This window comes from Vibrio sp. 10N.239.311.G01, assembly GCF_041465805.1.
Taxonomy (GTDB): domain Bacteria; phylum Pseudomonadota; class Gammaproteobacteria; order Enterobacterales; family Vibrionaceae; genus Vibrio; species Vibrio crassostreae_C.
Genome location: NZ_JBFSRM010000007.1, coordinates 1 through 57671, shown reverse-complemented (window position 1 = coordinate 57671; position 57671 = coordinate 1). Strand labels below are relative to the sequence as shown.

The 57671-nt window shown below is 44.1% G+C and carries 47 protein-coding genes, 1 pseudogene and 1 riboswitch (1 of these 49 running past the window's edge); of the genes and pseudogenes, 23 read left to right on the top strand and 25 right to left on the bottom strand.

The genetic code is table 11. The features are described 5' to 3' along the window. Window positions 1-1114 carry part of the coding region annotated (locus AB6D06_RS07630) for a tandem-95 repeat protein (RefSeq protein WP_372110093.1) on the bottom strand (this coding region is incomplete at its 3' end). The annotated region extends 3867 nt beyond the left edge of the window, so 1114 of the 4981 annotated nt are shown. A gap of 402 nt (window positions 1115-1516) precedes the next feature. On the opposite strand from AB6D06_RS07630, the gene AB6D06_RS07625 reads away from it, so the two are divergent. The 4 genes from AB6D06_RS07625 (at window position 1517) to AB6D06_RS07610 (ending at window position 6117) form a co-directional block, all read left to right on the top strand. Beyond that, the gene (locus AB6D06_RS07625; RefSeq protein ID WP_017062307.1) at window positions 1517-2824 is read left to right on the top strand and encodes a TolC family outer membrane protein; all 1308 of its coding nucleotides are present in this window, start codon (window positions 1517-1519) and stop codon (window positions 2822-2824) included. Beyond that, a complete protein-coding gene (locus AB6D06_RS07620) occupies window positions 2824-3441 on the top strand; it encodes an OmpA family protein (RefSeq protein WP_017062306.1) in 618 nt (205 codons plus the stop codon). The genes AB6D06_RS07625 and AB6D06_RS07620 overlap by 1 nt, the downstream gene beginning before the upstream one ends. 135 nt (window positions 3442-3576) lie before the next feature. Next, window positions 3577-3927 carry a DUF2750 domain-containing protein gene (locus AB6D06_RS07615; protein WP_010438559.1) on the top strand — a complete coding sequence of 117 codons (351 nt, stop codon included), beginning with the start codon at window positions 3577-3579 and terminating at the stop codon, window positions 3925-3927. 162 nt (window positions 3928-4089) lie between these two features. Then, the gene (locus AB6D06_RS07610) at window positions 4090-6117 is read left to right on the top strand and encodes a diguanylate cyclase (protein ID WP_372110092.1); all 2028 of its coding nucleotides are present in this window, start codon (window positions 4090-4092) and stop codon (window positions 6115-6117) included. Here AB6D06_RS07610 and queC read toward each other — a convergent pair. Together queC and queE are read right to left on the bottom strand one after the other, a co-directional pair. Further along, entirely contained in the window at window positions 6077-6772 is a 696-nt protein-coding gene (queC, locus tag AB6D06_RS07605; protein ID WP_017063822.1) for a 7-cyano-7-deazaguanine synthase QueC, read from the bottom strand. The genes AB6D06_RS07610 and queC overlap by 41 nt on opposite strands. Window positions 6773-6830: 58 nt before the next feature. Next, a complete protein-coding gene (queE, locus tag AB6D06_RS07600) occupies window positions 6831-7499 on the bottom strand; it encodes a 7-carboxy-7-deazaguanine synthase QueE (protein WP_372110091.1) in 669 nt (222 codons plus the stop codon). 184 nt (window positions 7500-7683) lie between these two features. On the opposite strand from queE, the gene AB6D06_RS07595 reads away from it, so the two are divergent. Next, complete coding sequence (locus tag AB6D06_RS07595) at window positions 7684-8493, top strand: Cof-type HAD-IIB family hydrolase (RefSeq protein WP_102428957.1); 810 nt, start codon at window positions 7684-7686, stop codon at window positions 8491-8493. Window positions 8494-8593: 100 nt separating this feature from the next. Here the strand turns inward: AB6D06_RS07595 and AB6D06_RS07590 are convergent, their stop codons facing one another. The 11 genes from AB6D06_RS07590 to AB6D06_RS07540 all read right to left on the bottom strand — a co-directional run bounded on the left by AB6D06_RS07590 (window position 8594) and on the right by AB6D06_RS07540 (window position 24604). Then, window positions 8594-10006, bottom strand: a complete 1413-nt coding sequence (locus AB6D06_RS07590; protein WP_029235162.1) for an NUDIX domain-containing protein — start codon at window positions 10004-10006, stop codon at window positions 8594-8596. Window positions 10007-10092: 86 nt separating this feature from the next. Then, window positions 10093-10572 (bottom strand): GNAT family N-acetyltransferase, encoded by a 480-nt coding sequence (locus AB6D06_RS07585; RefSeq protein WP_009846623.1) that lies wholly within the window; start codon window positions 10570-10572, stop codon window positions 10093-10095. Window positions 10573-10787: 215 nt separating this feature from the next. Further along, a complete protein-coding gene (locus tag AB6D06_RS07580; protein ID WP_372110090.1) occupies window positions 10788-11189 on the bottom strand; it encodes a glycine zipper domain-containing protein in 402 nt (133 codons plus the stop codon). Between the two features lie 237 nt (window positions 11190-11426). Next, window positions 11427-11873 (bottom strand): hypothetical protein, encoded by a 447-nt coding sequence (locus AB6D06_RS07575; RefSeq protein WP_050654087.1) that lies wholly within the window; start codon window positions 11871-11873, stop codon window positions 11427-11429. Between the two features lie 146 nt (window positions 11874-12019). Beyond that, window positions 12020-13924 (bottom strand): propionyl-CoA synthetase, encoded by a 1905-nt coding sequence (locus tag AB6D06_RS07570; protein ID WP_371713520.1) that lies wholly within the window; start codon window positions 13922-13924, stop codon window positions 12020-12022. Window positions 13925-14042: 118 nt separating this feature from the next. Beyond that, a complete protein-coding gene (prpF, locus tag AB6D06_RS07565) occupies window positions 14043-15215 on the bottom strand; it encodes a 2-methylaconitate cis-trans isomerase PrpF (protein ID WP_372110089.1) in 1173 nt (390 codons plus the stop codon). 9 nt (window positions 15216-15224) lie between these two features. Next, window positions 15225-17861, bottom strand: a complete 2637-nt coding sequence (gene acnD / locus AB6D06_RS07560) for a Fe/S-dependent 2-methylisocitrate dehydratase AcnD (RefSeq protein WP_371713522.1) — start codon at window positions 17859-17861, stop codon at window positions 15225-15227. A gap of 101 nt (window positions 17862-17962) precedes the next feature. Continuing rightward, entirely contained in the window at window positions 17963-19177 is a 1215-nt protein-coding gene (prpC, locus tag AB6D06_RS07555; RefSeq protein ID WP_102533678.1) for a 2-methylcitrate synthase, read from the bottom strand. Window positions 19178-19323: 146 nt separating this feature from the next. Beyond that, window positions 19324-20220 (bottom strand): methylisocitrate lyase, encoded by an 897-nt coding sequence (gene prpB / locus AB6D06_RS07550; protein WP_065682186.1) that lies wholly within the window; start codon window positions 20218-20220, stop codon window positions 19324-19326. Window positions 20221-20320: 100 nt separating this feature from the next. Beyond that, entirely contained in the window at window positions 20321-21040 is a 720-nt protein-coding gene (locus AB6D06_RS07545; RefSeq protein ID WP_017071741.1) for a GntR family transcriptional regulator, read from the bottom strand. A 390-nt stretch (window positions 21041-21430) separates the two neighbouring features. Next, window positions 21431-24604, bottom strand: a complete 3174-nt coding sequence (locus AB6D06_RS07540; protein ID WP_372099283.1) for an HD domain-containing phosphohydrolase — start codon at window positions 24602-24604, stop codon at window positions 21431-21433. A 497-nt stretch (window positions 24605-25101) separates the two neighbouring features. Between AB6D06_RS07540 and AB6D06_RS07535 the strand changes: the two genes are divergently transcribed. The 5 genes from AB6D06_RS07535 to AB6D06_RS07515 all read left to right on the top strand — a co-directional run bounded on the left by AB6D06_RS07535 (window position 25102) and on the right by AB6D06_RS07515 (window position 29719). Further along, window positions 25102-26073, top strand: a complete 972-nt coding sequence (locus AB6D06_RS07535; protein ID WP_372099284.1) for a tripartite tricarboxylate transporter substrate binding protein — start codon at window positions 25102-25104, stop codon at window positions 26071-26073. 245 nt (window positions 26074-26318) lie between these two features. After that, window positions 26319-26819, top strand: coding sequence for a tripartite tricarboxylate transporter TctB family protein (locus tag AB6D06_RS07530; protein ID WP_372099286.1), 501 nt, complete (start codon window positions 26319-26321; stop codon window positions 26817-26819). A gap of 10 nt (window positions 26820-26829) precedes the next feature. Beyond that, window positions 26830-28350: a tripartite tricarboxylate transporter permease gene (locus AB6D06_RS07525; protein WP_372099287.1), complete on the top strand. Its 1521-nt coding sequence runs from the start codon at window positions 26830-26832 to the stop codon at window positions 28348-28350. 192 nt (window positions 28351-28542) lie between these two features. Then, entirely contained in the window at window positions 28543-29301 is a 759-nt protein-coding gene (locus AB6D06_RS07520) for a sulfite exporter TauE/SafE family protein (RefSeq protein ID WP_102333369.1), read from the top strand. Between the two features lie 226 nt (window positions 29302-29527). Beyond that, window positions 29528-29719, top strand: coding sequence for a hypothetical protein (locus AB6D06_RS07515; RefSeq protein WP_102333370.1), 192 nt, complete (start codon window positions 29528-29530; stop codon window positions 29717-29719). Between the two features lie 132 nt (window positions 29720-29851). On the opposite strand, the gene AB6D06_RS07510 is transcribed toward AB6D06_RS07515, so the two are convergent. Next, window positions 29852-30265, bottom strand: coding sequence for a VF530 family DNA-binding protein (locus AB6D06_RS07510; RefSeq protein WP_010438513.1), 414 nt, complete (start codon window positions 30263-30265; stop codon window positions 29852-29854). A 239-nt stretch (window positions 30266-30504) separates the two neighbouring features. On the opposite strand from AB6D06_RS07510, the pseudogene AB6D06_RS07505 reads away from it, so the two are divergent. Continuing rightward, window positions 30505-30711, top strand: a pseudogene (locus tag AB6D06_RS07505) (metal-dependent phosphohydrolase); the annotation flags it as partial. A gap of 138 nt (window positions 30712-30849) precedes the next feature. Here AB6D06_RS07505 and gnd read toward each other — a convergent pair. The 5 genes from gnd to AB6D06_RS07480 form a co-directional block, all read right to left on the bottom strand. Then, complete coding sequence (gene gnd, locus AB6D06_RS07500) at window positions 30850-32298, bottom strand: decarboxylating NADP(+)-dependent phosphogluconate dehydrogenase (protein ID WP_017059712.1); 1449 nt, start codon at window positions 32296-32298, stop codon at window positions 30850-30852. Between the two features lie 29 nt (window positions 32299-32327). Beyond that, a complete protein-coding gene (pgl, locus tag AB6D06_RS07495; RefSeq protein WP_102428963.1) occupies window positions 32328-33044 on the bottom strand; it encodes a 6-phosphogluconolactonase in 717 nt (238 codons plus the stop codon). Then, complete coding sequence (zwf, locus tag AB6D06_RS07490) at window positions 33041-34543, bottom strand: glucose-6-phosphate dehydrogenase (RefSeq protein WP_372099301.1); 1503 nt, start codon at window positions 34541-34543, stop codon at window positions 33041-33043. The genes pgl and zwf overlap by 4 nt, the downstream gene beginning before the upstream one ends. A gap of 410 nt (window positions 34544-34953) precedes the next feature. Continuing rightward, window positions 34954-35649 carry a response regulator gene (locus AB6D06_RS07485; protein WP_017059715.1) on the bottom strand — a complete coding sequence of 232 codons (696 nt, stop codon included), beginning with the start codon at window positions 35647-35649 and terminating at the stop codon, window positions 34954-34956. Between the two features lie 69 nt (window positions 35650-35718). Beyond that, window positions 35719-37371 (bottom strand): sensor histidine kinase, encoded by a 1653-nt coding sequence (locus AB6D06_RS07480; protein ID WP_032546322.1) that lies wholly within the window; start codon window positions 37369-37371, stop codon window positions 35719-35721. Between the two features lie 618 nt (window positions 37372-37989). On the opposite strand from AB6D06_RS07480, the gene AB6D06_RS07475 reads away from it, so the two are divergent. The 6 genes from AB6D06_RS07475 (at window position 37990) to AB6D06_RS07450 (ending at window position 45430) form a co-directional block, all read left to right on the top strand. Continuing rightward, window positions 37990-38217 carry a hypothetical protein gene (locus tag AB6D06_RS07475; RefSeq protein WP_009846577.1) on the top strand — a complete coding sequence of 76 codons (228 nt, stop codon included), beginning with the start codon at window positions 37990-37992 and terminating at the stop codon, window positions 38215-38217. A gap of 215 nt (window positions 38218-38432) precedes the next feature. Next, a complete protein-coding gene (locus tag AB6D06_RS07470; protein WP_017063805.1) occupies window positions 38433-39872 on the top strand; it encodes a TolC family protein in 1440 nt (479 codons plus the stop codon). Window positions 39873-39875: 3 nt separating this feature from the next. After that, window positions 39876-40850 carry an HlyD family secretion protein gene (locus AB6D06_RS07465; protein WP_102333372.1) on the top strand — a complete coding sequence of 325 codons (975 nt, stop codon included), beginning with the start codon at window positions 39876-39878 and terminating at the stop codon, window positions 40848-40850. A gap of 7 nt (window positions 40851-40857) precedes the next feature. Next, window positions 40858-42159 (top strand): ABC transporter permease, encoded by a 1302-nt coding sequence (locus AB6D06_RS07460; protein ID WP_372099289.1) that lies wholly within the window; start codon window positions 40858-40860, stop codon window positions 42157-42159. Then, window positions 42156-43328: an ABC transporter permease gene (locus AB6D06_RS07455; protein ID WP_372110088.1), complete on the top strand. Its 1173-nt coding sequence runs from the start codon at window positions 42156-42158 to the stop codon at window positions 43326-43328. Before AB6D06_RS07460 ends, AB6D06_RS07455 begins: the two co-directional genes overlap by 4 nt. A gap of 560 nt (window positions 43329-43888) precedes the next feature. Beyond that, a complete protein-coding gene (locus AB6D06_RS07450) occupies window positions 43889-45430 on the top strand; it encodes an alanine/glycine:cation symporter family protein (protein WP_372099292.1) in 1542 nt (513 codons plus the stop codon). A 143-nt stretch (window positions 45431-45573) separates the two neighbouring features. Here AB6D06_RS07450 and AB6D06_RS07445 read toward each other — a convergent pair whose 3' ends face one another. The 3 genes from AB6D06_RS07445 to AB6D06_RS07435 all read right to left on the bottom strand — a co-directional run bounded on the left by AB6D06_RS07445 (window position 45574) and on the right by AB6D06_RS07435 (window position 47166). Continuing rightward, window positions 45574-45801: a hypothetical protein gene (locus AB6D06_RS07445; protein ID WP_065584878.1), complete on the bottom strand. Its 228-nt coding sequence runs from the start codon at window positions 45799-45801 to the stop codon at window positions 45574-45576. A gap of 322 nt (window positions 45802-46123) precedes the next feature. Beyond that, a complete protein-coding gene (locus AB6D06_RS07440; protein WP_017066271.1) occupies window positions 46124-46858 on the bottom strand; it encodes a chromosome segregation ATPase in 735 nt (244 codons plus the stop codon). Window positions 46859-47007: 149 nt separating this feature from the next. Next, window positions 47008-47166: a hypothetical protein gene (locus tag AB6D06_RS07435; RefSeq protein WP_004733573.1), complete on the bottom strand. Its 159-nt coding sequence runs from the start codon at window positions 47164-47166 to the stop codon at window positions 47008-47010. 301 nt (window positions 47167-47467) lie between these two features. Next, a riboswitch (glycine riboswitch) is annotated at window positions 47468-47602 on the top strand. 128 nt (window positions 47603-47730) lie between these two features. On the opposite strand from AB6D06_RS07435, the gene AB6D06_RS07430 reads away from it, so the two are divergent. The 4 genes from AB6D06_RS07430 (at window position 47731) to AB6D06_RS07415 (ending at window position 52792) form a co-directional block, all read left to right on the top strand. Next, window positions 47731-49101 (top strand): alanine/glycine:cation symporter family protein, encoded by a 1371-nt coding sequence (locus tag AB6D06_RS07430; protein WP_372099293.1) that lies wholly within the window; start codon window positions 47731-47733, stop codon window positions 49099-49101. 384 nt (window positions 49102-49485) lie between these two features. Then, a complete protein-coding gene (locus tag AB6D06_RS07425) occupies window positions 49486-50298 on the top strand; it encodes a transcriptional regulator (protein WP_372099294.1) in 813 nt (270 codons plus the stop codon). After that, window positions 50295-50756 (top strand): hypothetical protein, encoded by a 462-nt coding sequence (locus AB6D06_RS07420; protein ID WP_017059728.1) that lies wholly within the window; start codon window positions 50295-50297, stop codon window positions 50754-50756. Before AB6D06_RS07425 ends, AB6D06_RS07420 begins: the two co-directional genes overlap by 4 nt. 560 nt (window positions 50757-51316) lie before the next feature. After that, window positions 51317-52792 carry an aerolysin family beta-barrel pore-forming toxin gene (locus tag AB6D06_RS07415; protein ID WP_372110087.1) on the top strand — a complete coding sequence of 492 codons (1476 nt, stop codon included), beginning with the start codon at window positions 51317-51319 and terminating at the stop codon, window positions 52790-52792. Window positions 52793-52893: 101 nt separating this feature from the next. Here AB6D06_RS07415 and AB6D06_RS07410 read toward each other — a convergent pair whose 3' ends face one another. Beyond that, the gene (locus AB6D06_RS07410) at window positions 52894-53529 is read right to left on the bottom strand and encodes a LysE family translocator (RefSeq protein ID WP_017058961.1); all 636 of its coding nucleotides are present in this window, start codon (window positions 53527-53529) and stop codon (window positions 52894-52896) included. Between the two features lie 296 nt (window positions 53530-53825). Between AB6D06_RS07410 and AB6D06_RS07405 the strand changes: the two genes are divergently transcribed. Both AB6D06_RS07405 and AB6D06_RS07400 read left to right on the top strand, forming a co-directional pair. After that, window positions 53826-55298, top strand: a complete 1473-nt coding sequence (locus tag AB6D06_RS07405) for a carboxypeptidase M32 (protein ID WP_017066275.1) — start codon at window positions 53826-53828, stop codon at window positions 55296-55298. 330 nt (window positions 55299-55628) lie between these two features. After that, window positions 55629-56540, top strand: a complete 912-nt coding sequence (locus AB6D06_RS07400) for a LysR family transcriptional regulator (RefSeq protein WP_102333401.1) — start codon at window positions 55629-55631, stop codon at window positions 56538-56540. Window positions 56541-57069: 529 nt separating this feature from the next. Here AB6D06_RS07400 and AB6D06_RS07395 read toward each other — a convergent pair. Further along, window positions 57070-57348, bottom strand: a complete 279-nt coding sequence (locus AB6D06_RS07395) for a hypothetical protein (protein WP_017063787.1) — start codon at window positions 57346-57348, stop codon at window positions 57070-57072. Between the last annotated feature and the right edge of the window lie 323 nt (window positions 57349-57671).

The following is a 57671-nucleotide window of genomic DNA, read 5'->3' as shown; positions in this document are numbered from 1 at the left end:
TGTCGTTAGCCAATACATCAACGGTTACTGTGCTGTTCTCTTCCACTGCACTAGTGTCGGCGTTTGCGATTGGAAGGTCATTAGTGCCTGTGACTGTGATAATTAACGTTGTTGTATCAGTTGCACCTTGGTCATCAGTTACTGTGACTGGTACTTCAATCTTTAGTTCTTCACCTTCGGATAGATAACCATAAGAAGACGTATCGAATTCATAACTACCGTCTTCGTTTAAAGTTAGACCTTCAACTAAGGTGTCCGTAGTAAACACTAGTGGTTCACCTACAGGTTGATCTACATCCGTAGCATTGATGCTACCGCTAATAACCTGGTCCTCTAATAAGGAACGGTCCTTAGGCTCTGCTACTGGCGCATCATTCACTGGCGTAACATCAATTGTGACAGTTAACGTGTCTGTCAGACCAGTTTCATCCGTCACGATAACTTGGAAGCTATCTGGACCGTTATAGTTTGCATCTGGAGTGTATTGCCAAGAGCCATCTTCATTTAGGGTAAGGCTACCGTTAGAAGGGCCCGATTCAACTGAGAAGGTAAGAAGGTCATTATTTGCATCGGTCGCAGTTAACTGGCCGCTTAACAAAGTATCTTCTGGAACAGATGCACTTAGTGCATCTTCAAGCGCGCTAAAAGAAAGGTCTACAAAGATTGGCTCTTGTTGTACGAAACGGAATTGCTCTAGAAGGCTCAGGCTTTGAGTTCGCGACATGCCCAGCGCTTCAAATCCCGTTGTTATAAATTCGGTTGCTGGGATCGTTTCTTCACCGTCTCGCTCTACAGTCCCACTAGTTGCCAAGCTAGAACCATTTTGACCAGCAGCGGTAGCGAACTCATCTCCTAACTCAGTAGGGTCTTCACCTTCTTCTAATGCGGCAAAAATATTTGCGATATCCTGGTCTAGTTCAACTTCACCGTCTTCAGGTGAAAAACGCTTAACTGATACCTGAGGTTCATTAGGTCCATTTTGAGATTCAAGAGTTACATCTCCAGCCTGTAGAGGCTCTCCCTCTTCGAGTACTCTAACCGTGCCATCAACTGAAATAACAATGCGCTGACCCAATGCAAGAGCACCGGTCAAATTCAATGCTGTAATGTCCATATCAACCCCTAAAAACCATTTTCGCTTGTCACGTCAACTTTGTGACATCTTATTTATAATATTAGCCGAAATATAACATTTAACATCACATAATTCCTAGTTATGAATCGTACATTTAACATACCGAGTGACAAGGTAATGACGCTGATCACATCACACAATAATGAAAGTGCTCACACTATCAATATAAGTTATTGTGTTTGCGAAAAATAACAGAGCTAAAAACGTAAAATTGACGTTCTCAAAATCATCATAAAACGCACAGCAAACTGTTAACAACTTTACAACCATTTACGGTAGCTTCTCGAGCGAACGTTATTTTTTTGGCGGTTCATCTAAATTTCGTATCTAGCACATTAAAAAGCGTAGGTTTAGATGCAGTCCAATTTGGAGAGATGGAAATTGAATTACATTCAAACGACAACATTAGGGTTAGCTATAGCGCTAAGTTTGCCGACAACAGCACAAACCTTAGAGCAAGCCGTTGCGTTTACATTAGAAAGCAACCCTGAAATCAAAAGTGCTTATAACGAATATATCAGTAAGCGTTATCTTAACGACGCTTCTGGTGGTGCTTATCGACCAAGTATAGACTTAGATGGTGGGATTGGTTATGAACATACTGATCTAGCAACCAACCAAGACACTACCGATCTGACTAGAAAAGAAGCAACGATCACCTTGACCCAGTTAATATGGGATGGCGCTAATACATCCAATGATATTGACCGTACTGCGGCTGATGCAGAGTCCGTGCGCTATCAACTACTATCTAACGCGCAAGACATCGCTTTAGAAGTAACAAAGGTTTATCTTGATGCAGTGAAAGCCTATGAAGTGCTTTCTCTTTCGGAAAGTAACTTAGCGACGCACAAAGAGATATATAACGATATTCGTAAGCGCGTGGAATCAGGTATTGGTTCAACCGCAGATATGTCACAAGTTGAAGCTCGTATTGCGAAAGCGCACGGGAATTTGCTTGCTGCTCAAAACAACCTTTTTGATACGCATACTCAGTTTAAAAGACTTGTTGGTCAATCTCCTTTAGGGTTAACTTTCCCTCGCGCAGATGCGGGTGCAATTCCTTATACCGTTGATGGTGCGTTGGCAAAAGCGTTTAACCAGCATCCAGTCATTAAGATTGCACAAGCCGATGTTGACTCAGCGAAGTTCCAATACAAACAATCTAAGAGTACCAACTACCCGACTGTTTCTTTTGAAGCCGCTCAAACTTGGCGTGATGACGCCGGTGGTACAGAAGGCAGCAGCGATGAGTTTTCTGCCATGGTTCGTTTAAGATACAACCTTTACAATGGTGGTTCGGATCAAGACCGCACAGAAAGTGCAGCCTACCAACTCAACAAAGCCAAGGACCTTCGCGAAAGTACTTACCGCAATGTAGAAGAGAGTCTACGTCTATCATGGAGCGCACTTGATTTAACGGTTCAGCAAAAAGAGTTCCTATCTGACCACGTAGACTCGGCATCAGACACGGTAATCTCATATGAGAAACAATACCGTATCGGTAAACGTACCCTTCTCGACTTACTTAACACTGAGAATGAATTATTCGAAGCTCGTAAAGGCTATTTAGATGCTAAGTATGACGAGCAATACGCAAAATATCGCGTAATGAACGCAACTGGTAACCTACTCATCGGTTTACGAGTTGAGATCCCAGAAGAATGGAATGAAAAGGTGGAATATTAATGAAGCTTACCAACACAGTATTATCGCTTTGCTTCATGGTTGTATCTGCCAATGCTTTAGCTGAAAACAACGAAGATGAATTCGAATATCGCGCTCTACCGCCGGTCACTCAAATTTACGATCTTCAAGATGATGACAATGACGGTGTAATAAACGCGCGAGATTTATGTCCCGATACACAAATTGGTGCCGAGATCGATAACGACGGTTGTGGATCATATTTCGAGTCATCGGAAAAGAAAGAGCTGCATATACTCTTCGCTAATAATTCAACGGAAATAAACCCTGTCTTTCTAGGGCAGATACGCCAAATGGCGGCATTTTTAAAGCGCTACGAAAGTACCAGCATTGAATTGCAAGGTTATGCCAGCAAAGTAGGTAACGCGGAACATAACCTAAAGCTTTCGAAAGAACGTGCATCACATGTAAGACGAGCGCTAATTAGCAACGGTATTCAGCCATCTAGAGTCAGCATCGTAGGTCATGGTGATTCTGAATTCAGCAGTGATGACACCCAAATCAATCACGCACTACATCGAAAAGTTGTTGCTTCCGTTGTTGGATTTAAGGGTAATATCAAAGAAGAATGGCACATCTTCACCAAAATTAAAAAGTAGGCGTACCCAGCTTTTACCATACTGAAACGTTATCTTAAGTTAACGTTTCAGTATGGTGATAATTCCTTGAATAGCATATACCTAAGCCGTCTATAATGTTAATCTTGCCACGTTATCAACATAGAGAATTAATCCATGAGCAAACTAACAGCTGATACTCAAGCAAATCTAGAACTTTTCGTTTCTGAAACACAAGAAACTAAACTTGTATGGGGCCTTCGTAACGAAGAAGGTTGGCTAGCATGTGACTCAAGTGAATTCGAAAGCAGCGAAGTGATGCCATTTTGGTCTTCAAAAGAAGATGCTCAGACTCACAACGTTGAAGAGTGGGCTGATTTTGAAGTATTAGAAATCCCACTAGATATCTTTGTAGAAGACTGGCTACTGACTCTTGCTGAAGACGGCGTTCTTGTTGGTACTAACTGGAATGCAACATTAGAAGGCAAAGAACTTGAGCCTTCTGACCTAGCGAAATTATACATCTAATTTCCGATATCGGTCGCACGATTCGCGCGACCGATATACCTCTGATTAGTATCAATAAATTAGAGACCTACCTCGCATAACCACGTAGTCGCACCATTCAAAATTTGAAGCAACATCAAACTAATAATAGAATATCGTGCTTTATCTGATTGATCGTCTCTTGTGAATCACTTCGTTTTTGTTACCTTTCTACTATTCATTAGCTTTTGTTCTTATAGCCAAGTATCAACATCAGATCGTGACCACAATTCACCAGTCTATACCTCCAATCTAAGCTCTACTCCAAATGCTGATTGGAACGCGCTTTATCTCTCTACTTTAAACCACTCTCCTGAGCGCGCATTAAACATGCTGCAAACACGCTACATCGGCTCAACGGTTTATGGAGATAAGCTTTACCTTGCGTCTCTTCTGTATCAATACATGAGCCACCGAGATCAGCCGTTCTACGGAATCGCTTCAAACGACAATGACTACCAAGCGATAGAAACAGCGTTTATTTCTGCTCTGAGGAAAGACGGCAAAGGCCAATATGAACAAGCACAACAAGGCTTTCTAACACTTTTGGCGAAAATGCAATCTCGCAGTGATTTAACTGGTAAAGCCTTACTAAAGTACCAGCTATGCCGATCGCTTAACGAGCAAGCTAAATACCATCAAGCGAACTATTACTGCTCTGCCCTTCAGTCAGATTTACATGACATCGCTGACCCTGTATTACCAAAATTCGGGACTTATCGAGTCATCGCGAACAATCATCATTTCCGCAGTGACTATCAAGCTGCACTAGACACCTACCTATCACTAATAAACGTGTTTCCACAAGGGCATGATATTTCAGGGGTTTACAACGATGTGGGTAACTTGCTCAAAGAATTAAAGCAATATGAAAAATCGGCGGAGTATCTAGAGCAAGCTCTCATTCTCAGAGTAAACGCTTCAGATTTAATGAAAGCACAAGTGCATCACAGCCTTGCGGATCTCTACCTTAACCAAGAGCAAAGTGAACTAGCAATTCACCACTTTCAGACAGCAAGAACACTGCTGAGCTCAACGTCGCATAGCTACGGTATTGCACTCACAAGTCTTGGCTTAGGAAAAGCGTACACTCAAACGAAAAACTATGATGTGGCGAGAACCTACCTAATTGAGTCTCTTTCAGCTTCGAGCGAACTGAGCAATGATGTCATTCGCATCAATGCTTACTTGGCGATCAGCGATATGTTCGAAGAACAGAAACTGCCAACGGAAGCACTCAACTATGCTCAACAAGCGCTAGAAATAGCAGAACAAGTCACAAGGCATAAATACATCGCGCAGTCACTTCTGCAGCTTTCTGATATTCATCAATCACTCGGCGATTACCAACAAGCTTTCTATTTCTACCAGCGATACTCGTCAATGCAAATGGAAGCTAGAGACATCGATAATCGACTCGCACTCGAAGCGCTCGGCCTGACGCACGCCAAATATGAGCAGGAACTGGAAAGCTCTTTCCTGACACATCAGACGAAACTCGACCGCGTTCAAATTGAAAAAATGGAACATCAAAGATGGATGTACAACATCGTTGTTATTCTGTTGCTTTGCGCTGCAAGCTTCACGGTATTGATAAACAAAACGGTTCGCGCAAAAGCAGCAATTGATGGCTTAACGAAAGCATATAGCCGAACTGAGATAATTCGAAGAATCAAAAGAGTGAAACGCTGTAAAGGGACGGACAAACAGCATGTGCTCGTGCTGCTCGATCTAGATAAGTTTAAGAAGATTAATGATGAGTATGGGCACCCTACTGGTGATCGGGCACTGGTCCATATTAGTGATCAAATTAGAAAACACTTAGTGAATGGTGAATTGTTTGGTCGCTTAGGGGGTGAAGAATTTGTCATCATGTTAACCGATACCCCACCAGCAGAGGTACGAGAACGCGTTGAAGAGTTGCACTACGCCATTTCAAGCACTGTCTTTTTATCAGAAAGCAAAAAGTCACTTAATGTGACCGCGAGTTTTGCTTATCTAGCAACCTCAAACGCATTAAGTGACTTTGATGACTTGTATTCAGTGCTCGACCAAGCACTCTATCAAGCCAAAAGCAACGGCCGAAACTGCATTATTGATGCATATAACGAACCGATTGATTTACCTGAAATTATTTATTCTCAGCCTGTTTGCGAACCAACTCAGCCATGATGCTTTCGCGATCACCGAGGTAATCGTTAAGGCCAACTTTACGCAGTTCACATGCCGGACAATCGCCACAGCCATCACCAACAATGCCGTTGTAACAAGTCAGTGTTTTGTTTCTAACAAGTTCAAGTGCTGAGTACTGGTCTGCTAGCGCCCATGTCTCAGCCTTGTTTAACCACATTAGCGGTGTTTTGATATCAAGCTGCTTGTCCATACCTTGTACAAGTGCAGAGTTCATCGCCTTCACAAAGTCATTACGACAATCAGGGTAACCAGAAAAGTCTGTTTCACACACACCTGTAATCACGGTTTCAGCACCGATTTGGTAAGCGTAAATACCCGCTAGAGTCAGAAATAGAATATTACGACCAGGAACGAATGAATTCGGCAGCCCATTCTCTTGCAGCTCATGAGACACAGGAATATCGTCACGAGTCAAAGAGCTGATAGCCAGTTCATTCAACAGAGTCACATCCATCACTTTGTGCGCTTTCACACCAAGCTCTTTCGACAATGACTCAGCAACTTCAATCTCGAGTCTATGGCGCTGACCATAATCAAACGTAATCGCATGAACTTCATCATACTCTTTTAATGCTTGAACAAGACACGTTGTTGAGTCTTGACCACCACTGAATACTACCACTGCTTTTTTCATCTTAAATCCTTACGAGAACCTTCTACTAGCGACTTATCTTGCCCAGTAAAAATACAACCTATGCGATGCTCAAATATTTGTGAGTTTGTATTGATAAGCGCCAATTGCGCTCAATGCAGGTATCAATACAAAGCTGAGTAGCGCGGTCTTTTTGGCTGATTGGTTGCAGAGCGATAACAGTGTCGTTAGGAACTGCTGCTCGCTCCAATAAACCGTCAAGTTGTTCGATGTCTTTGCTTGTACCTACTGGATGCTTAATTTCGTTAGCACGTTGCAAGGCGCTATCTAAGATTTCCAGTTTCGCTTTCATCGCCACTTTCGGTGACACCGTAACCCAAGTGTCCGGTGTGGCTTTAACTTCTGATGTTCCGCTAGTCTCAATCTGACAGCGACAACCGTGCTGCTCAAACGCTTCAGTAAGAGGAACAAGATCATAAATGCATGGCTCACCACCAGTAATCACAATGTGCTTAGCAGTGTAACCTTGCTTGATATATTCATTCACGATTCCTTGAGCATCGATTGCTGACCAAGTAGGTGAATCTTCTGCCTTAACCATAATATCGCCAAGGCTGGTTTCCTCTTCTGGCAACGCTTCCCAGGTCTGCTTGGTATCACACCAAGAACAGCCCACTGGGCAAATTTGCAGACGAACAAAAACAGCGGGAACGCCAGTAAACACGCCCTCACCCTGAATGGTTTCAAACATTTCATTAATCTTGTACAACTTTCCCTCAGCTCAATCATTTGATGAAATTAATCAACCGCAGACCTTAAAGCACTTCCCCCTTTTGGTCAAACAAATGAGTACTGATAAATGAGTTGATCAAAGCCCTAGCCTGAACTTTCAAGTTCCCTTATCCTTTCGCCCATAGATTTCGTTAGCTTTTAATTTTTTAGTAAGGAACAACATGTACAAACTGATTGCTCTTGATATGGATGGCACACTACTCAACAGTGAAAAAGTGATTTCTCAAGAGAACAAAGACGCAATCGCCAAAGCACGAGCTGCAGGTGTGAAAGTAGTTCTCGCTTCTGGTCGCCCTTTAGAAGGCATGCAAAGCAAATTAGATGAGCTTTCGATTGACGGCGAAGATGACTTTGTACTCTTCTACAACGGCTCTATGGTTCAGAACGTATCGACAAAAGAGATCATTCACAGTGAGATCAGCAACGGCAAAGCCGCAAAAGAGATTGCTGCCCTCGCTCAACAGCTTGGTGGTTATGTCCATGCTTTCAGCAAGATCCACGGCTTAATCACACCTGAGAACAATGAGTACACTGGTATTGAAGCGCGTATTAATTGCTTAGATATAACCGAGTTCGACTTTTCTCAACTAGAAGATGACCACGAAATCATCAAAACTATGATTGTCGCTGAACCAAGCAAGCTGACTGAAATCATCGGTAAGTTGCCACAAGAGCTTAAGACTCAGTTTACTATCGTACAAAGTGCACCATTCTTCTTAGAGTTCCTAAACCCGAAATCAAACAAGGGTGTCGGTATTGAAGCGATAGCGAAACACTTAGGCATTAAAGCGGAAGAAGTCATCTGCATGGGTGATGCTGAAAACGATCACCATATGCTTGAATACGCAGGCCTTGGCATTGCAATGGAAAACGCAATGGAAGAAACCAAGAAACTGGCGGATCACATCACAGCTAGCAACGACGACCATGGTGTAGCGGTCGCGATTGAGAAGTTTATCTTCAACTCATAAACGCTCAACAGGTTCTAATAAGAATTACTTTTTGCTTGTTTCAGAAATGACAAAGGCTGTGCACTGCACAGCCTTTTTGATTTTGTGTTAGTCGAGTCGCTTACTCTCTTTTCCATGGCAGACGAAATGCCACCACACCAAACAGAATCAAGATTGGGAAACGTAACGTTTCAACAATAAATGAAGCAATACCGCTGAAAGAGACAAAGCTTCCAGCCCAGCTAATCAGCAGATTTCCCGCTAACAACATCGCCATCACTCCAAGAACGATCTTGAATGAGAACTGCCCAACCAAAGGTTTCGAGTCTGTTAACGTCACTAGGCATGCAATCGTCATCAAAATCGCCACCCAGAATGAAAATGTTGGCAGTGGCCATATCACCGTCAGAACAATCGACAGTAAGCACAATGCCCACCAAACACCTTTAGAACTCAATAAGGCGCTAATATCAACATCCGGTTTCGCGTCTAATCTCACGATATGCCACGTCGTTAAAGCGCCTAATACGCCACCCATTAATACATCACTAAAAAACGCACTACCTGAATAAGACTTAAATAGCATGATCCACAGCAGGCCAGCGAGCACTACCAGAATGGCTTTTTGCTCCAAGAGGCGCTTTAGTTTCCAAAAGACTAACAAGGTTAAACTGACCCACAAGGCAGCCAACAGACTTGGAAAACTATACCCACTGCTCATCACCAGTTTCAATGTTGGCAAGTAAGCGTGTGGACGTGGAAAACCAAAACCTTGGTGCGCGATTAAAGTAAGTAGTGTCACCGAGATCAAAGTGAAGCCAAACTTCAACGCGAAGTTACGGCCAAAGTACCAAGCAATTAACGGCAATATCACAATGAAGACCCATGGCTTGGCCAACAAGTCAGTCAAAAGCACAGTATTAGCAAATACGCTTGGCATCTTATCGAACGTGTTTTGAAGTGACACAATCCAATTTAATTCAACTTGATGGACTTTGGGTGCCGCGCCCACCAGCTCAGTCACATACGTCACCGGTTGATCTGTCGCAGATAAAAACAGCTCGTTAATCTCAGACCACTGTTCTGGGTAGCGGTATTGGTGATCTTGCAATTCAGTAGGAGGAAGTAACATCGCTCGGCTGACTTCCACGCCATAATGAGGAGCAAACCAAATCGGCAGCTCAAAGCCACCTAACTCATTTCGAGCCTTGTAACTGATCACTTCAGAGTCAGAAATACAATCAAACACGACGGCACTGTCGGTATAACCTAGCACATCACCGACCGTTACCGACAAACCAGCCTCTTCCCACGTTTCACGTTGCGCCGCGACGGCTGGCGGCTCACCTGAAACAACAGTGCCTCCCGGTAGAGACAATTGACCGGTGATCAACTCATCAACCAACACGATTTGGTTATCAGCACGTACTACACACAAGGCGCCCGCGATATGATCGGGCAAAGTGTCGTTTGCCCAAGCGGAAGTAGTACTCAAAAGAGACAGTATGAAAACTAATAAATATCGAATAACCAACGAGTTTACCTAAAAAATAATAGAAGAATATTGAAGACTGCTGTTGCAGTTGAACTATTGTAATCAAAGCCACACAAAATCGCTGTCTACGTTTTGTGCAAAGCCTTCCTCATCCATTGAATGTGAGGTGTGAACCCCATTTTTTGATAGAAGTCCTTGGCAGGCGAGTTAAAGTCCCAAACTTCTACAAAGACTTGTTCAACCCCATAATCATCAAAAGTACTTTCAACTTTGTTAAACAACTTTTCAGCAATCGATTCTTTTCGATAATCAGGCAAGACAAACAGTTCATCGACACTTCCCATCGGCACTGGTTTGCTGACCGTTGAGATAAGCTCACAAAAATGCCCAGAGATAAAGCCAACAATGAGCTCTCCTTTTAATGCCACATAAACCAAACATTCAGGGTCATCCAAGTATCGTGCAATGCTTTTTTCCTGCTCAATCTCTTCTGCCGTTTTAAAGTGCTCTGGGCTAGCAAGGTGGTGGTGATGGTGGAGATCGAACATTAACTCGTTAAGTTGTTCTAAATCCGCGTGCTTTGCGGCCCTTAAGGTGACATTCATGACTATTGCGCTTCTCAAACCAAATTAATATCTAAACTGAGTCTAGTTTACTTGGCGTGAGTATCTATACAAGTTATTGAATTAATTCATTGTTTGAAGTGTGTATTTTAGATACAAAAACGGCCACATTACGTGGCCATTCTGTTTGAATGATTTTGAATTAAACGAATATCGAAGCTATGGTTTTTGCTGTGGCTTTTGCTGTAGCTTCAGCTTTATGCACCGTTATCTTCTTTCTCTTCTTTGAGATCAGCAAGCTGTTGTTCCAGTTCAATAAGCTTAATTTCCGCCTCTACTTCCGCAACTCGCTTTTCTGCATCAGTGCGATTGTCTTGCGCTAGACCATCAGCAGTAACTTGGGTTCGTTGTGCGTTTCTTGCATCGTCCGTATCTTTCATTGAACCCGCAACACCACCGGTCACACCACCTAATGCAGCGCCCTTCACGGCTAAACTCGCATCTCCAGTTAGAGCGCCTGCTGTTGCTCCTAGTAAAGCACCACCTACAGCACCACGATTACGTGCAGCATTCTCATTTTCGTTATCCATTGCTGGTGATGCGCAACCAGAAAGAGTCACAATCAGTGTCGCTAAAATAAAAGGTTTAGTGAATTTCATAGGAGTCTCGCTTAGTTCTTCGTTTGGAGTAGAGCCATCTTAAGCAGAACCGTTAATGAGATAAATAAAGCCACGTTTAGACGATACATCATGTTCAGCTATGTATTATTCAGCCATCACATAACTGATTAATGATATATAGCTTTGAGCTCGCTTTATCCTCACCAACAAAAAGGCGACCAATAAGGTCGCCTCAATCGCGCTTTCTCAATAAATTTTGTCTTTCACATGTCGCTCTTAGCCTTTGGACCAAAAGTTTTGCATGTTTTCTGCGCTAGGTGGTGGCCTAACACCGCAATCTCGATAATGATTTTTATCGCCGATCCCCAGTATCTTGCCATTTTCGTCATCAATCATAGCGGCAACTTTAACACCGTCTCCCACATGACGAGTTAGCACTACAATTTCACCGGCTCTTTCAGATCTTACTGCGCCTAGGATTTGATATTCGTAGCGGCCTTTCCTTGAATTAACAATCATCTTCGAGTTAATAGGGTCGGCTTCATATCCCACACCAATATCAAAAACCGCTTGATAGAGATCGACGCCAGTCTTGGATACACATTTAAATACCTTAGGATGACTCAAAGGCTCTAACAACACTCTACTCGCTTCATCCTTTGAAATACTGGCACTAGCAGCACCACTGACCAATAAAGCAATCAACAAAAAGTAAGCTCGCATAAAAAGACCTCAATATGTGGGAATCATAATGAGGTCATAGTAAACGCAATGGATAAGCGGATGAATAAACTGGCGTTTAGGTAAACCATCACGCTGGCTTATGTATAAATCAACAAGCCGAAGGGAGATTACCTAAACTGCGACTTCTATTTGCCGAGCTTTTCAGCAATTTCAGTTAAGCTGGTAGGATCGTCAATCGTCGAAGGCACCACATATTGCTCGCCTTCTGCGATTTGTCGGATGGTTCTGCGTAAGATCTTGCCTGAGCGGGTCTTAGGTAGTCTCTCAACAACCAAGGCTTGCTTAAAACAGGCTACAGCGCCGATCTCATTACGAACCTTACCTACAAGTTCAGCTTGTAACTCTGTGCCATCCACTTTTACGCCATCTTTCAACACAACTAAACCAAGAGGTAGCTGCCCTTTTAAGTCATCGTGAATCCCGACTACCGCGCATTCTGCAATGGCTGGGTGACCACCCACGATCTCTTCCATTTCTCCTGTCGACAGGCGATGCCCCGCTACGTTTATCACATCATCAATACGGCCCATGATAAATAGATACCCATCTTCATCGAGATAGCCGCCATCACCCGAAACGTAATAGCCTGGGAATTGGCTCAGATAGCCAGATTCAAATCGATCATGATTACGCCAAACCGTTGGCAGACAACCGGGTGGTAACGGGCGTTTAAGAGCCACAAAACCTTGTTGATTAGGCTGAGCGACTTCACCGAGTTCATTGAGAATCTCCACTTGGTAACCCGGAACAGGTTTAGTGGAGGAACCCGCTTTCACTGGTAAAGGTTCTAACCCTGTTGGATTTGCAGAAATGGCCCAACCCGTTTCTGTTTGCCACCAATGATCGATAACCGGCTTATCGGTATGAGATTCAACCCAATCCAATGTTGGTGGGTCTAAACGCTCGCCAGCCATGAAAATCGACTTGAGTGATGATAAGTCATACTTGGTCAGTAACTCGCCTTCAGGATCTTCTTTCTTAATGGCTCTAAATGCCGTTGGAGCAGAAAACAATACATCGACGTTGTATTCTTCACACACACGCCAGAATGCGCCGGGATCTGGCGTTCGTACTGGTTTGCCTTCAAACAAAATGGTCGTACAGCCATGAATCAATGGCGCATACACAATATAGGAATGCCCCACTACCCAGCCGACATCAGAAGCCGCCCAAAACACACCATCTTGCGGCATATCGTAGATAGTGCTCATCGAGTATTTCATCGCGACCGCGTGACCACCATTGTCACGAACCACACCTTTTGGCTTACCCGTCGTTCCTGATGTATACAAGATATATAGTGGGTCAGTTGCCAGAACAGGCACGCATACGTGAGGCAAAGCATCGTTAACCGCTTGTTGCCAAAGTACATCGCGTTCATTGTTCAATTCGGCTAGAGACTGCTCTCTTTGGAATACCACCACTTTCTCGGGTTTCCAGCGACTGTCCATGATCGCTCGATCAACCATCGGCTTATATGGCAGGACTTTGTTTATCTCAACACCACAAGATGCAGTAATCAACACCTTGGGCTCGGCATCCTCAATTCGAACGGCAAGCTCATGAGGAGCAAACCCACCAAACACCACCGAATGCACCGCACCGAGTCGAGCGCAAGCCAGCATGGCCATTGCCGCTTCAGGAATCATCGGCATATAGATCACCACACGATCACCTTTGGTCACGCCTTGCGTGGCTAACATACCAGCGACTTTAGCCACTTGGTTACGTAACTGGTTGTAAGTGTACGAGGATTGAGTTCCTGTAACTGGAGAGTCGTAAATCAGCGCGGTATTGTCACCTCGCCCATTTTCACAATGATAATCCAGCGCCAGCCAGCAGGTGTTCATCACCCCATCAGGAAACCAACGCTCAATACCGTTATCGTCAGTTTGTAATATCGTTTTTGGTGGTTCAAACCAATCTATCGCTTGTGCTTGTGTTTCCCAGAACGAATTGGGGTCTTCCCTAGCCCATTGATACTCGGTGATATAATCGGTTTTTCTGTTCATTCGATTCGTAGCAGACATAGTGCCTCCTCCATGATTTATCCATTAGTCCAAGCGCCTAGCTTTTGGCAGTGTCACTTGGGTGCACTCTTTTCTCAGCGTTGTGTTCGTGAACATTTGACCGTTCACGACAATCGCTTTACTTAGGAAAAGGCACACGAATGGCACCTTCCATGATCACTCGGGCACTACGACTCATAATCGCCCTCTCTATTTTCCACCCACTTTCGGTCTCTAGTGCTTTAGCACCTACCTTCAAGGTTCCTGACGGGTGTCCAAAGGTCACGAAATCACGACTTCCCTCACCGGCTGCCAAGTTCACTAAGGTGCCTGGTACACTTGCAGCTGAAGCAATGGCGACCGCAGCCGTACCCATCATGGCGTGATGAAGTTGCCCCATAGACAAAGCACGTACTAGAAGGTCGGTATCTTCGGCAGCAACCGATTTTCCACTGGAAGCTTGGTACGCTTGAGGCTTAGCAACAAACGTGACTTTAGGAGTGTGTTGGCGTGATTCAGCTTGTTCTAGGGAATCAATAAGTCCCATCGCAACCGCACCATGTGCTCGGATGGATTCAAACAGAGCCAAGGCTTTTGAATCACTGTTAATATCCGATTGAAGCTCTGTACCTTGGTAACCAACCGATTCAGCATCAACAAAAATGGTGGGTATCCCAGCATTAATGTATGTCGCTTTGATGCAACCCAGGTCTGGAACATCTAAAAAATCGACAACATTCCCTGTTGGGAACATAGAGCCACTCGCATCGGCTGGATCTAGGAAATCGACTTGGATCTCCGCGGCGGGGAAAGTCACACCATCGAGCTCAAAGTCACCCAACTCTTGGACTTCCCCATCAGCAATAGGTACATGAACAATAATGGTTTTATCTATGTTCACTTGCCATACTCGTACCTCGACCACACCGTTTTCTGGAATGCGACTCGAGTCGACGAGGCCACTATGAATAGCAAATGGGCCCACTGCAGCAGACAAATTGCCGCAGTTACCGCTCCAATCGACAAACGGCTTGTCAATTGCTACTTGACCGAATAGGTAATCAACATCGTGATCGGCTTTACTGCTTTTCGAAACAATAACGGTTTTACTGGTGCTGGATGTTGCGCCACCCATGCCATCGGTTTGTTTGCCATAAGGATCTGGACTACCAATCACGCGCAGAAGTAATGCGTCTCGTGCTTCTCCGGCGACTTGCGCAGCTTCAGGTAAGTCACTTAGGTTGAAGAAGACGCCTTTGCTTGTTCCGCCCCGCATGTAGGTAGCAGGTACTTTTATCTGTTTGATGTTCATAACCAGCTCCTACTGTGCGAGAAAGTCTTTAGCAAAACGCTGCAACACACCACCAGCGCTGTACACATTCACTTCATCTGCGGTATCTAAACGGCAAGTGACTGGTACATCGAGTTTTTGACCGGTCTTGCGAGTGATCACTAGAGCCAAATCGGAACCGGCTTCAATATCACCGTAAACATCGTAAAGCTCTGTTCCATCCAACTCTAAAGTGTTGCGATTTGTGCCCACTTTGAATTGCAAAGGCAGTACACCCATGCCAACCAAGTTGGTTCTGTGAATTCTTTCAAATCCTTCAGCCACAATCACTTCAACACCCGCTAAACGCACACCTTTTGCAGCCCAGTCACGTGATGAACCTTGTCCATAATCCGCACCCGCCACGACAATCAAAGGCTGTTTACGGTTCATGTAGGTTTCAATCGCTTCCCACATTCGCGTAACTTGACCTTCAGGTTCAACTCTTGCTAATGAACCTTGCACGACTTCTCCAGCGTCCTTCACCATTTCGTTAAACAGCTTAGGGTTGGCGAATGTTGCTCGTTGCGCGGTTAAGTGATCACCTCGATGGGTCGCGTAAGAGTTAAAATCCTCTTCCGGCACTTCCATTTTGGTGAGGTATTCCCCCGCAGCGCTCGAAGCGAGAATCGCATTTGAAGGGGATAAGTGATCTGTGGTGATGTTGTCACCCAGAATCGCTAAAGGTCTCATACCAGATAGGCTTCGTTCTCCCGCAAGAGCACCTTCCCAATAAGGTGGTCTGCGAATATAAGTACTTTGAGGTCGCCAGTCATAAAGCGGTTCAGTCGTCACCTGTTCCTCGTCTGGCTGGAACATTTTCACGTAGATTTGTTGGAATTGCTGAGGCTTAACATGTTCACCTACAACGGCATCGATCTCAGCATCACTTGGCCACAAATCACTTAAGTAGATTGGCTTTCCATTGTTGTCCGTACCTAAGCTATCTTTCTCAATATCAAAGCGTATTGTGCCCGCTAAGGCATAAGCAACAACCAATGGCGGTGACGCTAAAAACGCTTGTTTAGCATAAGGATGAATTCGACCATCGAAATTTCGGTTCCCTGACAAAACAGCGGTTGAATACAGGTCGCGGTCGATGATCTCTTGTTGGATTTTAGGATCTAACGCCCCGCTCATCCCGTTACATGTCGTACACGCATAACCGACGATACCGAAGCCTAGTTTTTCCAGTTCAGGCAACAAACCGGCGGACTCAAGATAAAGCTTGGCAACTTTTGAGCCTGGCGCGAATGACGTTTTTACCCATGGCTTACGAACTAATCCAAGCTGATTGGCCTTCTTCGCAACCAATGCTGCGGCGACGACATTTCTTGGGTTACTGGTATTGGTACAAGAAGTAATCGCCGCAATGATCACGGCACCATCTGGCATTTGTTCATCAGAATATTGTTCAGCGTGTTGCTCTTTCCAAGAAGCTTGGCTAATACCTTGCTGGGCAAGTTCGCGGGTAGGCAAACGGCGATGAGGATTCGAAGGTCCCGCAAGATTTCGCTCAACTTTAGACAAATCAAACTCAAGCACACGTTCGTATTGAGCAGAGTCTAGATCGTCAGCCCATAGCCCTGTTTTCTTGGCGTAGCGTTCGACTAGTTCAACCTGCTCAGGCTCTCGACCAGTGAGTTTCAGGTATTGAATGGTCTGTTCATCGATGTAGAACATACCCGCTGTCGCACCATATTCTGGTGTCATGTTAGATATTGTTGCCCGGTCACCAATGGTCAGTGCACGTGCGCCTTCGCCAAAGAATTCCAAGTAGCTTGAGACAACCCTTTCATTGCGAAGAAACTCTGTAATCGCAAGCACGATATCCGTTGCGGTTATCCCTTCTTGTCTTTGACCCGTTAACTTCACGCCCACGATGTCCGGTAAGCGCATCATCGACGGACGACCTAGCATCACCGTCTCGGCTTCCAAGCCACCTACACCGATAGCGATAACGCCCAAAGCATCAACGTGAGGAGTATGGCTATCGGTCCCGACACAAGTATCAGGAAACGCGATGCCTTCTTTAGATTGAATAACTGGAGACATTTTCTCCAAGTTAATCTGGTGCATGATCCCGTTACCCGCTGGGATCACACTCACGTTTTTAAACGCGGTTTTACACCATTCAATAAAATGAAAACGGTCTTCGTTTCTGCGCTCTTCAATCGCGCGGTTTTTATCAAATGCTTCGTTATCAAACCCGGCATGTTCCACTGCCAAAGAGTGATCAACAATCAGTTGAGTTTCGACCACTGGGTTCACCTTGGCAGGGTCTCCGCCTTGGTCGGCAATCGCATCGCGTAAGCCAGCTAAATCAACTAAAGCGGTCTGACCTAGAATGTCATGACACACCACGCGCGCAGGATACCAAGGAAAATCTAAGTCGCTCTTGCGTTCAATGATCTGTTTTAAGCTGTCTTCAAGGGTTTCAGGATCACAGCGTCTTACTAATTGCTCTGCCAATACTCTCGACGTATAAGGCAAGGTTTTATAACTGCCCGGAGATATCGCTTCTACCGCTTCGCAAGCATCGAAATACTCTAAATGAGTTCCGGGTAAAAGTTTTCGGTACTGATTTTTATCAAGGTACTGAGCTTGTTCAAGTTTCACATCAGACATACATCCACCATTATCTGTTAAATTCTATTCGTTGGTTCTTGAGGCCTTATCGTATGAAGACGGAAGTAACCTCAAGACATAAGTCGGCTCGTTATAGAGGGCTAACGTAGATGAATAGGTAGCCAGTCTTGATGCTCTGGCCCGGTGTAGTCTGCACTTGGACGAATGATGCGATTGTTTTCTCTTTGTTCGAACACGTGTGCTGTCCAACCCGTAAGGCGGCTCATCACAAAGATCGGAGTAAACAATTTGGTTGGGATGTCCATGAAGTGATAAGCCGATGCATGGAAGAAGTCAGCATTACAGAACAAGCCTTTCTCGCGCTTCATTACCGCTTCAACACGTTCTGAAACGGCGTAAAGCTGTTCATCTCCCACCTCTTGAGCTAACTCTTTTGACCAACGCTTGATTAGCGCATTTCGGGGGTCGCTCTCACGGTAAATGGCATGACCGAAGCCCATGATTTTGTCTTTGTTAGCAAGCATCTGCATGATGTTAGTTTCTGCTTCATCAGCGGTTTGCCAATCTTGGACCATTTCCATCGCGGCTTCATTCGCACCGCCATGTAAAGGACCTCTCAACGTACCAATCGCTGCGGTGACACAAGAGTGGATATCTGACAACGTTGATGCACACACACGAGCCGCAAAAGTAGAGGCATTAAACTCATGTTCCGCGTAAAGAGTTAGCGAGCAGTGCATCACCTTCTTATGAAGTTCACTAGGCGCTTTATCCGTTAGCATTTTCAAGAAGTAGCCACCCAGACAGGCTTCGCTTTGATCTTCAGTATCAATTCGCACGCCATCATGACTAAAGCGGTACCAATAACAAATAATGGCAGGGAAAAGCGCGAGCATTCGTTCAGTCGCAGGCAGTTGCTCGGAGAAGTCAGACTCTTGCTCTAGATTACCTAGCATTGAACAGCCCGTTCTCATCACATCCATTGGATGAGCGTCTGCTGGGATAAGCTCTAGTGCTGCTTTCAAAGGTTGAGGTAAGCCGCGCAGACCAACCAACAATATTTTGTAATCATCGAGCTCTTTTTCAGTGGGTAAGTGACCTCTTAGTAGCAGATGCGCCACTTCTTCGAACTGAGCATGATTAGCAAGGTCGGTTATGTCATAGCCACGGTAGGTCAAACCCGTTCCTGACTGGCCTACCGTACATAGCGCCGTAGTTCCCGCACTTTGGCCACGTAGACCAGCACCACCTATTGCAGGTGCGCTTACTGGTGTACTTGCTGTTTTTGCGCTTTGTTGTTGGTTTTCTGTTGAAGCCTTATCGACAGCTGCTTTATCACTCAAAGATACAGACATGGTGAACTCCTTTTCTGTGTTAGCCGCCTGCACTCTTTGGTGCTGCCTGTTTATGTGTCCGATGATCTTTATCATCGGTACTGGATATGGCGACTAACCATTTCACGTTATTGGATTAAGTTGATTTTTGATTAATTGAAACTGGTTTACCCTTCACTTGAAAACAACTGATCAAGCTTGTTCTCGTAGTCGTGGTAATTAAGGTGTTCGTAAAGCTCTTTACGGGTTTGCATTGAATCCAACAGAGCTTCCTGATTGCCTTCAACTAACAAGTGCTTGTAAACATTCTCAGCCGCTTTATTCATCGCACGGAACGCACTCAATGGGTAAAGCACCATGTCGACACTCGATTGCGCTAACTCATTACAGTTGTAAAGTGGCGTTTGCCCGAATTCAGTTATGTTCGCGAGAATAGGCACATGCTTACCCGTTGCTGATTTCAAAGCTGCCGAGAACTTCACGTATTGGTCGAGTTGATTCATCGCCTCAGGGAAGATCATGTCTGCGCCCGCTTCAACACAAGCTATCGCTCGCTCAATTGCGCTATCAATGCCTTCAACCGCCAATGCATCCGTACGCGCCATAATCACAAAGCTGTCATCGGTTCTAGCATCGGTTGCCGCTTTGACTCTATCGACCATCTCTTGCTGACTTACAATCGCTTTATTTGGTCGATGACCACAGCGTTTCTGGGCCACTTGGTCTTCCATATGGATTGCTGCTGCGCCTGCCTTCTCCATAGCACGAATGGTACGTGCAATATTGAATGCGCCACCAAATCCCGTATCGATATCCACCAGCAATGGCAGATCACACGCGTTGGTAATACGTTCAACATCCACCAACACATCGTTCAATGTCGTAATACCTAAATCAGGCAAACCATAAGACGCATTGGCGATACCTCCACCCGACAAATAGATCGCCTGATGCCCTAAGTTCTTTGCCATCATCGCGCAATACGGATTCACCGTACCGACGATCTGCAATGGCTCGTTGTCTTGCACAGCTTGTCGGAACTTAGCTCCTGCTGATAACTTCATAATGACGCTCCCTGTTAATTGTTTATTTCTAGCTAATCTTTAAGACTTACGGCTTTTGATTATCGCCAGCACTGATCTGCTGACAGGTTCCAATGGTCGCTTAATCAAGATCTTTGGATTGAATTTGTTGTTCTATAAGCAATCGACTACCCGAGATGTGTCGTCGCATTAGCATTTCTGCTAGCTCTTCATCACGATTACGAATCGCTTGTAGGATGTATTTGTGTTCATCGAGCGCCTCTTTTGGTCGAGACTGAGCCCTAGGCGATTGATAGCGATACATGCGTAATAGGTGATAAAGCTCATCACACAGCAGCGAAATGAGTTTGCTGTTACGACTCGCTTTGATAATGCGGTAATGGAAATCAAAATCCCCATGTTGATGAAAGTAAGAAGAACCTTCGACTTCATCGATGTGCTTTGAGTGTGTCGACAATAAGCCTTCAAGCCCGATAAGCTCTTCTTGTGTAATATGTCGCGCTGCTAAGCGAGCCGCCATGCCTTCCAATGCCTCTCGCACCGCGTAAAGCTCTAGCAGTTTGTCTGCAGAAAAAGTAATAACTCGCGCACCAACATGTGGAATACGTTCTATCAGGCCAAGTCCTTCCACACGCATTATCGCTTCACGTAATGGACCTCGACTTACCTCGAAGCGTTTAGCCAGTTCAGGCTCCGAGATCTTACTGCCCGGTGCTAATTCACCGTTAACAATCGCCTCAACGAGGTACTCAGTCAGATTTTCCGACTTGGTGTTTTCTTTGTCGCTCACACGTGTTTTCGTGTTTGCACTTAAGGTGAGATCTTTTATCGCAGTATTCATATTCACGCTGCTCACTTCTGATTGCCGACCCTAACTGTCAACAATTTCATAACATGAACATAAAATACACGATCAAATTGTCGACAATCAAGTAGATTGTCGACAATTTAGACTAAGGTAGTACTTTCTATAGGCGATAAAAACTTACTTAAAAGGACACTAAAAACAATTCAACCACTTGTTATTTATCGATTTAAGCAAAGAAAGAGCCGCTAAACCCTTCCCTACCCTGAAATCACTCGAAACCAATGTGTCGACAACTTATAGACAGACTTGACAAACGCAGAGCACTTTGTGTCGATCTACCTGTTCACCGATAAACAGATATAAAAAAGGCGCACTCATGTGCGCCTTTCATTCATAGACCCCGTTCTAACAAGCCACCTTTACTCAAGCAATCTGACGAGTAACATCTAGGTATTTGCTGATATCAACGAAATCAATTTGTTCCGGCTTCAGATACTCTTCTGCATAACGCAGGTGAGTGCCGCTGGTTAAGAACAATCTAAACAGTTCGATATCGAGATGCTCGTCCAATGCCATTTTATACATGATGTCGACAGCAACACTGATTGGCTTAGCCTTCTTATAAGGCCTATCTGCAGCGGTTAATGCCTCAAAAATATCAGAGATCACCAGAATACGTTCTGGGATTGAGAGGTCATCACCAGTCAGCTTCCTTGGATACCCTGTACCTTTAAGTGTTTCATGGTGAGTTGAAGCGTAGCGAGGAACACGACTTAGCTCTTTCGGGAATGGCAGGTTCTCAAGCATCTTAATCGTGCCAAGCATGTGCTCGTTTATCTTAAATCTATCTTCAGCAGTCAATGTACCGCGTGCAATACTCAGATTGTAGACTTCGCCTAGGTTGTATAAGTGCTCAGGCACATCCATTTTAATTTGATGTTTCGGGTCAAATTCTAACGGCCTATCTCTTTTCACTATGTGCTCTGGCTTATCACTCAAAAGTGGTTCTGTGGCTGGTAAACTTGAACTCGGCTCTCGATTCATTGCCTCTATCGGTGATAGACCAAGTTGATCATCAAAGTGACGCGTCCAGGTCGTCTCAGCTATCGAGCGAATACGAGTGACTTTGTCATCACTCATGAACTCACCACCAACGTTCGACGTAGCGATAAAGGCAAAGTCATCTTGTAGCTGCTGCTTCGTTGCCGTAAGTTCATCGGCTATCAGTTGCGTTGATAGCGAACCATCAAGTTGTTTTCTCAAAGCGGTGATTTCCGCATCACGCCAAAGTACTTCAAATCGAGTTCTCACCTCGTGGATTCGGTTGTAGTTCGCTTCTAACTTCGTACCTTTATCGACGATGTGTTCTGGTGTCGTGATCTTGCCACAATCATGAAGCCAAGCCGCAATTCTAAACTCACGGCGTTCGTCATCATTTTTAAACTCAAAGTCTTTGAAGTGCTCAGACTGCGATTGTTCCGCCGCGTCAGCCAGCATCAAGCCGAGTTCTGGTACACGATTACAATGCCCTGCCGTATAAGCGGACTTATCATCGATCGCTTGAGCGATGAGCTTGATAAACGACTCAACAAACGCCTCTTGCATCTGTTCATGTCGTTTAATCTCCATAGCCATATCTTTTACAGCAACAGATAATTCCCACACTTCTTTGATTCGAGTATCAAGAATTGTCACGTTGTCATAATCACGCAGCTTAACCTTATGAGTCTCTTCCTCTAATTGGCGAATTGGATGCACTATCGGCGCACCAAAAACCCAAGCAATAGGCAACGTCAAACTCATCAGTAACACCGTTACACCAACAGAGGTTGCTAGACGTTTATTGACTGTACTGAAGACTTCAGATTCGGGAATCAATACCGCAAAATACTCAGAGTAGTGTTCGCCCGTGTCTATTTTCTTTAAATAGAGATGCTTGATCTCGCCATTCAACTCTACCCTTACCATACTGCCTTCAACCGTTGCTTCCTTAGTCAAATCATAAAGTTCAGTATAAGGAACCGTCGTATTCGTATTAAAGCCGGTATCATGCAGCCACTTTTTCGCTAAGGCATCAAGTTGTTCACCACTTAACTTACTGATAGCTTGATCAATGATTGGGAGCAATTGTTTATGCTTGCTCTGCAGCACCAAATGGAATTGGTTTGAGTAGTTCTGTTTTAGATCTTCTAGAGTCCCATTGACAACAAGGCCTGGCTGGAAAAACCTATCTAATGCAAACGAGAGTACGGGTTCTGCTTCTAAGAAAGCAAAGTTCTCTTCGCTTTCAATTGAATTAAATGCAGACTCTAGGTTTTCAAATTCAACTAAATCAATGTTCGGAAAATCCTCTCTCAACTTAGGAATAATTGACCACCCAGATAAAATGGCAACTTTTTTACCCTCAAGCTCGGCATAATTAGTGACAACCTTCGCGCCGACCCTTGTCACGATAGAAAATGGCAATTCATAAATTGGAGTCGTGTATAGGCCATCTATGCCATTATTTTTATAATGTTGAACCGATTGCAGGCCATCAATACTTCCTTCTTGAAACTTACTGACAAGCTCGCCCCAAGAGAAACCATTAACAAATTCAAACCTGATCCCTGTCATCTCACCAATCATTTTAAGAAGGTCTATCGCATAGCCGTTTGGTTTTCCCGCCACTGAAAAGTCCATCGGCCCCCAATCATTTTGATTAGACACTAACAGCGGAGGGGTATCGTTAATCAAGGCTTGCTGCTCAGACGATAGCATCAATGTTGATACATCAAACTCCGATTCCTGATTGTTAACCTTGAGGTTAGACGCAATAATATTACCCGATTTCGAATATAAGAAAGACTCAACCTTACTGTCTTCTGCTAAGCCAAGCGCCGTACCTGATAGTTTGCTAGCTAAAGAAGACAACACAATATCAATACCAATCACATGTTGAACTTCAGATTCGATTTTCGAATCAAACGCTAAAGAATAAGTTTGTCCGGTAATTTGTAAATGCTGGAAAAGATATGGCTGAGTTTTTTCGACCGACTGAACATTGGCAGAAACATACCAAGGCCTGGTTGTTGGAAGGTAGTTGCTCTGCTCCGTAGTTGAGTTTCTTAGCGTAAACTCTTGGTCAAAATATTTCGTCGTACGGACGCGCTCCTCCCCTATATTATGAATCTCAACCACAACCCAACGGTCTTTTTGTTGTGCACCGATTTTTTCTCTAACGACAGGGGCAGATTCTAGATTAATAATTTGGAAGAAGTTTTCATTAGACGAGCCAATGTAAATACTATAAAAGAGAGGGTTATCTTTAATTGCTTCTGAAAGAATAGTACGCGACTCTTCTTTCGATATTTTGTTACTTATAGAACGTTTCACTGAAGAAAGTAAACGCGCGGTATTGGCTGCGTCAGAATCAACCGCGCCGATATAGTTACTCAGCTCTTGGGACACCATCGTCAACTTTGATAGGGTATTCTCAGTCGCCATTTTTTTACTGAAGTAATATTGCAGTGAAACCGCAACAACAGCGGTAAGAAATGTCGCGAGTAAAAACATTCCTCCAACAGTAAATCGTAACGAAATTTTTTTTAATGCCATTATTTCATCCTTGAATAATCGCCAACTCCAAAGTTAACAGCCTAGCGCAATCAATACCGCTTAAGTTGCATATCAACTATAGTAACTCTATTCCACATCTAAAATCTAACACCTCTATACACCTGACTCTTTTGCAGAAATAGTTATCGTAGTCACATCTAACAATATAGACCAACAACCAATGCACTCGAGTAGAAAACGCTAGTTAAATCCAACCTTTGTCAATGAATTCAATCATTCTGAGACAATAACTACGATTTTAGAATCCAGATATCATTCAACAGTAAATGGACAAAAACACGTTACCGTGAACTTTATGAACAATATTAATCCAATGTTCTTTATTCTCAATATCGCCGCATTACAGACATTTCATTAACACACCGTTAACTTTAGCTTCATCTGCTAAGCAATATCCTACTCATCTGTTTAGTAGCTGGAAATAAAACATAAGTTTCTCTCCATTGAAGAGATCCCCTACATAAGGAACGTGAACCATGTTCAAGGCACTGAAACCTACTCTTGCGGCTTCTATCATCGCAGCAACCTTTTCTTTCAACACTTTTGCTGCTGACGTAGAAAAAATCCACTTCCTAATCCCTGGCGGCGCTGGTGGTGGTTGGGATATGACAGCTCGTGGTACGGGTGATGTATTGGTGAAATCAGACATCGTAGAAAATGTCTCTTTCCAAAACCTGTCTGGTGGCGGTGGCGGTAAAGCGATTGCTCACCTAATCGAAACAGCACAACGCCAAGAAGACACGCTAATGGTGAACTCAACGCCTATCGTTGTTCGTTCACTAACAGGTATCTTCCCTCAATCTTTCCGTGACCTAACTCCGGTAGCAGCAACCATTGCCGATTACGGCGCAATCGTCGCTCCTGCGGATTCTAAGTACGACACTTGGGAAGACGTCGTTAAAGAGTTCGAAACCAACCCACGTAAAGTGAAGATTGCTGGCGGTTCAGCTCGTGGCAGCATGGACCACCTTGTAGTAGCGGCAGCGTTCAAAGGCGAAGGTTTTGATGCGAAGAAAGTACGTTACATTGCCTACGATGCTGGCGGTAAAGCGATGGCGGCACTGCTTTCTGGCGAAACACAGCTGCTTTCAACGGGCCTTGGTGAAGTACTAGAGATGTCTAAGTCTGGCCAAGTAAAAGTGCTTGCTGTGACGGCTCCAAAGCGTCTTGACGCTGCGCCTAACATCCCAACACTGACTGAATACGGCAACGAGACAGTATTTGCTAACTGGCGTGGTTTCTTTGCGGCACCGGGTATAAGCCAAGCAAAAATCGACGAGTGGAATGTAGCGCTTGGCAAAATGTACAAAACCGATGAGTGGCAAGTGGTTCGTGACCGTAACGGTTGGATCGACAACTACAAAGCTGACAAAGATTTTTACGCCTTCCTAGAAGATCAAGAAAAACAGATGGGCGACCTAATGCGAGAGCTTGGTTTCTTGAAATAACCAACAACCATAGAGGGCCTATGTGCCCTCTTACTCTTTCCTTGTTTCGCCGTGCATGAGTTAACTTCAAACTCCTTTGTTTATTCGTAGACGTATTACTAACGCTTGCCGATTCGTTGTAAACGCAAGTGGCTGATAAACCAGTACCGTAATTCGCTTACCTTTGGTTAGTGATCCCAGACATTTCATTGACTCGCTCATGTACGGCTTTTTTACTTTTTATACCACCCCAAATGGAGTTGGATATGTCGGACTTACCAACCAAATTTCTGAGTAAGGAATCTTTGCTTTCGAAGGATCGCATCGGAGCCATGCTCTTTATGCTTGCATGTTTATGCTATGGCTACCAAACCACGCTGATTCCTCTGTTCCCCGGTGACGAGTACGAACCCTTCACAGCAAGAACCTTACCTATCCTGCTAACGTTTATCGGCATTGGCCTTTCGTTGATCCTGCTAATAACAGGACAACCGGATAAGAAAGTCACATGTGACACAACACCGCTAAACTGGAAACTGCTGATTGGCTTCTTGGTGTTAATGGCACTGTACGGTGTTGGGCTGACTTATCTTGGCTTTGTTTTAGCAACCAGCTTCTTCTTACTTGCAGGCTTTTACCTGTTGGGTGAGCGCCGCAAAACTGTTTTATTTGGCGCGTCGTTTCCTTTCGTTATCGCGTTCTTTCTTTTATTAACTCAAGGCTTAGATATCTACCTAGAGCCTGGTTTAATCTTCACTCTTTGGTAGGGATAACATTATGTTAGACGGAATTTTACAAGGACTTTCTACCGCTGTGATGCCAATGAACATCATGATGGTAATTGTGGGCTGTTTCGTGGGTACCTTCATCGGTATGCTACCGGGGTTAGGTCCAATTTCAGCAATCGCGTTGATGATCCCTATTACATACGGCCTAGACCCTTCTTCTGGCCTAATCTTGATGGCTGGTGTGTATTACGGCGCTGTATTTGGTGGCTCCACGTCATCCATCTTAATCAATGCTCCGGGTTGTTCTTCAACGGTAGTAACCGCGTTTGACGGCTACCCGATGGCTCAAAAAGGCCAAGCAGGTAAAGCACTTGCTCTCGCGGCTTACTCTTCTTTCACAGGCGGTACGCTTTCAGCAATCATGCTTTTGATTGCCGCACCGGCTCTAGCAAGCGTGTCACTGAGCTTCCAGTCTTCAGACTACTTTGCGTTGATGCTATTAGGTTTGTCCGCTGTAGCGGCGTTTGCAGGCCCAGGTCAGGTAATCAAAGCGTGGATGATGACTATTCTTGGTTTGATGCTATCAACTGTAGGTATCGACAAAGGTGTTGGCGTTGAACGGTTCACTTTTGGCCTTACGGATCTGATGGATGGCTTTAGCTTCCTATTATTAGCGATGGCAACATTCGCACTGGGTGAAACCTTGATGGGTATTCTAAAACCAGAGCAAGACACCAGCGCGGAAGAAAGCCAAAAGATGTCGGATATTGGTAGCATGAAGGTCACCAAAGAAGAGTTCAAAGAAGTGGCACCAGTTTCAATTCGATCTTCTATTCTCGGTTTCTTTACCGGTGTTCTACCGGGCGCGGGTGCCACTATTGCGGCATTCCTAAGTTACGGTATGGAGCGTAGCCTCGCGCCAAAAGACAAGCAGAAAGAGTTCGGTAAAGGCAGTATCCGTGGTCTTGTTGCTCCTGAATCAGCAAACAACGCCGCTTCAAGTGGTTCATTCGTTCCGCTACTAACGCTGGGTATTCCGGGCTCTGGTACAACTGCGATTATGCTTGGTGCATTGATTGCCTACGGTATTCAGCCTGGTCCTCGCTTGTTCGTTGAACACCCAGATGTATTTTGGTCAGTGATCATCTCTATGTACTTTGGCAACATCGTACTGGTTATCTTGAACCTGCCTTTAATCCCTTATATTTCTAAACTGCTAGCGGTACCTAGAACGGTTCTACTGCCAATGATTATCTTCTTCTCAATCACTGGCGTGTACTTGGTGTCATTCAACACGATGGACATATTTGTGATGCTACTGGTAGCGATGGCTGCGATAGCATTAAGGCTAGCCAACTTCCCATTGGCACCATTACTGTTAGGCTTCATATTGGGCGGCTTGATGGAAGAGAACTTAAGACGAGCATTGATGATCAGCGATGGTGAGTTGAACTTCTTATGGGAACGCCCTATTACGATGACCTTCACTATTCTGGCGGTATTGGTGCTGTCTAGCCCGATTCTAGTGAAACTATTTAAGAGTTTTAGAGCGAAGCCAGTAGAAGTGTAAAGCTTTATCGAATCAACTAAACCTCAACGAAAGGAGCCATTGGCTCCTTTTTTCATTTAAAGCCTCAATTAAAACCAGCGGTTAAAGATGGTAGCAAACTCACAAACCTATCTTTACAACACACATGGCGCTGATATTCATAACAAATTCAAGTAAGGTAACCAGTTAGTTAACGTATTGGATTCTAAAACTATGGATTGGTTGATTCTATTCTTATCAGGGGTGGTTGGCGGTGTGCTTAACTCCATTGCGGGTGGCGGCAGCTTCATCACTTTCCCTGCTTTGTTATTTGCTGGCGTTCCACCAATAGCAGCCAACGCGACCAACACCTTTGCTTCATGCGCTGGTTACATCAGTGGTGCTTACGCACTGCGCCACGAAATTCAATCTGGTACCAAACAACTCAAGCTCGTTGTTGGGCTATGCGTAATTGGCGGCGGCATTGGTGCATTTTTACTACTACACACGCCAGAAGCGCTATTTACCCAATCCGTACCTTGGTTATTACTGTTCGCCGCTCTGCTTTTTACCTTTGGTGGCACTCTCAACAAATGGCTAAAGAAAGTAACCGCTAAACATAAGCACGCCACCAGCGCAGGGGCGTTCTTTTCCGCTGTATTGCTTTTGATCGTGTGTGTTTATGGTGGTTATTTTAATGCAGGCTTAGGCATTGTGACATTGAGCTACTTGGCGCTGGCTGGTTACACCAACATCAACGTGATGAATGGCATCAAACTGCTCGTGTCCGCGTGTGCTTCCCTCGCAGCGATCGTATTTTTTATCGTCAATGGTTCGATTGATTGGCCGTCTGGCATGGCTGTATTATTGGGTACATTGGTTGGTGGTTATTATTCAGCAAAAATCTCTCGCCGCATCCCTCAACACTATGTTCGAACCACAGTGATCATCGCGAGCTTTTTGATCACCGCTTACTTTTTCTATGCTAATTAGACGTTCGGTTTAATAAGACTTGCAACTGAAAAGATAAAGCCAAAAGACTCCACCCTGCTCATACCGATTTGGCTATTTTATTACTTATAAAATAGCCAAGCCAAAATGTGTGAGACGAGTCCTTCAATTAGCAAATTTGATAACAATTTAGACTGTTTTTTAGCCTTTATTTTGCCAAAGGTAGGATAATTCTCCTGTCGAAAGTGAGACTTCATTAGGAGGCGTTATGAACACTAAACTCGGTCATGTCATGTCATCAAGTCGACTCATTTGCTTTGTCGCTTTTCTTGCTGTCACATTCGCGTGGATCTTAAAAATGCCCGCTCTGTTTTCTGTGTCAGCGCTATTCTTACTGGTCAGTGCGATCGTTTATGTCACCGATCTTTGGAAGAATCAAAGAAAGAACCGCGAAGCTTAGCCAATTACGGTTTAATCGAACGAATTAAAAAAGGAGCTCATAGGCTCCTTTTGTGTTTTTCGCTTATCTAATTAGCCGTGCTAATCGCCGACGCCTTATTTAGCGACGGTTCTTTCTAGCGACGCCTTCTTATTAACGACGGAAGTTACGACCGTTACCGCCGCGGCGCTCTTTAAATGCAGACGCAGCTTTAGCTTGAGAAGCGTGGATAGACTCAACCGTTAGTTCCATTGGCTCACGAGGCTCTAGCCCATGGCGGAATGTACGTGAACGCGGAGGCATCTGATATTCGATGTCCGATGCTTTAGGCATGCGCTTGAAACGGTAAAGGTAGAAGTTTTCAACCTTCTCACGAGCCCATTCGGTTTTCTTCAGGTATTTAACTGCGCTTGCCACTGTAGGCTTAGTGTTAAAGCAGTTCATACGCATTGCCGCATCTAAAATTTCCCAACCATAGTGATCCACTAATTCAGTGATCATGGTTTCAAGCTTTAAGCCGTGTAGCGGGTTATTTTGTTGCAGTTCGATTCTTTCTTCTTCAGTCATAACATTACCTTTTTCAAGGCAACTAAAGGCCTTGAATTTACTCTAGAACACCGTCATCACTGACCATTTCTAGCTCAATCACTTGGGCATTACATCCATTGCCCTTATTTATGCCTTTATGATGGCATAAAGCATACTCGTTATCCTATTTATCTTTGAAATTAATTTTAAAATGGTTATTTAACGTCCAGATCATCATTAACAACACTTTAGTTAAGCAATAGCGCATACGCTATTAACTGGCAGACGTATTCGATGCGTTAATGAGTAAAAGAGCCTATAAACACGCTTGGTCACTGAATGAGGTGATGGCCTATATAGAAGCAAACACTGGTTCAATGTTTGACCCAGAGTGGGTTGAAGCGCCTAAACAAAACCTAGACAGCTTTATGGCCATTCGAGATCAATACAACGACGATGTACAACCACATATCATGACCGCCTAAGCGATAATTAGTTGTGTGTTTGAAGTGACCATCTAAAAATACGCAAACCAACAAAAAAGGATGCCAGTTGGCATCCTTTTGTTTTCTAGTTTACAGCTAATAAGAACAACAAGGTTCTTAACTGATTCTAACTAACGATTATACGTCGTAAGTTGTAGAAGCAGTATCGCCGCCTGTACCAGTCCAGTTTGTGTGGAAGAATTCACCACGTGGACGGTCAGTACGCTCGTAAGTGTGAGCACCGAAGTAGTCACGTTGAGCTTGAAGCAGGTTCGCTGGTAGACGTGCAGTTGTGTAACCGTCTAGGAAAGATAGCGCAGAAATCGTACATGGCATTGGGATACCAGACTCTAGAGATTTCGCTGCTACTTTACGCCATGCCACTAGGCTGCCTTGTAGGATGTTTTTGAAGTACTCGTCAGAACCTAGGAACGCGATGTCTGGGTTTGCTTCGTACGCATCACGTATGTTGCCTAGGAATGCAGAACGGATGATACAACCACCACGCCACATTAGCGCTACGTTACCGTAGTTTAGGTCCCAGCCGTTTTCGTTCGACGCTTCACGCATTAGCATGAAACCTTGAGCGTAAGAGATGATCTTAGAAGCCAGTAGAGCTTGACGTAGTGCATCAACCCACTCTTGCTTGTCGCCTTCAACTGGAGTGATTGTCTTCTCAAACAAAGCTTCAGCTTCAACACGTTGGTCTTTAAGAGCAGACAGGCAACGAGAGAATACAGACTCAGAGATCAGTGTTAGTGGGATACCTAGGTCTAGTGCGTTGATACCAGTCCACTTACCCGTACCTTTTTGGCCTGCAGTGTCTAGGATCTTCTCAACTAGCGCTTCACCGTCTTCATCTTTGTAGCCAAGGATGTCAGCAGTGATTTCAACTAGGTAGCTGTCTAGCTCAGTCTTGTTCCAGTCAGCGAATACTGCTTGCATCTCGTCAGCAGACATACCTAGGCCATCTTTCATGAACTGGTATGCTTCAGTGATAAGCTGCATGTCACCGTATTCGATGCCGTTGTGTACCATCTTAACGAAGTGACCAGCACCGTCGTTACCAACCCAGTCACAGCAAGGCTCACCAGCGTCAGTTTTTGCCGAGATACCTTGGAAGATTGGCTTAACCGCTTCCCAAGCTTCAGCCGCACCACCTGGCATGATTGAAGGACCGAAACGAGCACCTTCTTCACCACCAGATACACCAGTACCGATGAAGTGGATGCCTTTCTCACGACAATGCGCTACACGACGGTTAGTGTCTGGGTAGTTAGTGTTACCACCATCAATGATGATGTCGCCTTCGTCTAGAAGTGGGATTAGGTTTTCGATGAACGTGTCTACAACGTCACCAGCACGAACCATAAGCATCACTTTACGTGGCGCTTCTAGCTTCTCAACTAGCTCTTCTAGAGAGTAAGCACCAACAATGTTAGTACCTTTAGCTGGGCCTTCTAGGAACTCGTCTACTTTAGCAGCAGTACGGTTATGAGCCACAACTTTGAAGCCGTGGTCGTTCATGTTTAGGATAAGGTTCTGACCCATTACTGCTAGGCCAATTACACCGATATCACCTTTCATTATTTATATCTCCTTGCGGCTAGTCGCACTTATGCGATAGCACTTGCTGCATTTGAATCTAGGAACCACTCTGTTTCGCCAGTTTTAGACTGGATTTTCGCTGCCGGGTAAGGCAGCTCTGAAGCAGGAGTTGTATGAATTTCTTTAACGATCTCAACTTTACCTGCACCTAGTACTAGGTAGCTGATTCGTTTTGCTGCTTCTAAAACTTTCGCTGTTTTAGAAACACGGATTTGACCAGACTCCGGATGAGAAGCGAGTACAGACAGGTTCTCATCTTGGTAATTGGTTGCACCCGGGAATAGTGAAGCTGTGTGGCCGTCTGCGCCAACACCCAGCAGAATCCAATCGAAAACTGGCGTGCCGTTTTCTGTTGGGATTACGTCTGCCATCTCTTTTGCGAAACGCTCTGCTTCTGCTTTAGGCTCATCTTCACCACGGATGCGGTGGATGTTCTCTGCTGGAAGGTTCACGTTTGAGAAAAGTAACGTATTCGCTTCACCGAAGTTGCTTTCAGCGTCGTCTGGTGCAACGCAACGTTCGTCGCCCCACCAAAAGTGAAGGTTATTCCATTGAATACCTTCTGCGTATGGTGCTTGAGCTAAAAGCTTGAAAAGCATTTTTGGCGTGCTGCCACCAGACAATGAAATGTGAACAGGTTTACCCTGCTCGCTGTACACTTTCATTTCGTTTGCTAGGTTTTCAACGACCAATTCTGGCGTTGCAAAGATCTTGTGATTGATCATAGTTCGCAGTAATCCGTGTCTGTTAAGTTTTTGCATGGGAAACGCCATGCGCGGCCATCACGTTGCAGAAGTTCATCCGCTTCCTGTGGGCCCCAAGTACCACAAGCATAGCCAAACAGCGCTTGAGGATCTTGCTTGAAGTCTAAGATTGGTTGAACGTACTTCCAACATGCTTCTACCGCATCGGTACGTGCAAACAGAGTCGCATCACCGTTCAGTGCATCAAGAAGAAGACGCTCATAAGCCGTCAGCATCTGAGTTTCAGGCAAGTCAGAGTAAGAGAAGTTCATTTTCACTTCTTTTGCTTTGAAGCCTGCGCCTGGCTCTTTCAAACCAAAGCTCATCTGAATACCTTCATCCGGTTGGATGCGGATAATCAGCTTGTTCTCTGGTGCATCTTGACCAAATACTGGGTGTGGCGTGTTCTTAAAGTGAATCACGATTTCAGTCACACGTGTTGGTAAGCGTTTACCTGTACGTACGTAGAAAGGAACACCATTCCAACGCCAGTTATTGATGTGAGCTTTCAAGCCGATGTAAGTCTCGGTACGAGAATCATCCGCTACACCATGCTCTTCACGGTAACCTAGTAGGTGCTGACCACGAACATCTGATGCTGTGTACTGACCTAATACTAAGTCTTTACGCAGATCATCTTCTTCTAATGGTTTCAGACACTGAAGCACTTTAACCACTTCATCACGAATAGAATCAGCGTTAATTTGTGCAGGCGGCTCCATACCTACCATCGCTAGCACTTGCAGCAGGTGGTTTTGGAACATGTCGCGAACTGCGCCAGAACCGTCGTAGTATCCGCCACGCTCTTCAACGCCAAGGAACTCAGCACCTGTGATTTCAACGTATTCAATGAAGTTACGGTTCCACAGTGGTTCAAACATCGCGTTTGAGAAACGAAGCACTAGAAGGTTTTGAACCGTCTCTTTACCAAGGTAATGGTCGATACGGTAGATCTGGTGTTCTTGGAAGTGATGATGGATCTCTTCATCCAACGCTTGAGCTGATGCTAAGTCGTAACCAAATGGTTTTTCGATGATCAGACGACGCCAGCCGTTCGATTCATCGTTAAGGCCATGCGCAGCAAGGTTTGCTGGAATCACACCGTATAGGCTTGGCGGGGTTGCCAAGTAGAACAATGTGTTATGGTTTTCGAATTGGTAGTCTTGCTCAAGCTTGTCTAGACGTTGTGCTAAACGAGCATAGTCGTCTATATCTGAAGTATTGATCGCTTGGTAATGCAGATGTTCAATAAATGCATTCAGCGTCTCTGGTTCAGTTTTTTCCATTTCCTGAAGAGACTTCTTCAGCTTCTCACGGTAAGACTCATCGCTGTACTCAGTACGGCTCACTCCAAGAATCGCAAAGGATTCTGGTAGTTGATTGCTAGCATACAGGTGGTATAGAGCAGGAATTAACTTGCGGTAAGTTAGATCTCCCGACGCACCAAAAATAACGATGCTGCTGTTTTCAGGTATTACCATCATCTTTCCTATAAAAACAAGGTTTTTAGTATTCGCCAAAGGTATCAGCGACATACGAAAATAGATAATAGGTCTTAACTATTACATCAATAGTAAGCGCCTATTAAATTTGAGAATGCGTTTGGTAAACGAGGGTGAAAGCTATCACCTCTATTCGGGACAGTATTGTCTATGACTATTTGATTTACATCAACCACTGTGAAAGCAATCGATTAAATATTGACTCATTTCGAACAAATTCTAATCGATAGTTCCGTTCATTTAACCCACGGGTGAAGCAAATCGGCATTCTCAAACAGTGTAGTCAAGAAAGAACGGTATCTGGTCGGTGGAGTGAGCAATAGGAAAGGGAGAAAAAGGTAAAACCAGCTTATTCAACTGGCTTTATATTCATTTTGATGGTGTCGTGTTTATCTTTGCGCTTTGTTGTAGCAGCGCTCCGGGCGACCTACGGTACCGTAATTTAAGTCTGCGACTAACTCACCAGTGGTAATCAAAAATTCTAAATAGCGTCTGGCGGTGGTTCGGCTAGCACCAATTCGTTCTCCGGCTTCATCGGCGGTAATATTAACGGCATCAGCTTGCTGAAAAATGGCTCTGATCTTATCCAACGTTACGCCATCAATCCCTTTTGGTAATGTTGACACTTTTCCTGAGTCCGCTTTGGCGTTGGCTTGCAGCATCTTATCGACCAAACCTTGGTTCAAATCAGACACACTTTCAAACTCTTGCAACTGCGATTGATATTTTTTAAGCGCCGCTTCCAAACGAGGGAACATTACTGGTTTCAATAGATAATCGACCACCCCACCACGCATTGCTTGCTGCAGCGTATCGACATCCCGAGCAGCAGTAATCAAGATAACGTCGCAGCCTTGATTGCTCCCTCTTACGTGATTAAGAATATCGAGCCCACACCCGTCCGGCAGATACACATCCAATAAAACCAAGTCAGGCTTTAATATGTCTAATTGCATTAACGCTTCAGACTGCGTGGTCGCAATCCCCACCACATCAAAGCCACCCATCTGTTCTAAATAACGATGGTGTAGCTCTGCAATCGCAATATCATCTTCAATGACCATGACTCTCGTGATTGCGTTCATTTATGTTCTTCCTTTAACCATGTTTTTTCCGTCACGATGATCTTCACAAGATCGCTTCGTGCTTAATTATTATTGTTCTTCTTTTGGCAAATAAACCGTCATTCGCGTGCCAAAATCTTGGTTGTCGACCATTTCAAGCTGCCCTTGATATCGGTCTGCCAGCTGCTTTATCAGATACAAACCCACACCACGATTTTGCTTCGCTTTGCTCGATACGCCTTTTTCGGTGAGTGCTTTGGTCGCCAACTCTTTCGGCAAACCGCACCCTTTGTCTTCTACTTCTACGATAATTTCATTACCAAAATCACTGATTGAAACTTCAATAACCCGACGCGCTGGCGCAATTTGACCCTCTTGCTTAATCGCCGTCATGGTGGCGTCAAAGGCGTTATCAATCAGGTTGCCAAGAATTGTGACAACGTCATCCGCGTTTAACCAGCTAGGCAGAGCTTCAAGCCTTGATCCCTCTTCCACTTTAAGCTCTAACCCAATCTCTCGAGCTCGCTCTGTTTTGCCTAAAAGCATGCCTGCAATAAGAGGGTCTTTCACCGTCTCTCTTAAGAACTCAATTAAGCTCTGGTAATGAGCGGTTTCTTGACCAATCAATTGTTGAACAGAGTCCAGCTCGCCCATCTGAATCAAGCCACTGATGGTGTTAAGCTTGTTTTGATGCTCGTGGGTTTGTGAACGCAGTAGATCAGCATATTCTTTGGTTTGTGAGAGCTGGTCTGTTAAATCGTTGATTTCATCTCGTAATCGGAAACTCGATACCGCCCCGACCACCTCACCTGCCACTATAATCGGGCTTCGGTTAGCAATGATTCGCTTATTGTTTAAATACAACTCAACATCGTGGTCGGTGTCGCCGGTTGATAGCAGTTGTTCTAAATCACTGCCTGGCAATACATCAGAAAGGCGCTGTTGATTGAGTGCTTTATCCCTGTCTATCGATAAAATATCGCAGGCACTCTTATTAATTGAACGTAAAATGCCATGCTTATCGATGCTCAGAATGCCCTCTTTCACGGTACTCATGGTTACATCTAGCTCAACATACAACCGGCCTATCTCTTCAGGCTCAAAGCCCAAAATAGCGCGTTGAAAACGGCGAGATACATAACTCGAAATCAAAGCGTTGACCGCAACCACCAGCAACGCCATCACAATCAAAAAGGCTAAGTAAGGTTCGATTCGATCTTGCAACGAATCCAATAAGTAACCAACTGACACCACACCAATAACGGTACCTTGGGTGTCTTTTACCGCGGATTTACCACGAACTGAAAAACCCAGCGATCCTTTGGCTGTCGACACATAAGACTCGCCCAATACCAATGCTTTTTGGTTATCGCCACCACGCATGGGTTTACCGAGCCTGTCATCATAAGGGTGAATCAGGCGGATACCTTTATCATCTCCAACAACGATAAACGCCGCGCCAATGAGCTGAGTAAGGTTACGAAATTTAACTTGGGTTTCTTCAGACAAAACGTAGGGAACGCCATTAGGGTCCAACGTTCCATTTTCTTGAATAATGCTGGTGACAAGCGGCGATTCAGATAGAAATTCAGCAACACCTAACGCTTTCAAACCCATCTCTTGTTCTTGAGATTGTTTGATGTAATAAAAACCAGCCGCTGCAAGAATCAAAAGTTCAACGAGGCCAGTGACCGTCATGATAATCAGTAACCTTTTACGGAAACTGATACTGCTCCATTTCATATTCCACCGTCCCTAATGTTAGACGATCAATGTTAACACCAAGTTAATCGCATGACCTTTCTATGGACGTGAATTTGTGACTGCTACTCAACTAAATAATTGAGCAGATTGTTAATTGATAATCCTTTACGTTGTTTATCTCGATTAATCGTTCGTTTTTAGAACGGATTAGCTTAAAAACCAAAATAAACGAATAAATATTGAGCTAGATCACTAAGCTTTTAGGTGTTTTTTAGGTTGTTCAAAATAAATACAATTATAATGGTTGCATATGAAGAAGTTTATTGTTGCCAAGCGATACGTTGCAATTTTAAGACTGCGCGTTAAACCGGAATTTCGGTTAACAGAAAGGCAACAACTCTTCACTCGCTGGACGTATCTATAACTAAAAGTTGCACGCTCGCCGTTACGGTTGCTGAACAAACAGGTTATCTATCTAACCTCATTCACACATCCTTATTTACACTACTGGCCAGCATGACAATCAAGAGGCGCCTGATCAAATCAGCGCCCAATAATAAAACATTGATGAGCAGGAAGTATCGATCAGTGGCAACGTCCAATAGAAACAGGATAACAAACATAACGTATAAACATTGTTGAAAAGGAAACAAGGCAATGAAACGCGATAATTTTGGAATTTGTCTTACTAAGACTATGCTGTTCAAACACTTACAATCGACTTTTACTCACGTAAGAGCCTATGAGAAAGATGGTACCTCCCCTCTCGATCTCAAGGTATTGTTAGCATTCCCGCAAATGTCAGGTAGAGATTTATTACAAACAATGCAAGGTTCAAGACAATTGGTATGGCGCGCCGATCACCATTGTCCTAGCTTTAAATAAGCCACTTCATTTTGTAAAAACACTTCTATACTGAACTTAAAGAGCATGCTTATGCGTGCTTTTTAAGTTTCATTTATCTTTGATATTCACGTCACTCAATCTTATTTACACTTGATTAACGAGTTATGAGAATTTCTATTCATATGAGACAATCTATTCAAGACAAATGACTATCGCCCTGTTAACATTAGAGTTAATACTCTAATTGGTATTTAATGCAGATGACCAAACCAAAATTCCGATACCTTGCGATCGCCAGTATGCTTCTCGGCACTATGGCTTCGCCAGGCTATGCAGCTCCGCTCACTTTTTCTGAAGCGTGGCAAATTCTCCAAGAGAACAACAACTCTCTTGCGGCTCAACAAGCCAACGTTGAACGTTATCAACACCTTCAGAACTCAACAAGTAGCCTCAATCTTCCTTCTATTACCTTAGGGGCTAACTACACGCACCTTGATAGTGATGTGACGATTAATGGTGAACAGTTTTCAGATAGCTTGAGTGGAGTAAACCCTGCTATATCCGCGATTTTGCGCCCTCTAGTTGGTGGCGTTACCTCAACGATTACCGAACAAGACATCTTTAGCTCTTCCATTCGTGCTGTGTGGCCTATCTTCACTGGTGGTCGAATAACCGCTGCGCAAAATGCGGCTGAAGGTAAAAGCGAAGAAGCGCAAAGCCAACTGTTGATGGAGAAACAAGCTCGCTACGAAGACTTAAGTAAGTATTACTTCTCGGTGATCTTAGCGGAAGACGTGGTGAGAACGCGTCAAGCCGTTGAAGCAGGCTTAACTCAGCATCGTGATTTCGCCATCAAGCTTGAACAGCAAGGACAAATCGCCCGAGTAGAGCGCCTACAAGCCGATGCTTCTTTAGATAAAGCGATTGTAGAGCGCACGAAAGCTCAGAACGATCTTAAAATTGCGCAATTGGCGTTGACCCAAATCCTTGGTCAAAATGAAAGTGTAGAACCCTCTGAACAACTGTTTATCAATAAGAACCTGCCTCATATGGACGTGTTCATTGACCAGACACTCATGACCTACCCCGGCCTTAAGATTCTTGATGCAAAAGAGAAACAAGCAAGCAGCTTAATTAAAGCCGAGAAAGGTAAATACTACCCAGAGGTTTACCTTTATGGTGATTACAGCCTGTATGAAGATGACTCTCTAGCCAGTGAAATGAAACCCGATTGGTTGGTTGGCATTGGTGTGAATGTGCCACTGCTTGATACTTCTGGCCGTTCCGACAAAGTCGCTGCGGCTCACAGTGCCGTATCACAGGTTCAATTCCTTAAGTCACAAGCTAAGCAAGACTTAACCGTGTTGGTACAAAAGACTTACCTTGAAGCAAACCAAGCCATTGAAGAGGTTCAAGGCCTAAACTCGAGCTTGTCTTTAGCTCAGGAAAACCTATTACTTCGTAAAAAAGCCTTCACACAAGGGTTATCTAACTCATTAGAAGTGGTTGATGCCGAGCTTTATCTTGCGAGCATTAAAACCCAGCAATCTGCTGCTCGCTTCAAATACCTAATCTCTCTCAACAAGCTGTTAGCGCTAACCAGCGAAATGAATGCTTACTCCAGTTACTTAACCTCCTCTGTTCCGTCTGATTTCGACTCAAAAACAGACACCGTTAGCCAGTCAAAAGGATAATTCATGAAACCTATTAAGCCCCTTCTTCTATCTTTAGTTGGTATCGGCGTTATTGGCTGGGTCGGATACAGTTTCTATCAAGCTTATCAACCTCAGCCGGTTAAGCTTCAAGGTCAAATCGATGCGCAGCAATACAGCATCTCATCGAAAGTACCTGGCAGAATTGATGAAATATTCGTGCGCAAAGGCGATTCGGTTGAAAAAGGCGAATTGATCTTCTCTCTACTAAGCCCTGAGATTGATGCGAAGCTAGAGCAAGCAAAAGCTGGTCAGAAAGCCGCTGGTGCATTAGCACAAGAAGCAGAGAATGGCGCGCGTACTCAACAGATCCAAGCGGCTAAAGACCAATGGTTGAAAGCCAAAGCAGCTGCCGATCTGATGGACAAAACCTACCAACGTGTAAACAACCTTTACAACGATGGTGTGGTTGCCGAGCAGAAGCGTGATGAAGCCAAAACACAGTGGCAAGCGGCGAAGTACACCGAAAGCGCTGCATTCCAAATGTATCAATTAGCGCAAGAAGGTGCGCGTGACGAAACCAAAGTGGCCGCCACTCAAAAAGCGTTAATGGCAGCGGGTGCGGTAGCGGAAGTTGAAGCTTACGCAAAAGACACACAGATCCACAGCTGGTTTAATGGCGAAGTCTCTCAGGTTCTATTGAGCAGTGGAGAACTTGCACCACAAGGCTTCCCTGTTGTGACTGTTATCGACACCAAGGATGCTTGGGCTGTGCTCAATGTTCGTGAAGACATGCTTAAGCATTTCGAGAAAGGCAGCCAGTTTGAGGCGTACCTACCGGCTCTGGATAAATCATTAACTTTCCAAGTAACTCACATCGCCGTAATGGGTGATTTCGCAACTTGGCGCTCAACAGACGCAGCACAAGGCTTCGATTTACGTACTTTTGAAGTAGAAGCGCACCCTGTCGATACGAGCGAAACACTGCGTATGGGCATGAGCCTAGTGGTTGAGCTTTAGGTGACTTATGTCTGCTAACTCTCAATATACTGGATCGCAATCTAGAGGCTCGCAATCAACTGAGCATCATAGAGCGAAGAATACCTTGCTTCGGCAGTGGGCGATTGTCCGCAAAGACAAATGGTTGTTGTCTTGCCTAACTTGGATTCCTTTGCTGCTTGCTGCCAGTATCTGGCTGATTTTTTCACAAGGGATCGCTCGTGACTTACCGGTCGCAGTTGTCGACCTTGAGCACAGTCAAATCTCGCAACAGTTCACACGCCTTGTTGATGCGTCACCAACGCTGCAAGTCACTCAGAAATACAGCTCTGCGAGTGATGCGGCGAAAGCGATGATCGAACGTGATATCTATGGTTATGTTGTGATACCAAGGCACTTCGACCGAGACCTTCTGCTCGGCTTGAATCCGCAAGTGTCTGTATTCTATAACAGCCAATTTATCTTAATCGGTAAGCTGGTGAACTCTGCCTTGCTGCAGGCTCAAGGGACTTTTAACGCGCAACTTGAAGTCGTGAAACAGCTGTCACACGGTGATACCACGGTGCAATCCGCATTAGGCCAAGCAGTAACGGTACAAAGCCAGATCACGCCGCTGTTCAACAAGAACACCAGTTATGCACAGTTCTTGGTGTCTGCGGTTATTCCTGCACTGTGGCAGATCATGATTGTGGTGGGCACGATATTGGTTTTGACGGCGAACGTTAGAGCTCGTGGGCTTCACGCTTGGTTATCCAACGCCCCTATGAAGTCACTCGCATCAACATTAACGCCCTACCTTGTCTTGTTTTTGATGTTTGGTATCGCGTTTAGTTTTTGGTTCTATGTGCTCTTAGACTGGCCATTTAACGGCAGCTTTGTGGCATTGACTATTGCCCAACTGCTAACCGTGATCAGTTGTATCATTATGGGTTGTTTGTTTTTCTTCTTAACACTTGATCCAGCAAGGGCGATGAGTTTCGCTGGCGCATTTACGGCACCAAGCTTTGCGTTCATGGGTATTACCTTTCCAGTAACAGACATGAACACAGCTGCTCAAATTTGGAGAAGCTTATTGCCCGTGAGTCATTACATCGAAGTACAAACGGCGCAGTCTAGTTATGGTGTGAGCGCAACACAGTCTTTGATCAGCCTCTCTTCTATGTTGTGGTACGCAGTTCCTGCTTTCGTGGTAATGTTGCTAATTAAGAAACACTTGGCGCAATCAACTCTAACTGCACAAGCAGATCCATCTACAAAAGCAGCTATATCTGCAAAAACAACGCCGTCAACACAGCCAGAAGCATCAGCACAACAAGGAGTAAAACGATGAGCTTTACTCAACTGCTCAAGCAAGAACTCTTAGCGGTATTGCGCAACCCTGTCGTGCTTCTTACGGTATTTGGTGGTGTGGTCTTCTATTCCTTCTTGTATCCATTGCCTTACGCGAACCAAGTTCCTCAACAACTGAAAGCTTCGGTTGTGAACTTGGATAAGAGTCAAAGCAGCTATCAATTAGAGCGTATGGTGGATGCCACCTCTCAAATCGAATTGGTTCGTCGAGACTCCACCATCGCCGATGCGAAACAAGCCGTACTTAACCAAGAGATTGGTGGGTTCCTCGTCATTCCAGAAAACTTCTATAAAGACTTGCTGCTCGGTAAGAGCCCGACACTTTCTTACGCTGGTGATGCTTCTTACTTTTTGGTCTACGGAACCATTGTTGAAGGGCTTGCCAAGGCCGGTGGTACGTTAGCTGCGCAAGTTAAGGTCAGCCATTTGTTAGTCGAAGGTGTGCCTTTAGAATCGGCAGCCAAAGGCTACAGTGCATTCAGCTTGAACCTGAAACCAACGTTTAATAGTCGCATGGGATACATCGATTACGTAGTTCCAGCCGTCTTTGTGTTGATCCTGCAACAAACCTTAGCCATGGCTTCAGGTTTAGTTGGTGCAACCCAAAATGCTCAATCGACATTTGGCTACTGGAGTAAGACCTCTCCAGCGAAATTGATGCTTGCCCGCTGTTGTACCTTAGTCGGCATTTATTACCTGTTGTCGATGTACTATTTCGGCGCTAGCTTTTCGATGTATGGGATAAACCAGCTCGCCTCAACAACACAGATCTTAACCTTACTTCTGCCCTTCTTACTGGCCAGTTGTTTGATCGGGATTTTTATTGGTGAGTTAGTGCCACGAAGAGAGCTAGTCACGGTTGTAGTGTTAATCAGTTCAATGCCACTGATCTTCTCTTCAGGTTTTATCTGGCCAGTTGAAATGATGCCCGAATGGTTAGTTCTATTATCACAGCTGTTCCCAAGCACACCGGCTATCCAAGGTTTCTTAGCACTTGATCAGATGGGTGCATCTTGGCAAGAGGTGGCATCTCAATGGACATTACTCTGGGGACAAGTTTTGTTGTGGGGTTCGTTATTGGCACTTAAGCTCTACCACAAATCCAGCAAAAGCACGGTTGGCAATAGCAATAGTGATCGATCCGTTTAGTTTTATGTGCTATCGGAAAGTAGTCATGCTTTCCGCTCATCAAAAAAGCTCTTATAAAGGGCTTTTTTAATATCCTAAGATCCGAATACACTTTCAGCCTTAGAATGTTTATACACCTCGAAAACATATCGAATACTCGAAATCCCCTACGCGCCCTCTATGTCCCTCCAGCCCATCACTCTGAATTCTCCTTCACCCGACTCTATAGCAGCTACTGCATATGCTTATCTCAGCATAAAAAGTATCGACTTATTCCCAAATGATGACAAAACCCGAACAATTGTAAATTTATTGTAAAAATTTCTTTGTTGGCATTATTTTTATGTATAGGATTGTCAGTAGGACTTGGTAGTCCGAATACCATAGTCTTATTGGTGCACATACCAAAAGGATATCCATATAAAGCAAGATCAGTACTTATATTTATTTCGTTTTTCGACCTAGCTACAGCCGTTTATGTTGCCGTCGAATGAAGTAGATATACCGCTGAAATATACAAATCAAATAGAAAACAAACACAACAGCAACAAACATAATTTATTAAAAAGACAGGGAAAACCATGAAAAACATACGTGAATTATTTTTTGGGTTTATATTATTGTTTAGTTCCAGTGCATTTGCAGAAGAAGGATCATTTAGTCAAAGTATCAGTAACTTGAGCCAAAGTGTTGATGGTTTTTTCAATGACTACACAGGGTGGTTCGTTGGATTAATATTTAAAAGTGTCCCACTTGGTGAAGCAAACTTCCCAATCATTGTTGGCTGGCTATTGCTCGCCGCGATTATCTTTACTGTTTATTTTGGCTTTGTTCAATTTAAGCGAGTCGGTATGGCTGTAGATATCATTAGAGGCAAGTACACAGACCCTAACTCAATAGAAGACGGCGAAGTTTCCCATTTTCAAGCTTTAGCTACTGCCCTTTCTGGAACCGTCGGGCTTGGTAACATTGCCGGTGTGGGTGCTGCACTTGCGATTGGTGGCCCTGGCGCGACATTCTGGATGATCTTGTGTGGCCTTCTGGGTATGGCTTCTAAGTTCTGTGAGTGTACCTTAGGTGTGAAATACCGAACTATCCTACCTTCAGGTGTTGTTTCGGGTGGTCCAATGTACTACCTAAGCCAAGGTCTGGGTGAAAGAGGTTTAGGCGGACTAGGTAAAGTGCTCGCTATTGGTTTCGCATTAATGTGTATTTTAGGCGCATTAGGCGGCGGTAACATGTTCCAAGCTAACCAAGCACACGCCATGTTAACTTACGCATTTGATGTACCAAGTGAATACGGTGTGATCACTGGCCTTGTACTTGCCTCTTTAGTTTTCTCTGTAATTGTTGGTGGTATGCCTTCTATCGCATCGGTAACAGAAAAAGTTGTTCCTTGGATGGCTGCTCTGTATATCGGTATGGCTCTGATTGTTATCGGTTCTAACCTTGATCAAGTTGGCCCTGCGTTCAGCGCAATCTTTACAGGTGCATTTACTGGTGAAGGTGTTGTTGGTGGATTTATTGGTGCGCTAATTCAAGGCTTGAAACGTGCAACATTCTCGAACGAAGCAGGTGTAGGTTCAGCAGCTATCGCTCACTCAGCGGTTAAAACAAAAGAACCAATCACCGAAGGTCTAGTATCACTATTAGAACCGTTCGTTGATACGGTAATCATTTGTACAATGACCGCATTGGTTATCACTATCGCTGGTTTAAACGTAGGTCCATTCGATGGCTCTGGTTTAACGGGTGTAACGCTGACTGCTGCATCGTTTACTGAAACGGCAGAAGTATTCAAATACACACTCGCTCTCGCAGTAATCATGTTTGCGTTTTCTACCATGATCTCTTGGTCGTACTACGGTCTTAAAGCTTGGACTTACCTATTTGGTGAAGGCAAAACAACGGAGCTGATTTTCAAAGTGATGTTCTGTGTGTTTGTTGTTATTGGTGCCACGATTCAATTTGGTGCGGTAATCGACTTCTCTGATGCGGCTATCTTTGCGATGTCTATCTTCAACATTCTTGGTCTGTACTTCTTGATGCCAGTTGTGAAGAAAGAACTGCAATCGTTTGTTGCTCGTGTGAAATCAGGCGAAATCAAAACGTATGAGAAATAACGTTTAGTGGAATGAGGTTTTGCTCTAGTAGCTAACTGCATTCTAAGAAACGACACAACTCTAAAAACGAAACTGTTCTAAAAATTTTTGTAAGACCCTTTGCTTGAGAAAGCGAGAACAGGACTGCAACTTATCCAAAATCCCTACCAGCTTGGCTTGTGGGGATTTTTTATGTCTGAACGATTAGGCGAATAACTACCTTCAATGCCCTGCTCACTCTTTTCACCCTTTTCACTCTGTTCATCATCGTGTTCAACATCGACACGACGAACCAACTCTTCTACTTTGATCATCTCTTTTTGCGCTAATGGCGAGCGACAATCATCGAAACAATAAGCTATGGTGCAGTTCTCACAAAGATACTCTGGCATCACTCCATCCCTTGTCGTCAAAGCAGCCAAATGCGAGCTAGCAATCGACTGCGTGTTCATCCTGAACAACACTATTATGCAGCGACTCTGAGCTGAAAATATGTATGCAAAGTCATTTAATAGACAACAAGTAACATATCATTGTGGATATACGTAACTATTCACAAATATCTAAGCAAACAATGAAAACACGCAAATAATCAATAATGAGAAAGCACCGGATCTATGCTCTCGACAAACGCAAAACGCCCACATCACGTGTGTGATGTGGGCGTTTCAATATTTAGTGAAAAACTAACGTTAGGTTGGTAAAGCCTTCGGCTTATAGACCCATCTCTTCAGTGAGAGTTTTGATCTGTTTGAGGTCCATGGTGTGGACTTCAATCATTTGTCTTATATCACTCAGTCGAGAGTTAGCGTTATCTTGCTTCTCACACGCGTCAGATTTCGCATCCCATGATGTGCCATCTAAGTAAACATCACACGCTTTCTTAAGAGAACCAAGATTCTGCTCGAGTTGATCTCTTTCTTTCTCAAGTTTTTCAAGTTCTTGAGAAATCTGTAATTCTTTTCGGAAAACTTCACGCGCACGCTCAAACAAAGTCGATTGCATGTCAGCCTGACGATTAAGTTTCTGGTTGTCTTGCTGAGTTTGCTCTAACGTTTGCTTCTGTTCGTTTAGCTGCTGCTCTAACGAGTAGTTCGCTTTCTCTAAAACCGAAGACTGCTTCGCTAGGTCTTGGAGCTCTTTTTGATGTTCTTCTGTTTGTTTTACTAGAGCGGCTTCTACTTTTGCATCGATTTCGGTATCGACTTTTGCCACTTTAGTTTCAACGGATGTCATCAACTGTGTTTTGCTGTCATGCAGTTCTTGATAACGAGTTTCGAGTACCTGATAAGTGGACTCCCACTTCGAAGCCGTGATTGTAGAACCGATCAAGCCACCTAACGCCAAACCTATAACCGCAGCAATGCCGATATAAAGCTGACTGCGCTTATCGCGTTCTTCAATAACAACCACTTCATCTTGTTCGCTTTGTCCAGATTGCTGGTTCACTAGCGGGTACTCCCAAAAATTTGTTTAACGTTACACGGTCACTGATACTGATACTGATACTGATACTTTAAGCTCAACTAAACCTATTGCCCAAGCCAGAAGCACTTGAGCTTTGCTAACACGTTTATCCTATCTGCTCACAGACAGATTTAACGAGTTAACTCCGAAATCATCAGGCTGGCAGTATACAAAAGGAAGCTGCTAACGATAACAATCACTACCCATTTTTGCAGTTTTTCGTTTGTCCGGTAACGAAACAGCACAAATGCCAAAGCCAATAAAAAAACAATCGCTATTAATCGAGTCATAACTCCTCCTTGTTTCTCTATTTTATACCATTTAAATAAGCAAGTTACGTCAGAGACTCGTTGTTTGATCATTTAGTTGAACAACATTTGAGCAAACAGATATTTTGTAGCTGACATCACATTTTATATGATCTAGGATACGCCTACAGATTACCTAATTATTTAGGTAATTGTTCCGATGAAGACTGCAGGAGAGTGGTTTTTAACTAAATATTAACATTTAGTTAGATAAACCCGCCGAAGAAGTAAATCTTTCAGGCGCTTTGTGCTGGAGAAATCCAGAAAAGTGAGGACTGTCGTTGGAGGAACCTCTGGAGAGAACCGTACTACTTTTTTTGTAGCAAGCGGTCGCCGAAGGAGCAAGCTTAGTGCCCGTTACTTATCTATAAGTGATTCGCTAAGTGAAACTCTCAGGCAAAAGGACAGAGGAGTGGAAAGCAACAGCCTTAATTAACAAAAGAATTCTATCTAGAAATCCGTATGTATTAAGTAGTGCTATCGATCCCTGTGATCTGCACTGCCTTCCCTCTTCTCCTTAAATTTTTAATTTATTAAGGGGAATCTATGAACCACCTACAAGCTACACTACAAACCATCAACCAATTCGTTTGGGGACCACCACTGCTTATTCTGCTAGTGGGTACAGGTATCTACTTTACTTTTCGCTTAGGCTTACTCCAGTTTAGATACCTCCCAACTGCACTGAAAATGGTGTTCAGCAAAGACAAATCTGGTACGGGTGACGTATCGAGTTTCGCGGCTTTGTGTACTGCACTTTCAGCAACCATTGGTACAGGTAACATCGTTGGTGTAGCGACCGCAATCAAGATTGGTGGCCCTGGTGCCCTATTCTGGATGTGGCTTGCCGCTGTATTTGGTATGGCGACCAAGTACGCAGAATGTCTACTCGCCGTTAAATACCGCAGAACCGATAGCAATGGCGAAATGGTTGGCGGCCCAATGTACTACCTGCAATACGGTGTCGGCTCACGAATCTTAGCGGTAATGTTCGCTGTCTTCGCGCTCGGCGTTGCTTGCTTCGGTATCGGTACCTTCCCACAAGTCAACGCTATCTTGGACGCAACTCAAATCTCATTTGGCGCTTCGCGTGAGATGTCTGCTGTCGTTCTTACGATATTAGTGGCAGTGGTTACCCTTGGTGGTATCCAATCTATCGCTAAAGTGGCAGGGAAAGTTGTTCCTACTATGGCGGTTATGTACGTCGTCGCGTGTTTAAGCGTTCTGATTTCAAATGCCGACCAACTACTGAATGCCATTACCCTTGTTGTGACTTCTGCGTTTACCAACACAGCAGCAACCGGTGGTTTCTTTGGCGCGAGCATCATGCTTGCTATCCAATCAGGTATCGCTCGTGGTGTGTTCTCGAACGAATCTGGCCTAGGTAGCGCACCAATGGCTGCAGCAGCGGCTAAAACAGACTCATGTGTGAAACAAGGACTTGTCTCTATGACAGGTACCTTCTTCGACACCATCATCATCTGTACGATGACAGGTTTGGCGCTTATCTTAACGGGTGCTTGGCAGACTGATCTTTCAGGCGCTGCGATGACCACTCACGCATTCGCTGTTGGTCTGAATGCAGATACCCTTGGCCCTATGTTGGTTTCTGTTGGCTTAATCTTCTTTGCGTTTACAACAATTTTAGGTTGGAACTACTACGGTGAGCGCTGTGTTGTGTTCTTGCTAGGTACCAAAGCTGTATTGCCTTACAAGATCATCTTCATTGCGTTGGTGGCTTCTGGTGCATTCTTAAAGCTCGACATGATCTGGATAATGGCTGATATCGTGAACGGCCTAATGGCAATTCCGAACCTAATCGGGCTTATCTTGCTGCGCCACGTTGTTATCGAAGAAACCAAGCTATTCTTCAAACCGTTGACGTCTTCAAATGATTGTGAAGCAGTTAAAGCGTAAACTGAAGTGATTGAATACCAAGCCCGCATTCAACTGCGGGCTTTTTTATTTTCATCACATAGCGAAACGTCTTAAATTATTATGCAGCACATATGCCCTTATAAATAACAAGAATATTAAATCGACCACTATGCGATTTAATAAAGAAGATAGAAGACTACTAAAAAGAACACTAATAAAACCAACACTTAATTAGATATTACTTATATTTAACAGATTGTGCGTAGGTGTCAGGCGTTTTGTAACAAACATATTAAATTTATTTTCGTTTCAACGACACAAAAAACCAGAAGAATAAAACATGTGACTTTAATTCATATATTAGTCAGTTTATAGTCATCTACATTGTAGAGAGAATTATAATAAAAATAAAACGTTGGCTATATGATCAGATTCGACCCGATTAAAAACCGTATTTATAACGATGAACGTTCTATTAAAGTAGGATACCGTGAAACTCGGGTCCTGGAGTTATTACATAAAAACTCACCCGATATTGTTAACAAACAAGATATTATTAGCTTCGCTTGGGGAAACGAGTTCATAGGGGATACGTCACTAGCGAAAAGTATAAGTTTACTGCGCCAAGGGTTCGTTAGATTAGGCATCAAAGAAACCCCAATCGTCACCGTTCCTAAGGTGGGCTATCGCCTTATCGATGAGTGCGTGGTAATCGACTCCCCCATCAATAATGCAGCCACAACTCCCCTTGCTGATGCGAGCAACCTGATACCCGTCGGCAATAACGGTATTGCTATCGGTACAGCTGTTGCAGTCGAACCTAAGCCTAACCCTAAACAAAGTTCGTCGGCTTACTTTCCCACTGCTGAAAACCGAAACAAGTTGTGCTACTTCACCACTGGCTGCTTACTGTTGGCATCAGCGTTATTGGCTTTTGCTAAGGTTAATGAGAGAAACCTCAGCGATATCAACCCCGTTAACCGGCTCAGCGAGCAATGGATAGGTCAAATACAAGTTTTCCAAGCCCCTGAAATGGCGATGACGCCAGAGCTAGAAAGCATTCTCTATCAGTATCAATGTGATTGCGTGGCGTACATTAGCGAAGAAGCGGAATATTCTGAGCTCTCTATTCTGAACAAAGCCACACGCCAGTCCGTCAACATCTTTTACACGCCAACCCAACTAGATCAAGCCAGTACCGAACTGGCCCTATTCCTAGAAAGAGGTCAATTATGATGCCAATCGTTGCGCTCATTTCTGCATTCGTTTTATTGGTTGGCATATGGAGTATCCCTTCGCCCCAACCAAAAGAAGAGCATCGCTACCAACATAGCGTGGTGGACCTGATAGTGAATGACAATGTATTACGTACCGACGGATTAACGAAAATAAGTAACAACAAGGTGCTGCACCTGATGTCCGTTCAAGACGACAACATGCCCGACCCACTTGTTCTGCGATTCAGAGGAACAGCCCGTCCTTCTCAATCACTTTTCTTTTCTATTTCTGGCACCATTGACTTAGTCTCTGTGCAAAAAATAAATAAAACAATGAATGACAGCCGATTGGCGCCTTACCTGTTAATCAACAATGACCCATTAACGGTAAAGATTGATATCTTAAGTTCGAATGATTTATTTGCCATCATTAAAACGTGTAATACAGGCCGAACGCAACTTCTGGCCAAACGATAATTAGAGATAGTTTAACCACTAGCAAAAAGTGCCCTATTATCAAGTAGCAAGCTTTTCCGATATTACACATAAAAAACGGATGGTTATTTTCATTATTTTATTAGTAATACAATTATTACAGTCTTCCTTACTTTAAGTGTTTGCATTTTAAAACCGATAGCAAAGCAAAATATTCAAGTTAGATTTTTACTCTTTGTCACTCACTACCTGCCCACCTTAAAACTACGAGTATTGTGAATGGTTATACCTGTTCTTCTAATTAACCATTCATACAAACGCCAAAAATAACGTCAAATAATTTTGACGTCTAAGCCCGAATAATGGGCCTTCATTTTTCTAAAAACGGTTTGAGCCCCATCAAACAATTTACGTTCAGTTGCATACTCTTTCACCGTAAAAACACTAATGACAATACAAGCCATTGAATTAACTGGGTAATTTAATTCAACCCTTTTCAGTATCTATCTATTTATCAACATGAAAAAGTGAACTTGTCTTGTTAACTGCACGGCACACAAAACATTATCAAAATAGAAAAATTACAAATGAGGGAATTGTTAATGATCACAGTAAACAGAAGTCTCTTAGCAACCGCAGTGTTGTCTGTTCTATCAACCGGTGTAAATGCGAAGATTTACCCAGACCAAATAGTGTTTGACCAACTTGGTGAAGATGTCTGTCGCTCTGGTTATCGTCCTATAGACCGTTATGAAGCAGAAGAGCAGAAGAGTACTTTGGTCGCTCGCATGGGCACTTGGCAGATCACCGGGTTAAAAGGAAACTGGGTAATCATGGGGCCGGGTTATCATGGCGAAATTAAGCAATCAAGCAGTGGGTCAACGTTCTGTTACCCAAACAACGACCAATCTGAAATCCCTAACTATTCCGCCAAATCGGTTCAGGAAGGCAGCGAAATCGATGTTCAGTATGAATTAGTGAACAACCGTAACGACTTTGTACGCCCATTAAGCTACTTAGCCCACAACCTAGGTTACGCTTGGGTTGGCGGTAATAACAGTCAGTACGTGGGCGAAGACATGACGATAAAGCGCTCTGGCAACAGTTGGGTAATACAAGGAAATAACAATGGCTCTTGTAGCGGCTATCGCTGTGATGAAAAAACCAAAATCACCGTCGACAATTTTGCCTACACCGTTAACGACGACAACTTTTGGCATGGTGATGTTGTCGAGTCGGATCGTGAACTAGTGAAAACGGTTTACGCGACGGCAAGAAACAACAGCAACATCGCGCAACAAGTGGTGGTAGACCTAAAAGTAGACGAATCAACAAACTGGTCGAAAACGAACAGCTACGGATTCTCACAGAGCGTTCAAACAGAGAACACCTTCAAGTGGCCTTTGGTTGGCGAAACTAAGCTCACCGTTAAGTTCGAGGCTAACCAAAGCTTCGCTGAAACAAATGGCAACTCCACTAGCGAACAAGTAACACTTCAAGCTCGTCCTATGGTTCCTGCGAATTCGGAGCTACCGATTCGAGTTGAGCTGTATCGTTCAAGCATCTCTTACCCGTACCGATTCAACGCCGATATTAGCTACGATGTTGAATTCAACGGCTTCCTTCGTTGGGGTGGCAACGCATGGCATACCCATCCAGATAACCGTCCATACAAGGCTCATACCTTCACTATGGGCCGTGGCAGCAGTGAATCTGCCGACATTCGCTACCAATGGGATCACCGTTACATCCCAGGTGAAACTAAATGGTGGGATTGGGGCTGGGCGATTAAAGAAGCTGGCTTATCAAGCATGCAATACGCGACTGGCGGAAGCTTACGCCCCTTCCACTCTTACGTGTCTGGAGATTTCTACGCTGAATCTCAATTTGCAGGTACTATCGAAATTGGACAAGCAACACCAATTACTAACAATCTACGCAGCAAAAGAAGCGTTGATTCGGCTCATGAAACCAGTGAACGCATTGGCGACATCGAAGTTACCACCAACTTCAATGCTGATGAGTTGAGTGACTTAGGTTTCGAAGGTGCAGAGATGAACATTAGCGTCGTTGAATAACTGCGCTGTTGAATAAGATCGGTACAAAGATCTACCAGTAATAAAGCACAAAGCCCACGTCGTGGGCTTTCATATATTCATGTTCAACTGGAAACGGTGAACTACACAGGCTCTTCCATCAGAAGCTTAACACCCAGCCCAACCAACACCATGCCCGTCACGCCTTCCATCCACTTCATAAAACTCGCGTTTTTGAGCAAGTTTTTAGCGGAATTAAGAGCGCCAGCCAAACCACATTGCCATACCATCGCAATCATAAAGTGTACCGAAGCCATCAACATAGATTGCAATAAAGGCGAACCTTCAGGGTTTACAAATTGAGGTAAAAAGGCCAGATAGAAAACTGCTGTTTTTGGGTTAAGAACGTTAGACAGAAAGCCTTCACGCAAAGAACGCTTTGCACTGTAAGCCTGCTGAGCTTGTTCTCCGACCTTCAAACCGCCACCGTTTTTCATCAACGCTCGCAAACTGCTTAAGCCAAGCCAGATGAGGTAAACCGCACCTACCATCTTAACGGCTTGAAAGAGTTCAGCGGATTGGGCGAGGATTGCAGATATACCCACAGCAGAGAAAAACGCGTGTACATACAAGCCGCTACAAATACCAAAGCTCGTCATACAACCGTCAGCTAAGCCAGAGCGGCTAGTATTGCGAATCACCAAAGCCGTATCTAAGCCCGGCGTTAGCGTTAAAATAGTGATGGCAATTAGAAATGCCTCAAAGTTCAAAATATCCATATCATTGTCATTTTTGTTCAGCGATCTATCATCAATACCGTGTATCTGAACAATTCGCAAGCAACAATTGCCACCAGCTATACAACTCACTGATTTTGTGCACAATAGAACAGTTTGATTTGTTAAGAAATAGTAAATTCAAGGCATCGTACCGCCTCATGCTTTTCTCGCTATATCTTCGACTGCGAAGGTCGGCGTCATTAAAAAGCAAAGCCATAATCAAAGTACACGAGATGAACCTTAACGCTGACGCAGCCCTAAGGATCATTTAAAGAAACCAAATTAAGAGTAGTCAAATGAGCGCATTCAAAAAACTAGTCGAACACTCTCAAAAATGTTCACGCTTTCAACACCTAGCTTCTATTTGTGGTTGGGACCAAGCTTCAATGATGCCAGCAGGTGGTAACCAAGCTCGTAGTGAAGCGATGGCCGAGCTTTCTGTTCATATTCACGGCTTAATGACTCAACCACAGCTTGGCGATTGGATTGCAGACGCTGAAAATGAAGCGCTGAACACTGAGCAACAATCGTCACTTCGTGAAATAAAACGCCAGTGGCAACAAGCAAACCTACTTCCAGAAAAACTGGTTGAAGCGAAATCTCTATCGGGTTCAAAATGTGAACATGCGTGGCGTAGCCAACGCGGTAACAACGACTGGGTTGGATTCGAAAAGAACTGGCGTGAAGTGGTTGAGCTTTCTCGTGAAGAAGCGCAGATTCGCGCAGACGCAGCCAATCTAACGCCTTATGATGCGATGCTGGATATTTATGAACCGGGCACCAGCTCTACTTCACTTGATACCCTATTTGCAGACGTTAAAACTTGGCTTCCAGGTTTAATTGATGAAGTGATCGAAAAACAATCGAGCGAGCAATTTAACGCACCATCAGGTATCTATTCGACCGAGAAACAGAAAGCACTGGGTTTAGAAGTCATGAAGCTGCTTCAGTTCGATTTTGAACACGGCCGATTGGATGAAAGTGTTCACCCATTCTGTGGCGGCGTGCCTTCAGACGTGCGTATCACAACACGCTATGACGAAGCGGAATTCGTTCAAAGCTTAATGGGTATTGTGCATGAAACAGGCCACGCACGTTACGAACAAGGCTTACCAAAACACCTAGCAGGACAACCAGCGGGGGAAGCTCGTTCTATGGGCATTCATGAATCTCAATCTTTATTCTTCGAGATGCAAGTCGGCCGCAGCGACCCGTTCATTGGACACTTAGCGAACTTGGCTGGTCAGCAATTCTCAGGCTCAGAATTTGAGAAAGAAAACTTCCAGAAGATCTACACGCGCGTGAAGAAAGACTTCATCCGTGTCGATGCTGATGAACTCACCTACCCTGCACACGTTATCCTGCGTTACGAGATTGAGCGTGACTTGATCAACGGCAAGATCAAACACACTGACGTGCCAGAGTTATGGAATACCAAGATGCAGTCTTACCTTGGTTTAAGCACTCAAGGTAACTTCACTAACGGCTGTATGCAAGACATCCACTGGACAGACGGCGCATTTGGTTACTTCCCATCGTACACATTAGGTGCGATGTACGCGGCGCAGTTCATGGCTTCAATGAAGAAAACGGTAGATATAAACTCTGTGATTGAAAGCGGTGACCTATCCCCTATCTTCACTTGGTTAGAATCAAACATTTGGAGCAAAGGCAGCCTGCTGACCACTGATGACTTGGTGAAAGGTGCAACGGGCGAAACCTTGAATGCGCAATACTTCAAAGACCATTTGAGAAGTCGTTATCTGTAGATAAAACGCCCAACTACATTGAAGGTTTCTACTTGCAGAGCTTGCTGTGTAAGTAGAACCAAGCTGAAAAAAGCATAGTACAAGTATTGTAAGTCAAAAGTCACAATTATGGCTGAAGGGTAGCTTTGGTTCTAACTAGAAAAGGGGCACTTCTGAGTTACGAAGTGCCATCTGTGAAGGTTCTGGACATTTCCGAGTTGCGTTTTATCTAATTTAGTAAGTCATGAATTAACAGAAGTAGGGCAACTCGCTTAGTCAAGTGTCCAGTATCACTGGTGCAGATCAGTTATCATATTTTAAGTAAATCACTCTAGAAAGGAAGCGAAACCTATGAATTTTAGTTTTGAACAACTTCTCGCGTTCGTGACCGTTTATGAACAACTCTCGTTTAGCAAAGCCGCGGTCAAACTCAATAAGCACCGAACTACGATAGGGCAGGTGATTACCAACCTTGAAGACCAACTAGCGGTCAGTTTGTTTGAACGAGTGGGGCGTTCGGTAGAGCCAACTGAAGATGGTCACCTTCTTTATCACAATGCTAAATTAACCATCGAGCAAGCGCGTACTTTCGATAAATTGGCGCTAAGCCTCTCTTATGGTGGATTAGAAAGCGTCAACATCGCTTATTCTAGTGTGATTCCTCATCGCGCTTTGGTTGAAATCCGCCAGCAATTTCTTCGCGATTTTCCGCTAATGCGCGTGAACTTTTTTGTTAGGAATAAACAGGACATCAAAAGAGGCATAGATAGTGGCGAATACCATTTTGGTATCGTCAATGTGCATGACCGTCAGGCGATGTATAGCTTTGATGCTACTTTCCTTGGGCATTTCGAATTTCTCCCTTTTGTTCAAAAAGGTGGAGATCTATCTAGGTTGGAGAAAAGTGCAGTCTTGGTGGCTCTGAAAAACAGCAAACAATTTGTCTTACGATCTTTTATTGAAGAAGGTATGTCAGAGAAGATTATTTACAGCTCAGACAATGAAGCAATCGATCAACTTGCCCTAGTGATAAAGATGGTCGAAGCGGGGTTGGGTTGGGCGTTACTGCCTAAAACCTTTTCTAATACTGAGTTTGCCAATCATGCTATTGAGCCAGTTGAAGCCGATGAGATGCTAGAGGGCTTCAAGTTTGGCTTCGCGCTTTGGTGTCCACATTCCAAACAAATTGTTGATATTAAAAAGTCGTTAATCACCGTGATAAACAATTATCGCAAGCGATTTGAAGATGGTCTCCGTCGTTAACTCATAGACTCATCCAATTTTTTAACAAGGTTCAATTAGAGCCTTGTTTTCGTTTCAGTTAACTTTAAGTTCGAGTTTTGATGGATTACACCCTTTATATAGGAGTGTGAGGTATCAAGCTGACTATCTCTTCAGTCATGTCACTTTCCCTGTACCTTTAAATAATATAAAAGATATCATACAGTTTGTTGTGATTTTACCCCCAGCCCGTGAAGATAAAGTGACTAAATGGTTGATGTGATACATAGCAATTGTTCACAACTAAAGTTCATAAGGATGGATGACTTTTAGTAGGGAAAATGTTCGCACCCTAAACGATGTAGAGTATTCAATCTAAGTGATTTTGGGGCAGATCTGAGCTAGCAGGCACTTTGCAAGAAAAGCGCCACGAGTAAAACTTCAGGCTTATGAAGCCTCTGGACATTTCCGTTTTAGCAAGATTGCCAATTAAGCAAAGCATGAATTAAAAGGATAGAAAAAGTCGCTTACGTGATTGTCAGGGATCATTAGACCACTACAACTTCAATTGTCAGTTATAACTAAAACGGCACCTAGCCTTTGAGCAAAAAACCCTATATAACTCATCCCCACCTTCATGCTCTCTTACTCGAAAGAAAAAAATACTCTTCCCTCCCTCCTCATACGCGAGAGCTAGCTCAGCATCATCTCTTATCAAACCTTCAGCTACTAAGTGAACTTCTAACGCATCGAGTGCTTTTTCTTCTAAGGCTTTATCGTGAATTGGTTTAAAACCTCCAAATGAAAGGGAAGAAAAAAAAAGAGCAAAAACAAAAAAAACAATTCGCATAACTATTCCTTTTTTATTAGTTCAATACTAATTCCAGTTTAGTAAGAAATTAAGATTGTCGCAGCAGTGAAACTAAATAGATAGCTCTCGTTTCATGCAATTAATGTCGGAGTTCATCATTCTTATTATGGTAAATGGGTAAATTAGCTACCAAAAACAACCCTCAGACCGCCTCAAACGCTCTCAGCGAGGATTTTGGGCTTGTTCAAGGCTATGCTCATACTACCTTGTATGTGTGTGACTCTTTCAGTGCGATTTACAGAGCAAAAACTAGGGCGTGTTGATCTTTGCTGTACATTTCGCGTTCAACAATACATCGGTAG

What these genes read in the sequence shown, in the direction of transcription:
- AB6D06_RS07620 (WP_017062306.1), top strand. Translation starts at nt 2,824, where the DNA reads ATGAAGCTTACCAACACAGTATTATCGCTTTGCTTCATGGTTGTATCT.
- AB6D06_RS07615 (WP_010438559.1), top strand. Translation starts at nt 3,577, where the DNA reads ATGAGCAAACTAACAGCTGATACTCAAGCAAATCTAGAACTTTTCGTT.
- queC (WP_017063822.1), bottom strand. Translation starts at nt 6,772, where the DNA reads ATGAAAAAAGCAGTGGTAGTATTCAGTGGTGGTCAAGACTCAACAACG.
- AB6D06_RS07595 (WP_102428957.1), top strand. Translation starts at nt 7,684, where the DNA reads ATGTACAAACTGATTGCTCTTGATATGGATGGCACACTACTCAACAGT.
- AB6D06_RS07585 (WP_009846623.1), bottom strand. Translation starts at nt 10,572, where the DNA reads ATGAATGTCACCTTAAGGGCCGCAAAGCACGCGGATTTAGAACAACTT.
- AB6D06_RS07580 (WP_372110090.1), bottom strand. Translation starts at nt 11,189, where the DNA reads ATGAAATTCACTAAACCTTTTATTTTAGCGACACTGATTGTGACTCTT.
- AB6D06_RS07575 (WP_050654087.1), bottom strand. Translation starts at nt 11,873, where the DNA reads ATGCGAGCTTACTTTTTGTTGATTGCTTTATTGGTCAGTGGTGCTGCT.
- AB6D06_RS07570 (WP_371713520.1), bottom strand. Translation starts at nt 13,924, where the DNA reads ATGTCTGCTACGAATCGAATGAACAGAAAAACCGATTATATCACCGAG.
- prpF (WP_372110089.1), bottom strand. Translation starts at nt 15,215, where the DNA reads ATGAACATCAAACAGATAAAAGTACCTGCTACCTACATGCGGGGCGGA.
- acnD (WP_371713522.1), bottom strand. Translation starts at nt 17,861, where the DNA reads ATGTCTGATGTGAAACTTGAACAAGCTCAGTACCTTGATAAAAATCAG.
- prpC (WP_102533678.1), bottom strand. Translation starts at nt 19,177, where the DNA reads ATGTCTGTATCTTTGAGTGATAAAGCAGCTGTCGATAAGGCTTCAACA.
- prpB (WP_065682186.1), bottom strand. Translation starts at nt 20,220, where the DNA reads ATGAAGTTATCAGCAGGAGCTAAGTTCCGACAAGCTGTGCAAGACAAC.
- AB6D06_RS07545 (WP_017071741.1), bottom strand. Translation starts at nt 21,040, where the DNA reads ATGAATACTGCGATAAAAGATCTCACCTTAAGTGCAAACACGAAAACA.
- AB6D06_RS07540 (WP_372099283.1), bottom strand. Translation starts at nt 24,604, where the DNA reads ATGGCATTAAAAAAAATTTCGTTACGATTTACTGTTGGAGGAATGTTT.
- AB6D06_RS07535 (WP_372099284.1), top strand. Translation starts at nt 25,102, where the DNA reads ATGTTCAAGGCACTGAAACCTACTCTTGCGGCTTCTATCATCGCAGCA.
- AB6D06_RS07530 (WP_372099286.1), top strand. Translation starts at nt 26,319, where the DNA reads ATGTCGGACTTACCAACCAAATTTCTGAGTAAGGAATCTTTGCTTTCG.
- AB6D06_RS07525 (WP_372099287.1), top strand. Translation starts at nt 26,830, where the DNA reads ATGTTAGACGGAATTTTACAAGGACTTTCTACCGCTGTGATGCCAATG.
- AB6D06_RS07520 (WP_102333369.1), top strand. Translation starts at nt 28,543, where the DNA reads ATGGATTGGTTGATTCTATTCTTATCAGGGGTGGTTGGCGGTGTGCTT.
- AB6D06_RS07515 (WP_102333370.1), top strand. Translation starts at nt 29,528, where the DNA reads ATGAACACTAAACTCGGTCATGTCATGTCATCAAGTCGACTCATTTGC.
- AB6D06_RS07510 (WP_010438513.1), bottom strand. Translation starts at nt 30,265, where the DNA reads ATGACTGAAGAAGAAAGAATCGAACTGCAACAAAATAACCCGCTACAC.
- gnd (WP_017059712.1), bottom strand. Translation starts at nt 32,298, where the DNA reads ATGAAAGGTGATATCGGTGTAATTGGCCTAGCAGTAATGGGTCAGAAC.
- pgl (WP_102428963.1), bottom strand. Translation starts at nt 33,044, where the DNA reads ATGATCAATCACAAGATCTTTGCAACGCCAGAATTGGTCGTTGAAAAC.
- zwf (WP_372099301.1), bottom strand. Translation starts at nt 34,543, where the DNA reads ATGGTAATACCTGAAAACAGCAGCATCGTTATTTTTGGTGCGTCGGGA.
- AB6D06_RS07485 (WP_017059715.1), bottom strand. Translation starts at nt 35,649, where the DNA reads ATGAACGCAATCACGAGAGTCATGGTCATTGAAGATGATATTGCGATT.
- AB6D06_RS07480 (WP_032546322.1), bottom strand. Translation starts at nt 37,371, where the DNA reads ATGAAATGGAGCAGTATCAGTTTCCGTAAAAGGTTACTGATTATCATG.
- AB6D06_RS07475 (WP_009846577.1), top strand. Translation starts at nt 37,990, where the DNA reads ATGAAACGCGATAATTTTGGAATTTGTCTTACTAAGACTATGCTGTTC.
- AB6D06_RS07470 (WP_017063805.1), top strand. Translation starts at nt 38,433, where the DNA reads ATGCAGATGACCAAACCAAAATTCCGATACCTTGCGATCGCCAGTATG.
- AB6D06_RS07465 (WP_102333372.1), top strand. Translation starts at nt 39,876, where the DNA reads ATGAAACCTATTAAGCCCCTTCTTCTATCTTTAGTTGGTATCGGCGTT.
- AB6D06_RS07460 (WP_372099289.1), top strand. Translation starts at nt 40,858, where the DNA reads ATGTCTGCTAACTCTCAATATACTGGATCGCAATCTAGAGGCTCGCAA.
- AB6D06_RS07455 (WP_372110088.1), top strand. Translation starts at nt 42,156, where the DNA reads ATGAGCTTTACTCAACTGCTCAAGCAAGAACTCTTAGCGGTATTGCGC.
- AB6D06_RS07450 (WP_372099292.1), top strand. Translation starts at nt 43,889, where the DNA reads ATGAAAAACATACGTGAATTATTTTTTGGGTTTATATTATTGTTTAGT.
- AB6D06_RS07445 (WP_065584878.1), bottom strand. Translation starts at nt 45,801, where the DNA reads ATGCCAGAGTATCTTTGTGAGAACTGCACCATAGCTTATTGTTTCGAT.
- AB6D06_RS07435 (WP_004733573.1), bottom strand. Translation starts at nt 47,166, where the DNA reads ATGACTCGATTAATAGCGATTGTTTTTTTATTGGCTTTGGCATTTGTG.
- AB6D06_RS07430 (WP_372099293.1), top strand. Translation starts at nt 47,731, where the DNA reads ATGAACCACCTACAAGCTACACTACAAACCATCAACCAATTCGTTTGG.
- AB6D06_RS07425 (WP_372099294.1), top strand. Translation starts at nt 49,486, where the DNA reads ATGATCAGATTCGACCCGATTAAAAACCGTATTTATAACGATGAACGT.
- AB6D06_RS07420 (WP_017059728.1), top strand. Translation starts at nt 50,295, where the DNA reads ATGATGCCAATCGTTGCGCTCATTTCTGCATTCGTTTTATTGGTTGGC.
- AB6D06_RS07415 (WP_372110087.1), top strand. Translation starts at nt 51,317, where the DNA reads ATGATCACAGTAAACAGAAGTCTCTTAGCAACCGCAGTGTTGTCTGTT.
- AB6D06_RS07410 (WP_017058961.1), bottom strand. Translation starts at nt 53,529, where the DNA reads ATGGATATTTTGAACTTTGAGGCATTTCTAATTGCCATCACTATTTTA.
- AB6D06_RS07405 (WP_017066275.1), top strand. Translation starts at nt 53,826, where the DNA reads ATGAGCGCATTCAAAAAACTAGTCGAACACTCTCAAAAATGTTCACGC.
- AB6D06_RS07400 (WP_102333401.1), top strand. Translation starts at nt 55,629, where the DNA reads ATGAATTTTAGTTTTGAACAACTTCTCGCGTTCGTGACCGTTTATGAA.
- AB6D06_RS07395 (WP_017063787.1), bottom strand. Translation starts at nt 57,348, where the DNA reads ATGCGAATTGTTTTTTTTGTTTTTGCTCTTTTTTTTTCTTCCCTTTCA.